Origin of the sequence: Gordonia alkanivorans NBRC 16433, assembly GCF_000225505.1 — a bacterium.
Lineage (GTDB): Bacteria > Actinomycetota > Actinomycetes > Mycobacteriales > Mycobacteriaceae > Gordonia > Gordonia alkanivorans.
The window spans coordinates 1-48,723 of the sequence record NZ_BACI01000068.1; the positions used below are offsets into that span (position 1 = coordinate 1).

Here is a 48,723-nt window from a genome sequence, read left to right on the forward strand (position 1 = left end):
CTGATGGGAGATCTGGAAGATCTGTCCGTCGAGCTCGGCGATCGAGTCGGCGATCGACCCGTCGGTCTCTGCCCACCGGCGCATCGCGGCTTCCATCCGCCAGCGCCGGGGATCGGAGATGAGCCCTGCCATACCCTCTATCCGCTCGACCGGAGGGAGCTCCTCGAGGTTCGCGAGCCGGGTGACGGCCGCGGCCTGGACCTTCCGGCAGTGGTCGGCGAGCTCGGACTTCATCGTCGCGATGTCGGTGAAGTGCCAGTAGAAGCTGCCCTTGGTGACCCCGAGCCGGGAGCTGAGCCGCGAGATCTTCAGCCCGCCGATGCCGTCCTCGAGCAGGACCTCCACGGCCGCGTCGAGCCAGTCGTCGGCCCCGAGACGCGATCCGCGGACGGGAGCGCTGTCTTCTACGGGCTGGGGTTCCACTGGTTGGTCCGGCATGGAATCGCCTCTGGTCGGGGTCTCGCGACGTCTGATCTCAAGAATTGCGAACTCTCGGATCACATCGCTTGATCGTGAGAAAACCTTACAAAGGGCCACCAGTGCCTTCCCCGGACGAACCCGCACCGGCTCTTAGGCTCACCTAAGTTGAAGGCGTAAGGTGAACGCGACAAGGAGGTCCCATGGCCAAGCGTGTGAACACGATGACGGTGCTCCGTCGCGAGCAGATCAGCCCGCACTTCGTCCGCCTGTACCTCGGTGGCGAGGGTTTCGACGACTTCCAGGCGGCGGTCGGTACATCCGGTGACCCCGACACGGACATGTACGTGAAGTTCATCTTCGCGCCGGAGGGCGTGACCTACCCGGAGCCGTTCGACCTCCAGGAAGTCCGGACGACACTCCCGCCCGAACAGCAACCGGTCCTGCGCACCTACACGGTTCGCCGCGTCGACCCGCAGGCTCGCGAGATCCTCGTCGACTTCGTCGTCCACGGCGACGAGGGCATCGCCGGACCGTGGGCCGCATCGGTGGAGCCGGGCGAGACCGTTCGGTTCATCGGCCCGGGCAGCGGATACCGGCCCAAGTCCGACGCCGCGTGGCATCTCCTCGCGGCCGACGAGGCGGGACTGCCCGCCGTGGCCGCGGCACTCGAGGCGCTGCCCGCCGACGCGATCGCCAAGGTGTTCATCGAGGTCGCCGGACCCGAGGACGAACTCGACCTCATCGCACCCCCGGGTGCGGAGATCGTCTGGGTCCACCGCGGTGGAGCGGCCGGCGAGGTCGACGACTCGGTCGCCGGCGACAACGCGCCCCTCATCGCCGCCGTCCGCAACGCGGAATGGCTCGACGGCGAACCCCACGTCTTCATCCACGGTGAGGCGCAGGCCGTCATGCACAACCTGCGCAGCTACATTCGCAAGGAACGCAAGGTCAGTCCGGCCAACGCCTCGATCTCCGGGTACTGGCGCCGCGGCCGCACGGAAGAGGGCTTCCGGACATGGAAGGCCGAACTGCGCGCCGCCGAGGAAGGCGCGCCGGCCGGCCGGCCACCGAGTACGTAGGCATCGATCCGGCCACGGCACCGCGTGTGGGGTTGCACCCGCTCCAGTCGCGCGCTGTGCTGACGGGCATGCTCGACGACTTCGCCGATCACCTGCGCCTGGAGAAGGGTCGCAGTGAACACACCATCCGCGCCTATGTCGGTGGTGCACGTGCGCTGCTGTCGTTCGCGGGTGCCCGGGGAATCGCTGCGGCCGACATCGACCTCGCCCTCCTGCGTGCCTGGCTGGCCGAACTGACGCGGCGCGGCGCCGCCCGCACGACGATCGCGCGGCAGGTCTCCGCGGCGAAGACCTTCTGCGCGTGGGCGGTTCGCGAGGGCATCATGGCCGCCGACCCCTCACAGCGACTCAAGGCCCCGAAGGCCCATCGCACACTGCCGGCCGTCCTCGCGCCCGGCCAGGCCGACGCCGCGATCGGTGCGACCGCACAGGATCGTGACCCCGACGACCCGATCTCACTCCGGGACAGGTTGATCCTGGAGTTGTTGTACGCCAGCGGGATTCGCGTCGGCGAACTGTGCGGGCTGGACATCGACGACATCGACACGGGGCGTCGAATCCTGCGCGTGATCGGCAAGGGCGACAAGGAACGGTCCGTGCCCTACGGCGAACCCGCGGCCAAGGCCATCGACGACTGGTTGCGACAGGGGCGTCCCGCACTGGCCACCGACACCTCGGGAGCTGCACTGCTACTGGGAGCACGTGGCGGCCGGCTCGACCAGCGGATGGCACGGTCGGTGGTGTCCGGCGCGGTCCAGGCCGCCGGTGGCCCGGCGATGGGGCCGCACGGCCTCCGGCACAGCGCCGCGACGCATCTCCTCGAAGGTGGCGCCGACCTACGCGTCGTACAGGAACTGCTCGGACACTCCTCGCTGGCGACGACGCAGATCTACACCCATGTGAGCGTCGAACGCCTCCGCGCAGTGCACCGTCAGGCGCATCCCCGGGCCTGATCAGGGTTCTCCGGCGTTCAGCGGTTTGAGCCGCACCCGCACGGCCCCGAGCAGACCCAGGGGATTCAGGTACTCGGCATCGCGCCCCACCCCGCGTCGAGCGCCCCAGTGCAGGCACGTGAGCGTCGGACATCCGGGATGCCCAGCGACGAGTGTGCCGATCGTGTCGCCCCGGGACACGGGGTCGCCCTCGCCGACGGTGGCCTCGACGGGCTCATAGGTGGTGATCAGCCCGTCCGGATGCTGCACCGAGACCACCGGCCGACCCGCCACCCGGCCGGCGAACCGCACACGACCGGCACCCGCCGTGGAGACCGCGACACCGGGTACGGCCGCCAGGTCGACGCCCCGGTGCCCCGGCTGCCACCGTTTCTCCGGCGCATCGAAGCCGGTCACGACGGTGGGACGGGGCGGCAGCGGCGCTGAATAGGGACGAGGCGCGGCGGTAACCTGGGGCGGCGTCGAGTACAGCACGACCAGGAACAAGGACGCCGCCAACGCGGTGCGGGAACCCGAGGTCTGCATTCCTGTTGGACGCACCGGAACGCGATCCGGATCCGTCGCCCGGGCAGGGGACCGGAGCGTTTTGGTTTTCGCTGGTCGACGCGCGTAAACTCTGGTCCGCACCTCATCGGTTGTTGATGGGGTGACTTCGCGCGCCTGCGACAACACGCCGAATGTGCAGTCCCGACCCGGTCATCGACCGAAATCGGGTGACATCCGCCGGCAGGCGCCAGGGTCGACACCAACCCGGTGCCGACAGACAACTGCGACAAAAGGAAATCTCATGGCTGTCGTGACCATGAAGCAGCTGCTTGACAGCGGCGCACACTTCGGGCACCAGACCCGCCGTTGGAACCCGAAGATGAAGCGATTCATCTTCACCGACCGCAACGGCATCTACATCATCGATCTGCAGCAGACGCTGACCTACATCGACAAGGCCTACGAGTTCGTCAAGGAGACCGTCGCCCACGGCGGCACCATCCTCTTCGTCGGCACCAAGAAGCAGGCTCAGGAGTCCATCGCCGCTGAGGCCACCCGCGTCGGGATGCCTTACGTCAACCAGCGTTGGCTCGGCGGCATGCTCACCAACTTCAACACCGTGCACAAGCGTCTCCAGCGCATGAAGGAGCTGGAGACCATGGAGCAGACCGGTGGCTTCGAGGGTCGCACCAAGAAGGAGATCTTGATGCTGACCCGCGAGAAGAACAAGCTCGAGCGCACGCTCGGCGGTATCCGCGACATGGCCAAGGTTCCCTCGGCCGTGTGGGTCGTCGACACCAACAAGGAGCACATCGCCGTCGGTGAGGCTCGCAAGCTGAACATCCCGGTCATCGCGATCCTGGACACCAACTGCGACCCCGACCTCGTCGACTACCCGATCCCGGGCAACGACGACGCCATCCGTTCGGCTGCTCTGCTGACCCGCGTCGTGGCCTCGGCCGTCGCCGAGGGCCTGCAGGCCCGCGCCGGTGCTGCCGGTGGCGACGCCAAGCCGGAGGCAGCCGCAGGCGAGCCGCTCGCCGAGTGGGAGCAGGAGCTGCTGACCCAGGCCGCCGCTCCGGCCGGTGGCGAAGCAGCCACCGACGCGCCGGCTGCCCAGTAACACCTGCCGCAGCAATTCGGTCCCACCACACTCTTTCGAAGGAGGCTCGCCAACGATGGCGAACTACACCGCAGCCGACGTGAAGCGACTTCGCGAACTCACCGGTTCTGGAATGCTGGACTGCAAGAACGCGCTGGCCAACAACGACGGTGATTTCGACAAGGCCGTCGAGGAGCTGCGCATCAAGGGCGCCAAGGACGTGGGCAAGCGCGCTGAGCGCTCCACCGCCGAGGGCCTGGTCGCCGCCAAGGGCGGTGCGCTGATCGAGATCAACTCCGAGACCGACTTCGTCGCCAAGAACGACGAGTTCCAGAAGCTCGCCGATGACATCGTCACCGCCGCCGCCGAGGCCAAGACCAACGATGTCGAGGAGCTGAAGAAGGCTGCTCTCGGCAGCGGCACGGTCGACGAGGCCATCGCCGCGCTCTCGGCCAAGATCGGCGAGAAGCTCGAGCTCCGTCGCGTCGTCTTCTACGACGGCCCGGTCGCCGTGTACCTGCACAAGCGTGCTTCGGACCTCCCGCCCGCCGTCGGCGTGCTGGTGTCCTACACCGGTGAGGGCGAGGGTGCCGCAGAGGCCGCTCGCGGCGCCGCCATGCAGGTCGCAGCTCTCAAGGCCAAGTACGCCACTCGCGAAGAGGTCCCCGCGGACGTCGTCGAGAACGAGCGTCGTATCGCCGAGCAGACCGCCAAGGAGGAGGGCAAGCCGGAGCAGGCTCTGCCCAAGATCGTGGAGGGTCGGGTCAACGGCTTCTACAAGGACGTCGTGCTGCTCGACCAGCCGTCGGTCCAGGATTCGAAGAAGACCGTCAAGGCTCTGCTCGACGAGGCCGGTGTGACCGTCAACGGCTTCACCCGCTTCGAGGTCGGACAGGCCTGATCGCCTCCGGGGTCTCCCCGGACGACGACTCGACCGCCCCGTCTCCCATCGTGGAGGCGGGGCGGTTGTCGTTGCGCCGCAACACGAATGTCAAACCGCCGACGCCGATGGCGAGTGCGGCCAGCACCCACAGCGTCGTGCGGAACGCGTCCAGGAAGGTGCGCGCGGTGACGGCCCGCGCCGCCTCCTGCGTGTAAGGCTGCGCGTCGGCGGCGATCGCCGCGACGGCGCTGTTCGCCGGGGTGTCGGCGCATCCCGGGACCGGTCGCTCCGGATGCGGTGAGGTGAGCTGTTGCGTCGCACACCAGGCGAACCGGTCGGCGACGGTCGGCCGGAACATCGGGTCGACCGGCGAATCCTCCAGGGCGACGGCGAGTTCGGCGCGTACCGCGGGCACACTGGTGTCGGTCTGCCCGGCCACCTGGCCGAAGAAGAACATCGTCACCAGCGCCAGGCCGATCGACGCCCCTATCTGCTGCACGGTGGGGATCGTGCCGCTGGCCGACCCGACCGTTTCCGGCGAGGTGTCGGAGAGGATGACCGCCTGAAGGGGTGCGACGAACAATCCCGTGCCCACCCCGCCGAGTACCAGGGGAGCCAGGATCGCGCCCACCGGAAGGATTTCCGACGCCGGGTCGAGGGTCATCGCGATCCATGCGAACGCCACCCCGACGGTGACCACACCGCCGAGCAGCACCCGGGGCGCGCCCATCCGGGCGACGGCCCACGGCGACGCGACCGACCCCACGGCCGCCCCGCCGGCGAACGGCAATGCGAGAAGTCCGGTGTCCAGTGCCGAGTACCCGAGACCGAACTGCGCGGAAATCGACACGGTGAAGAAGAATCCCGCGCAACGCGGTCGCCGGGATCTCGATGGCCGGCACCTCGGTGTTCCAGCTCTCGCTGCACGCGCCCGAACTGTACGAGGCGCTCGGTTCGTTCAGCGGGTGCGCGCAGACGAGCGATCCGCTGGGGCAGGCCGTGGTGCGCATGGTCGTCGAGGGGCGCGGCCACGGCAACACCCTCAACATGTGGGGGCCGCCGACGAGTCCGGCGTGGCGCGCCAACGATCCCTTCGTGCATGCGGAGTCGTTCCGCGGCAAGTCGATCTACGTGTCCAACGGTTCCGGTGCGCCGGGGCGTTACGACACGATCGACGGGCCGGGCATCGACGGCAACGGTTCCAAGCTGTTCGACCAGCTCGCCGTGGGCGCGGTGATCGAGACCGCCACGGCGGAGTGCACCCGCAATCTGCAGCGTCGGATGCGGGAGCTCGGGGTGCCGGCGACCTTCCATCTGTACGAGGGCGGCACCCACTCGTGGCCGTACTGGCAGGACGAACTGCACCGCGCCTGGCCCCAGTTCCGCGCGGCACTCGCCGGGTGACCCCCGACGACCTCGTCGTCTTCGTCGATGCCGACGTCGTCGACCCTGAACCGGCGGATGTCTCCCGGATGCTCGGCCCGCTGCTCACCACCCCGGGCCTGCAGCTGGTCAAGGGGTACCGCCGGGATCCGGCCGGTGGCGGTCGTGTCACGGAGTTGCTGGTGCGGCCCCTGGTCGCGTCGCTGTGTCCCGAGCTGGCGGGGATCATCCAACCGGTCGGCGGTGACCTCGCCGGGACACGCGACCTGCTGACGTCGATCCCGTTCGCGCCCGGCCACGGCGTCGACATCGGCATCCTCCTCGACACCCTCGCGGAGTTCGGGACAGATGCCGTCGGTCAGGTCGATCTGGGCGTCCGGGAATCGCGGAGTCGCCCGCTGGTGGAGCTCGGCCCGGTGGCGCGCCAGATCGTCGCCACCCTGCTCGAACGGCTCGGGATCGAGGACTCGCAGGCCCCCTGGCACAGTTTCTGCCCGACGGCGACGGGTATCGGTGTGTGCGGACGTTTCCGATGCCGGCCCGGACCGAGGAGTACGCGTGTCGCGAGTCGCATTCGGTGAGGACGTAACATAGTCCACCGAACCGACGAGTGAGGAAGCGAATGAGCGAAGCGCCCGATCCCACCCCATCCGATCTCAAGAAGGCCGAGCGTTCCGGATTCAAACGAGTCCTGTTGAAGCTGGGCGGTGAGATGTTCGGCGGGGGAGAGGTCGGTCTGGACCCGGACGTCGTGGCGACCGTGGCCGATCAGATCGCCGACGTCGTGAACTCCGGCGTCCAGGTGGCCGTCGTCATCGGCGGCGGCAACTTCTTCCGCGGGGCCGAACTGCAGCAGCGCGGCCTCGACCGCAGCCGCTCGGATTACATGGGCATGCTCGGCACCGTGATGAATTGCCTTGCTCTGCAAGACTTCCTGGAGAAGCGCGGCATCAGCACCCGCGTGCAGACCGCCATCACCATGGGCCAGGTCGCCGAGCCGTACCTGCCGCTGCGCGCCCAGCGCCACCTCGAGAAGGGGCGCGTGGTCATCTTCGGCGCCGGCATGGGCATGCCGTACTTCTCCACCGACACCACCGCGGCCCAGCGTGCGCTGGAGATCAAGGCGGAGGTGGTCCTCATGGCCAAGGCCGTCGACGGTGTCTACGACGCCGACCCGCGGACCGATCCGAACGCCAGGCTGTTCACCGAGATCACCCACCGCGAGGTCCTCGACAAGGAACTCAAGGTCGCCGACGCGACCGCCTTCAGTCTGTGTATGGACAACAAGATGCCGATCTTGGTGTTCAATTTGCTCCAACAGGGCAACATCGCCAGGGCGGTGGCCGGTGACCGGATCGGCACGCTGGTCAGCACCTAGCAGCCCGCGACCCCACGAGAACACGGCCCGCACGAGAAAAGGCCTGCCAGGCCCTACGGAACGGAACAAGGACGAAGATGATCGACGACGCGCTGCTCGACGCCGAGGAGAAGATGGAGAAGGCGGTCAACGTCGCCAAGGAGGACATGGGCTCCATCCGCACCGGACGTGCGAACCCGGCCATGTTCAACAGGATCAACATCGAGTACTACGGCTCCATGACCCCGGTGACGCAGGTCGCGTCGATCAACACGCCCGAGCCGCGCCTGGTCGTCATCAAGCCGTACGAGGCGTCGACGCTCCGTGACATCGAGACCGCGATCCGCAACTCCGATCTCGGCGTGAACCCGACCAACGACGGCACGATCATCCGCGTCGCCATCCCGCAGCTCACCGAGGAGCGTCGCCGCGACCTGGTGAAGCAGGCCAAGGGCAAGGGTGAGGACGCGAAGGTCGCCATCCGCAACGTGCGCCGCAAGGCCGCCGACGAGCTCAAGCGCATCCAGAAGGACGGCGAGGCGGGCGAGGACGAGGTCACCCGTGCTGAGAAGGAACTCGACAAGACCACGGCCACGTATGTGCATCAGGTCGACGAATTGGTGAAGCACAAAGAAGACGAATTGCTCGAGGTGTGAGCGAGAAGGCATCCGACCCCGAGAACAAGACCGGCCCCGAGAAGAAGTCACGGGCAGGTCGTGACCTGCCGGCCGCCATCGCGGTCGGAGGCACTCTCGGCGTCAGCATCATCCTGATCCTGCTGTTCGCGCCGATGCTCTGGTACGTCCTCGTCGCGGTCGCCTTCGCGATCGCGACCTGGGAGGTCACCAAGCGGCTGCAGACCGCGGGGTACAACGTCGCGTTCTGGCCGCTGCTCATCGGCGGTCAGGCCATCATCTGGGTCAGCTGGCCGTACGGGCCCACCGGCGTGCTGGTCGCGTTCGTCGCGACCGTGCTGGTGTCGATGGTGTGGAAACTGCTCGCCCAGGGCATCTCGAACGCACCGGAGAACTACCTCAAGGACCTCGCCCTCACGGTGTTCGTGCTGGCCTGGCTACCGCTCCTGGCGTCTTTCGGCGTCCACCTCGTCACGCAGGAGGACGGCGCCGCCCGGGTCGCGACCCTCATGGTGGTCGTCGTCTGCTCCGACGTCGGCGGATACGCCGCCGGTGTCATGTTCGGCAGGCACCCGATGGCGCCGGCGATCAGCCCCAAGAAGTCCTGGGAGGGTCTCGTCGGTTCGCTGCTCGTCGGCACGATCGGCGCGGTCGGCTGCATCACGTTCCTGATCGGCAGCCACTGGTGGATCGGTCTGATCCTCGGACCCGTGCTGGTCGTGTGCGCAACGCTCGGCGACCTGGTGGAGTCGCAGGTCAAGCGTGATCTCGGCATCAAGGACATGGGCACGCTGCTGCCGGGCCACGGCGGCATCATGGATCGCCTCGACAGCCTGCTGCCCTCGGCGTTCGTGGTGTGGGCGGTGCTGACGGCTCTGCTGTAGGGAGCCCGACCTACCCGGCGGCCCTCTTCAGCGCCCGACGCAGCTGCAACATGCGCAGACCGCCGATGATGGCGACGATCAACGCACCCGCGATCGCGGCGATCAGCAGGCTCACCCCGAGCGGGAGGTTGACCTCCCAGAAGATCAGCTCGATCCGCTGACTCTCCAGGTTCTGCACGATGAACACCAGCAGCAGGACCAGGATGATCGCGCCGATGACGACGCCGAACCAGGTCGCGCGGGTGCGGGTGTGCTCGACGTCGGCGACGGTCTGGCGCAGACGGTCGCGCTCGGCCAGCACGGCGTCGTGATCATCCGCGGCCGGTACCGGGGTCACGGGTGCGGGCTCGGGGACGGGCACGGCGTCATGAGCGGGGTGGGGCTCGCCCTGCGAACCCCACTGGGGGACCGGATTCCCGGTTCGTCGGCGATCGGGTGTGGTCATGGGTTCATCATGACATGCGACAATGGCCCGATGACCTCATTACCGCTGGTGTTCGACGCGCCCAAACGTGGGCTGCCGCCGACACACTTCGCCGACCTCGACGCCGCCGGCCGCGTCGCGGCGCTGGCCGAATTGGGTCTCCCGAAGTTCCGGGCCGATCAGCTGGCCCGGCAGTACTACGCGCGCCTCAACGGCGACGTCGAGGAGATGACCGATCTGCCCGCGGCCTCCCGCGACGCCGTGCGAGAAAAGCTCTTCCCGCAGCTCCTCACGCCGGTGCGGCACATCTCGTGCGACGACGACTCGACCCGCAAGACCCTGTGGCGCCTGCACGACGGCACTCTCCTCGAGAGCGTGCTGATGCGCTACACCGAGCGCAACACGCTGTGCATCTCCAGTCAGGCCGGCTGCGGCATGGCCTGCCCGTTCTGCGCCACCGGACAGGGTGGCCTCGACCGCAACCTGTCGACCGCCGAGATCGTCGACCAGGTGCGGGCCGCGGCGCGTGCCCTGCGCGACGGAGAACTCGGCGAGCCGGGACGCCTGTCGAACGTCGTGTTCATGGGCATGGGCGAGCCGCTCGCGAACTACAAGCGCGTCGTCAGTGCCGTCCGCCAGATCACCTCGCCGGCACCCGACGGGCTCGGGATCTCGGCGCGATCGGTGACCGTCTCGACCGTCGGTCTCGCCCCGTCGATCCGGCGTCTCGCCGATGAGGGCCTCGCGGTCACGCTCGCGGTGTCCCTGCACACCCCCGACGACGAACTGCGCGACACCCTCGTGCCGGTCAACAACCGTTGGTCGGTGGCCGAGGTGCTGGAGGCCGCGCGCTACTACGCCGACACCACCGGACGCCGCGTCTCCATCGAGTACGCGCTGATCCGCGACGTCAACGACCAGCCCTGGCGGGCCGACATGCTGGGACAGAAGCTGCACAAGGCGCTCGGCTCCCTCGTGCACGTGAACCTCATCCCGCTCAACCCCACACCGGGCTCGGAGTGGGATGCCAGTCCCAAGCCGGTGGAACGGGAGTTCGTGCGCCGCGTCCGCGAACAGGGCGTGTCCTGCACGGTGCGCGACACCCGCGGGCAGGAGATCGCCGCGGCCTGCGGCCAGCTCGCCGCCGAAGAGCGCTAGCCCGCAGGAGGCTGTGGACACAAAAAAACGCTGAACGGCAAAGCCGTTCAGCGTTTTTCGAATGTCTGGGTCAGGGGTGCGTCAGGACCACTTGCCGCGGTTCATCCACCAGCCGCGCACCACGAAGTACAGGACTCCGACCGCGAAGGCGATGAGCCAGAGGTCCTCGACGTGGCCGGTGTGGTTGCCGATCATCATGAGCAGCAGGAAGGCCGCGAAGAAGATGGCGGCACCGTAGAAGGTCTTCGTCGCCGATCCGAACCAGCCGAAACGAGCCGACGGTGCATCGGCGGGCTCACGACGCCAGCCGGTGTCGATGACGTCGGCGTGTCCGCCAGTGTGCTCCACATCGGTGCTTGCCACAGCCACTCCTCACAGCGCGGGTCGTCAGAAGTCTGACGAACGGTAGTAGTTCTCGATCAGCATAGCGGCACGGTGATCTCGCCGACCGAGCCCGGTGGGTGATTCGGTGACAGAATGCGGCACATGTCTTCGTCCGAGTTCCGCGATGGCCCGGGTGCGGGCCGTTCCCTGGCCGACTACCGCGCCGAGGCCTATCCCCGCGACATGGTCGGATACGGTGCCACGCCACCGAATCCGCAGTGGCCCGGCGACGCGAAGATCGCCGTCCAGTTCGTTCTCAACTACGAGGAGGGCGGCGAGAACAACGTGCTCGAGAACGACCGCGGCAGTGAGACCTTCCTGTCGGAGATGGTCGGCGCCCAGCCTTTCCCGAACCGGCACATGAGCATGGAGAGCATGTACGAGTACGGCTCGCGGGCCGGGGTGTGGCGGGTCCTGCGCGCCTTCGACCGCCGCGGGTTGCCGCTGACGATCTTCGCGGTCTCCCAGGCGATGGCCCGTAACCCCGAGGTGGCGGCGGCCTTCGTCGATCGCGGCCACGAGATCGCGTGCCACGGCTACCGGTGGCTCAACTATCAGCTGATCGACCCCGAGGTCGAACGTGATCACATGCGCGCAGGCATCGAACTGCTCACCGAGATCACCGGTGAACGCCCACGCGGCTGGTACACCGGCCGGGACTCACCCAACACGCGGCGCCTCGTCGTCGAACAGGGCGGATTCACCTACGACTCCGACAGTTACGCCGACGATCTGCCGTATTGGGTGAAGGTCCCGCGCGGCGACGAACTCGTCGATCACCTGGTCGTGCCCTACACCCTCGACACCAACGACATGCGGTTCTCCTCGCCCGGCGGCTTTCCGTCGGGGGAGCAGTTCTTCGCGCATCTGCGCGATGCCTTCGACGTGCTCTACCGCGAGGGCGTCGAGGGTGCGCCGAAGATGCTGTCCGTCGGACTGCACTGCCGGCTCGTGGGCCGGCCGGCACGGCTGGCGGCTCTCGAGCGGTTCCTCGACCACATCGGGTCCCACGACGACGTGTGGATCACCCGCCGGATCGACATCGCCGAACACTGGCGGAAGGTGCACCCGGCCGGCTGACACAATGGACAACGTGCCCACACGTGTCTTGATCCTCGGTTCGACCGGCTCCATCGGCGTTCAGGCGCTCGAGGTGATCGCCGAACATCCCGACCGCTTCGAGGTCGCCGGTCTCGGCGCGGGTGGCGGGAACCTCGACCGGCTGGCCGATCAGGCCGCGGCCTTCGGGGTCCCCGCATCTCGGCTGGCCGTCGCCGACGAGGCTCGCGCCGCCGAGCTCGCCGAACGACTCGGAGCGCCGGTTCTCGGTGGCACCGAAGCCATGTGCGACCTGATCGATGCGGTCGCCGCCGACGGCGGAACCGATGTGGTGCTGAACGCCGTGGTCGGTTCGATCGGCCTGGCGCCCTCGCTCGCCGCGCTGCGGACGGGTGCGCGTCTCGCGCTCGCGAACAAGGAGTCCCTCGTCGCCGGCGGGTCGCTCGTCCTCGATGCGGCGGCTCCCGACCAGATCGTCCCCGTCGACTCCGAGCATTCGGCCATTGCCCAGTGTCTGCGCGCCGGAACCGCCGCCGAGGTGGACCGCTTGGTCCTCACCGCGTCGGGCGGACCGTTCCGCGGCTGGTCGGCCGAACAGCTCCACAACGTCACCCCCGAGCAGGCCGGGCGCCATCCCACCTGGTCGATGGGCCCGATGATCACCCTCAACTCGGCGACCCTGGTCAACAAGGCCCTCGAGGTCATCGAGGCGCACCTGCTCTTCGACGTCGACTACGACCACATCGACGTCACCGTCCATCCGCAGTCGATCGTGCACTCGATGGTGACCTTCGTCGACGGCGCGACCGTCGCCAAGGCGTCGCCGCCGTCGATGAAGCTGCCCATCGCGCTGGCACTGGGCTGGCCGGATCGTGTCCCCGGATCGTCGACCGCGTGCGACTTCTCCACCGCCTCGGCGTGGACGTTCGAGCCCGTCGACGACAAGGTCTTCCCGGCGATCGAGCTCGCCCGGGAGGCGGGACGGGGTGGCGGGAGTCTCACCGCGGTGTACAACGCCGCGAACGAGGCGGCCGCCGCGGGCTTCTTCGCAGGTACGATCCGTTTTCCGCGGATCGTCGAGATCATCGGTGAGGTGCTCGGCGAGGCGGATCAGTGGCGAGTCGAGCCAGGTACTGTGGAGGAGGTCTTCGCCGCCGATCGGTGGGCCCGGGAGCGCGCCGCACAGCTGGTCGCCGCCTCGTCGTGATCGGTGCGCATCGTGATCTGGATGGAGTGAGTACGTGAGTTTCGCGATCGGTGTCACGCTCTTCGCGGTGGCGCTGTTGCTGTCGGTCGCCTGGCATGAGTGCGGTCACATGTGGGCCGCACAGGCAACCGGCATGAAGGTCCGTCGCTACTTCGTTGGCTTCGGGCCGACGATCTGGTCGACGCGCCGCGGCGAGACCGAGTACGGACTCAAGGCGATCCCGCTCGGCGGCTTCTGCGACATCGCGGGCATGACCCCGCACGAGGAGCTCACCGCCGACGAGCAGGACCGGGCGATGTACAAGCAGAAGGCCTGGAAACGCCTCGTCGTGCTGTTCGCCGGTCCCGCGCAGAACTTCATCCTCGGCTTCGTCCTGATCATCATCGTCGGCCTCACCTTCGGGCTGCCCGATCTCAGCCCGCCGCCGACCCCGGCGAAGGTCGCCGAGACCCAGTGCGTGTCGTCGACGATCACCATCGCCGACGGCGAGCAGACCAACTCGCCCTGCACCGGCGGCGGACCAGCGGCCGCCGCGGGTCTGCGCCCGGGCGACGAGATCGTGGCCATCAACGGGACACCCGTCGGCAAGGCCGCGGACCTGACCCCGGTCATCCGTGAGTCCACGGGCCCGGTGGTCCTCACCGTCGACCGCGCCGGTGAACGCCTCGACCTGACGATGACGCCCGAGCCGGTCACCGTCACCGCCAAGCGCGCCGACGGCACCACCGAGAGCGTGTCCTACAACATGGTCGGCATCGCCTACGACGCCCCGCCGGCGATCAAGGACTTCAGCGGCCTCGACGTGATCCCGGGTGCTTTCGTCTTCACCGGCGACCTGATCAAGGAGACCTGGAACGCGCTCCTGTCGCTGCCCACCAAGATCGGTGCACTGTGGACCGCGGTGACCGGTGGCGAGCGCGCGCTCGACACCCCGGTCAGCGTCTACGGTGCCTCGGTGCTCGGCGGCCAGGCGGTCGAACGCGGCCTGTGGGACATGTTCTGGATGCTGCTGATCAGCATCAACTTCTTCCTCGGCCTGTTCAACCTGGTCCCGCTGCTGCCGCTGGACGGCGGACACATGGCGATCGTCGGCTATGAGAAGGGCCGCGACACCGTCCGTCGCTGGTTCGGCCGGGTCCCCGGCGCGGCAGTCGACTACTACAAGCTGCTCCCGATCACCTACGCCGCGGTGGTGGTGATGGCCGGCTTCATGGTGCTCACCCTCACCGCCGACATCGTCAACCCGATCAATCCGTGGTGACCTCCCACAACGAATTCCCACCAGACACCCGACACACCCACACCCGAATCCCAGAGGTGAATGCGATGAACGCCCCGACTCCTGCCAACGCCGTGCCGATCGGGCTCGGCATGCCGGCCGGACCCCCGCCGGTGCTGGCCCCGCGCCGCAAGACCCGGCAGCTGTTCGTCGGCTCGGTCGGCGTCGGCAGTGACCACCCCATCTCGGTGCAGTCGATGACGACCACCAAGACCCACGACATCAACGCGACCCTGCAGCAGATCGCGGAACTCACCGCGTCGGGCTGCGACATCGTGCGCGTGGCCTGCCCGCGACCCGAGGACGCCGAGGCGCTGCCGATCATCGCGAAGAAGTCCAAGATCCCGGTCATCGCCGACATCCACTTCCAGCCGAAGTACATCTTCGCCGCGATCGACGCGGGGTGTGCGGCGGTGCGCGTGAACCCGGGCAACATCAAGGAATTCGACGGCCGCGTGAAAGAGGTCGCGAAAGCCGCCGGGGACGCGGGCATCCCGATCCGCATCGGCGTGAACGCGGGCTCCCTGGACAAGCGCATCCTGCAGAAATACGGCAAGGCGACGCCCGAGGCGCTCGTCGAGTCGGCGCTGTGGGAGGCGGGTCTGTTCGAGGAGCACGGCTTCGGGGACATCAAGATCTCGGTCAAGCACAACGACCCGGTGATCATGGTCGAGGCCTACCGCCAGCTGGCCGCCCAGTGCGACTACCCGCTGCATCTCGGCGTCACCGAGGCCGGTCCGGCGTTCCAGGGCACCATCAAGTCGGCCGTGGCCTTCGGTGCACTGCTGAGCGAGGGCATCGGCGACACCATCCGCGTGTCGCTGTCGGCGCCGCCGGCCGAGGAGATCAAGGTCGGCGACCAGATCCTGCAGTCGCTCAACCTGCGTCCCCGCAAGCTCGAGATCGTGTCGTGCCCGTCGTGTGGCCGTGCCCAGGTCGACGTCTACAAGCTGGCCGACGAGGTGACCGCAGGCCTCGAGGGCATGGAGGTCCCGCTGCGCGTCGCCGTCATGGGCTGCGTGGTCAACGGACCGGGTGAGGCCCGCGAGGCCGACCTCGGCGTCGCCTCCGGAAACGGCAAGGGTCAGATCTTCGTCAAGGGCGAGGTCATCAAGACCGTGCCGGAGGCGCAGATCGTGGAGACATTGATCGAAGAAGCGCTGCGGATTGCCGAGGAATCAGGGGAAACTGGAGACGGCACGCACGTCGGCCCGCCGGTGGTCACCGTCTCCTAGGGTCCGCGACCCGAACCGAACGGGCGCTGTCGCGAGTCCCCATGGGGAAGTGAGGAGCGGTGGTGCTGAAGCTACTGGGCGACAAACCGCTCGGCGCGCGTGACTCGGCAGCCGTCGAACGCGTCCTCATGTCCGACCCGGTGGCGATGTGCATGGTCGCCGCGAGGTTCGAAACCCACGGCATCAACCCGCGCCTGCTCGGCGGTGAACTCTGGACCGCGCACGATCCGTCGACGTCGCTGTGTTTCTCCGGCGCCAACCTGATCCCGCTGATCGGGTCCGCCGACGACCTCGACTACTTCTCCGATCGCGCGGTCGCCGCACCCCGCGCCTGCTCGTCGATCGTCGGCCGCGCCGACCTGGTGTTGCCGATGTGGCAGCAGATCGAGCCCGTCTGGGGTCCGGCGCGAGAGGTGCGTCCGGTCCAGCCGCTGCTGGTCCTGTCCGGGAATCCGGCGGTCCCGTCGGATCCGGCCGTGCGGCTGGTGACCCTCGACGATCTCGACGCCTACATGCCGGCCGCGGTCGACATGTTCATCGGTGAGGTCGGCGTCGACCCGACGGCCGGCGACGGCGGACGTTCGTATCGCAGACGGCTGGCGTCGCTGATCTCGGCGCAACGTGTCTTCGCGCGTTTCGACGGTCCCGATGTCGTGTTCAAGGCGGAGATCGGGTCGCTGTCCCGGCGCGTCGGCCAGATCCAGGGTGTGTGGGTGTCGCCGGACCGACGCGGTGAGGGTCTGGGCCTGGGTGGCACCGCGGCCGTCGCCGAGGCGGTCGCCGCCCACGGACGACTTCCGAGCCTGTACGTCAACAGCTTCAACGAGACCGCCCGTGCGGTGTACGACCGTATCGGGTTCACCGAGGTCGGTACCTTCGCGACCGTCCTCGTCGACTGAACGGATCTCCGGGCGACGTCACACCGTGGCCTCCCGCGTGGCTTCCCGGGATCGGCCCGTCGCGGCCCTAGACTCGACCGCGATGTGGCGCACGCGAACTCGATGGACCCCGGCGGTGATCGTCGCGGTCTGTGCTGTCGTGATCACCGCGACCGCCGCCTGCTCGTCCGCGGAGGACGACGGCCCGCGCCGGGCCGCAGAACGATTCCTCGAGGCGTACTCGCAACAGGAACTCGACGCCGCGGCCGCCCTCACCGACGTGCCGCAGACCTCCCGCTCGGCGATGGAGTCGGCGTGGTCGGGACTCGCCGCGGAAGAGCTCGAGGCGAAAGCCGGCCGGGTCCGCGTCACCGGTGACACCGCCGAGGTGCAGGTCGACTACACCTGGGCGCTGCCGCGCGGTCGTGACTGGTCGTACGACGCGACGCTGCGCCTGGGCCGATCCGACGCCGGCTGGGCGGTGCGCTGGGCGTCGACCGCGGTCCATCCGAAACTCGGCGCCGACCAACGACTCTCGCTGCAGATCATCGAGGCGCCCCGGGCGACGGTGAACGAGGCCGACGGTTCGGAGGTCATGGTCAACGGCACTGTCGTCGGCGTGAACTTCGACCCGGAGAAGGCCACCGAACAGGGGGCCTCGGTCGCGTCCTCGGTCACGAGCGCGGTCGCCGTGCTGCGTCGGTTCAACCGCGACCTCGACGAGCAGCTGATCACCGAACAGGTCACCTCGAACGGTCAGCAGTATCCGCTGGCCCGCCTCACCCACGCCCAGTTCGACCGGCTGCGCGACCAGCTCGCGATCCCCGGCGTCGTCACCAACGAACAGGCCGAGCTGGTCCCCAAGGACCCGAAGTTCGCGCCGGCGCTGCTGACCGAGGTCAAGAAGGTCGTCGACGGCGAGGTCGCCGGACGTGCCGGCTGGCGGGTGGTCTCGGTGAACCCCAACGGACTCGACGCCGACGTGCTGGCCGACCACGACGCCGACCCGTCGCCCGCCGTGTCGCTCAGCCTGTCGCGGACCGTGCAGAACGCCGCTCAGCGAGCGGTCAACGCCGCCAACAGATTTCAGGTCGCGATGGTCGTCGTGCAGCCGTCCACCGGCCGAATCCTCGCCGTCGCACAGAACCCCAATGCCGACCGGCAGGGTCCGATCGCGACGACCGGCCTGTACCCGCCCGGTTCGACCTTCAAGATGGTCACCGCGGCTGCCGCCATCAACCGCAAGATGGCCGGACCCGACACCACCGTCGGCTGCCCGGGGGAGATCCAGATCGGTCCGCGCCTGATCCCGAACTACAACGGCTTCTCGCTCGGCACGGTGTCGATGCTGCAGGCGTTCGCCGCGTCCTGCAACACCACGTTCGCCAAGCTCGCCAGCCAGATGGGTCCGTCGGACCTCGCCCACGCCGCCGCGGCGATGGGGATCGGTCAGCGGTACTCGATCGCCGGCCTCGACGCGGTGTCCGGGTCGGTGCCCATCGAGAACGAACTGGTCGCACGCAGCGAGGACGGCTTCGGCCAGGGCAAGGTGCTGGTGTCACCCCTCGGCCTGGCGCTCGTCGCCGCAACCGTCGCCAACGGTTCCAAAGCCCCGGTGCCGCAACTGATCCTGGACAAGCCCACCGAAATCGAGGGGCCGACCCCGACGATGCCGCCGGAGGTCTACCAGCAACTGCGGCCGATGATGCGCGCGGTCATCACCAGCGGTACCGCGTCGGTCATCGACGGTCGTGGAGCGGTGTTCGGCAAGACCGGTGAGGCCGAATTCGCCGGCGGATCTCACGCCTGGTTCGCCGGCTACCGCGGCGACATCGCCTTCGCGACGCTCGTCGTCCGCGGTGGCGACTCGAACAACGCGGTCGCCGTCACCCGCGACTTATTCGACGGGCTGGGCCCGGGGTACGCGATCCGTACGCCCTAGCTGCGTTCGGGCAGGATCACCCGCCGCCCGCCGTGGTCGATGACCTCGACCGGATGGTCGTAGGTGCGGCTCAGCAGTTCGGCCGTCATCACCTCGTCGGTGGAACCGATGGCGAGCAGCTCACCGTGTTTCATCACCGCGATGCGGTCGGCGTAAGCCGCGGCGAGGGTCAGGTCGTGCACGACGAGCAGCACGGCGTTTCCGGCATCGCGGTGGATGCGCAGGATCTCGAGGACCTGTTCCTGGTGGTGGATGTCGAGGGCGGCGGTCGGCTCGTCCAGCATCATCACCGGGGTGTCCTGGGCCAGCGCCCGCGCCAGCGACACCCGGGCCTGCTGTCCGCCGGACAGCTGGGCGAAGGGGCGGTCGACGATGTCGGAGAGTTCGCACAGGTCGACGGCGTCGGCGATGACCGCGGGGGAGTCGGCGGCCCGCGGGGTCCGCAACCAGGGATAGCGGCCCATGGCGACGACCTCGGCAACGGTGAACGGGGTGTCCACGCGGTTCTGCTGGGTGACCACGCTGCGGTGTCGTGCGAGCTCGCGGAGCGAGGTGGTCGACACGTCCCGTCCGTCGATGGTCACGCGACCGCTCTTCGGGGGACGCGTGCCCGACAACACCGACAGCAGCGTCGATTTGCCGCATCCGTTGGGGCCGACCAGCGCGACGAGTTCGCCGGCATGGACCTCCAGGGACACACCGCGGACGACCTCACGGCCGCCGAGCTCGACCCGGACGCTCTCGGCGGCGATGCCCGGCGTACCCGGGGGTTGCACGACGGCGGTCACCAGCCCGCTCCCGCACGACGGCTGCGGCGCAGCAGGATGAAGAAGACCGGCCCGCCGATCAGTGCGGTGAACATGCCGAGGGGGAGGTCGGCGTCGCCGAGTATCGTGCGGGCCGCGAGGTCGGCGCCGGTGATGACCAGCGCGCCACCGATCACGCTGGTGGGCAGCAGGATCGAGTGTTTGGGGCCGACGATGAGTCGCATCACGTGCGGGACCACGAGGCCGACGAAGGCGATGATCCCGGCGAAGGCGACGGCCGCGGCGGTGAGGATCGCGGTCAGCACGATCGCCTGACGTCGAACCGATTCCACGTTGACGCCGAGCGACGCCGCCTGGATCTCACCGAGGGCGAGCAGGTCGAGTTTGTGGACCAGCAGTACGCAGGCGGCGACGCCCACGACCACGAGTGGCGCCACCACCCAGATCTCGCTCCAGGTGCGGCCGGCCAGCGAACCGAGCTGCCAGAAGATGATCTGCTCGCGGGCGGCGGTGGAGGCGACGAAGGTCAGGAAGGCAATGACGCCCGCGGCGAACGCGTTCACCGCGATACCGGTCAGCACCAGCATGATCGCCGACGACGATCCGTCGCGCAGCGAGAGCAGGTAGACCGCGGCGGCGGTGACGAGTCCGAAGAGGAAGGCCGCGCCGGCCAGCGCCCAGTTCCCGGCGGCCCCACCGGCTCCCGCCGAGCCACCCGCGAGGACGATCACCAGGCAGGCGCCGATGGCCGACCCGGAGGACACCCCGATGATGCTCGGCTCGGCGAGCGGATTGGCGAGGACGCCCTGCAGCAGGCACCCCGCGGCGCCGAGTGCGGCACCGACGAACAGTCCGAGCACGATGCGCGGGAACCGGACGTTCCAGAGCGCCCCTTCGCCGTTGGGATGTGAGGGCAGCGGCCCGATCTCGAGGTGGAAGTGGTGCGCGATGCTGCCGAGCACCTCCAACGGTGGGATCTCCACCTGACCGATCCCGGCGGAGGCGATCGCGAGCGTCGCGGTCGCGAGAAGCATCACGGCGACGACGACGGTGTTGCGCATCCGGTGCGAGCGGGCGACTGGTGCCGCGGCGTCGGTCCTGGTCTCGGCGGTCGGGATGCTCACGTGTAGATCGCCTTCGCCAGCGCCGAGAGGACGAGTCCGACATCGGGACCGAAGGCCAGGATCTTGCTCTCGTCCATCTGCACGACGCGGCGGTTGCGGCCCGCCTCGGTGTCGGCGATCCCGGGAAGCGTCAGCACCCCGTCGGGTCCGCCGACGGTGTCGGCGCCCTGGGTCATGACGATGAGGACGTCGGGGTCGGCGGTGATCATCGACTCGGCGGTGACGGCGGTGAACGCACCGGTGAGCCGGGCCGCCTCACCGGCGTCCCGGCCGCCGAGTTCGGCGATCAGATCGTCGGCGCCCGAACCGGGACCGGCGAGGAGCAGGAGATTGCGGCCGCGGATGTAGAGGAAGGCCATCGTCGGGTCGCCGGAGGGGTCGGGGACGAGATCGCGGGCCGCCTCGATCTGCGCATCGGTGCGGTCGACGAGCTTCTCACCCGCCTCGGGAACGCCGAGTGCCTTGGCGACCGACCGCATCAACGTGTCGTTGGACGCGAGGTCGCGAGTGGCGGGGAACACCACGACGGTGACCCCGGAGTCGCGGATCTGGTCCACCGCGGTCACCGGTACCGTCGACTCGCTGACCAGCAGGACCGTCGGTGCAAGGGCCAGAACGGATTCGGCGTTGAGGCTGTGCCCGCGGTTCGTCACCACCGGGAGTCCGATCGCGGACGGGAAGGCCGTCGAGGTGTCGCGGCCGACGACCCGCGAGCCCATGCCGAGAGCGAAGACGATGCTGCCGAGGGTGCCGCTGACGTCGACGGCGATGATCCGGCTGGTGTCGGTCACGGTCACCGGTCCGTAGCGAACGGAATCGACGGTGACCGGCAGTGCCGATCTCGGATCGTCGGCGACGGGTGTCACGTCGTTTCCGTCGAGGGCGGCCGTCTGCGGCCCGTTGCGAAGGTGCGCACCGGGGGAGTGCCGGTCCTGTTCGATCGGGGTGACGAAGCACGCCGAGACGGGCACCATGGTGAGGACCACCACCAGCAAGGCCCGCACCGATCTGATCGACGCGCCCACCGTCACCACCTTCGAATCGGTTTCCGACGCCCAGTGGCGTGGAAGTCTTAGGGCGAGCTTAGTTGTCGCGAGCTTGCCGTCCGCGCGCCGGTCCTCCTCGGACGGGCGGATAAAGTGGTTCGCATGCCAGTTCGCAGTGTCCTGACCCCCGGTACCCCGACGCCGATCCGGACCGTGCCCGACTCCATCGAGCGGCCGGAATACGTGTGGAAACCCACCGTGAACGAGGGCCACGAACCCTGGGTGCAGACGCCGGAGACCATCGAGAAGATGCGCCTCGCCGGCAAGATCGCCGCGAATGCGCTCGCCGAGGCCGGCAAGGCCGTCGCACCCGGCGTGACGACCGATGAACTGGACCGGATCGCGCACGAGTACATGGTCGACCACGGCGCCTACCCGTCGACGCTGGGTTACAAGGACTTCCCCAAGTCCTGCTGCACCTCGCTCAACGAGGTGATCTGTCACGGCATCCCGGACTCGACCGTCATCGCCGACGGCGACATCGTCAACATCGATGTCACCGCCTACATCGACGGCGTGCACGGCGACACCAACGCGACCTTCCTCGCCGGGGACGTCGAGCAGGAGGTCGTCGACCTCGTCGAGCGCACCCGTACCGCCACCGAGCGGGCGATCAAGGCGGTCAAGCCGGGACGCGAACTCAACGTCGTCGGTCGCGTCATCGAGGCGTACGCGAATCGCTTCGGCTACAGCGTCGTCCGCGACTTCACCGGGCACGGCATCGGCGAGACCTTTCACAACGGGCTCGTGGTGCTGCACTACGACGAGCCCAACGTCGACACCGTCCTCGAACCCGGCATGGTGTTCACCATCGAGCCGATGATCAACCTCGGCGGCCTCGCCTGGGAGATGTGGGACGACGGCTGGACCGTGGTGACCGCCGACCGGAAGTGGACCGCGCAGTTCGAACACACCCTCGTGGTCACCGAGGACGGCGCAGAGATCCTGACCCTGCCGGACGCCTGATCGGCATTCCCCTGACTAGGCCGGGAAGCGCACGGGCTGCGGCTCGTTGCTGGTCGTCGTGGTCCCGTTGCCGAGCTGTCCCTTGCCGTTGAGTCCCCAGCAGTACATCTCGGCGCCCGCGACCGCGCAGACGTTGGCCGAGCCGGTGGTCACCTGGGTGACGCCCGACAGCCCGTTGATCCGGCTCGGGGCGTGGTCGGGGAGCGTGCTCCGCGAACCCCAGCAGTAGGCGGAACCGCTCGCCGCGGCGCAGGCGGCGTAACCCCCGGTGGAGACCTGTGTCGCGCCCCGCACATCGATCGGGGTCGGTCGCTGTCGGCTGACCTCGGTGCCGTCGCCGAGTTGACCGGAACCGTTCTCGCCCCAGCAGAACACGGTCCCCGAGCCGCCGGAACCGCTCGCCACCGCGCACGTCGAATAGAGACTCGTGCTGATCGAGGAGGGGGAGTCCAGGTCGAGCCTGGTCGGGGTGGGCCGGTTGGTGGTGGTGCCATCGCCGACCTGCCCGTCGGCGTTGTTGCCCCAGCAGTAGGCGGAGCCTGCGGCGATGGCACAGGTCGTCGTGTGCGAGGTCGAGACCGCCGTGACATCGGACAGACCCGAGACCCGCGTCGGGGTGGGGATGGTGGGGTCGGTGCCCGCACCGGTCTGCCCGTTGAGATTGTTGCCCCAGCAGTAGAGGTCGCCGGAGCTGATCGCGCAGGTGGTGAGGCCGACGGCCACCGCTCTCACGTCGGTCAGGCCGGACACCTTGGTCGGCAGCGTGACGTTCTGGCCGGTCGGCCCGGCACCCTGGCCCCAGCAGTAGAGGTCGCCCGAGGCGATCGCGCAGGTTCTACCGAGGCCGCCCATGCCGACCGCCGACACGTCCTCGAGACCGGACACCTTCTCCGGGCGCGCCCGGTCCGTCGTCGAACCGTCGCCGAGGGTGCCGTACAGGTTTCCGCCCCAGCAGAACAGCTCGCCGCCACGCCGCGCAGGTGCTGTCGCCGCTCGAGGCGATGGACTCGAAGTCGCCCGAACCCGTTGTGGCACTGGTTGATCCGGCGGACGAACGCGAAGGCGTCGAGGTCCCTGAGGTCGTGGTCGCCGGGGCGTCGTCGGAGCCGACCAGGACGATCGCGGTGATCACGAGCGCCAGGACGAGGACGAAGACACCGGCGCCGACGCCGACGAGGAGTCCGGTGCGCTTCTCGGACGGTGCCGGGGTGAAGCCGCCGGCGAAGACCGGGGCCGGGGTGTGTGGCCGGTGCGGGTGGTAGCCCGGTGGCGGGAGCGGGGGGCGCTGCCGGGTAGGCGGGTGTTGCCGAGCCGGAGGGTGATGGCCGACGCGTGGCGGAAACGCCGGGGCCGGCGTGGTGGGCGCCGCACGACGCGGGCCCGCGGCCGCCGCCTGCTCGAGTGCCCGCGCGAAGTCCGTGCACGAGGCGAACCGGTCGCCGGGCTGCTTGGCCAGCGCCCGGGCGAAGACCGGATCGAGATGCGCCAGAGCCGGATCGTGGTCCGACGGCCGGGGCACGGGGGAGTTCACGTGACCCGAGATGAGTGCCATCGGCGTCGTGCCCGGGAACGGCTGACGGCCGGTGAGCAGCTGGAAGACGGTGCAGGCCAGGGCGTACTGGTCCGAGGCGGGGATCGCGGCCTCGCCGGTGAGCAGCTCGGGGGCGGCGTAGGCCAGGGTGCCGACGAACAGGTTGGTCGCGGTCATCTTGTTGCCGTCGACCAGTCGGGCGATACCGAAGTCGAGAACCGTGACGCGGGTGATGCGGCCGTCCGGTCCGCGGGCGACGACGATGTTCGCCGGCTTGATGTCGCGGTGGATGACCCGCTGACCATGCGCGTAGTCGAGAGCGTCGGCGACGCGACCGGCGATGGTGACGACCTCGTCGACGGGCATCGGGCCGGCGCCGGTGAGGTCTTTGCCGTCGAGGTAGGTCATCGAGAACCACGGGCTGCCGTGCTCGACGCCGTGGGTGAAGACGGTGACGATGCCCGGGTGATCGAGGGCTGCCGCTGTCCGGGCCTCGTTGCGGAACCGCTCGTGGAAGCTGGGGTCCGCAGGATTCGGCGAGATGATCTTCAGGGCCTCGCGACGGCCCAGTGTCGGGTGTTCGACGAGCCAGACCTGGCCCATCCCGCCGCGCCCGAGCAGGGAGACCACGCGATACCCGGCGAACACCGATCCGGGTTCCACGATCTCCACGCCCGACGACCCCCCTGTCCCGACCTGCTCGCACAGGCCCTCCCGACCACGCCCTCGCAGGCGTTGCCGTCACTGTAACCAGCCGGAGCGGCCGGCGAGGCAAGTGGTGCGTCGTGTGAACGACCCCACCACTACGCTGTCGTGGTGGCCGATCTCGGTGGTGCGTTGTTCGTGGGCGGGACCAGTAGTGACGCCGGTAAGAGTCTCCTCGTCGCAGGTCTCTGTCGTGCTCTCGCGCGCGACGGCGTCCGGGTCGCGCCGTTCAAGGCGCAGAACATGTCCAACAACTCGGTGGTGACGCTCGACGGCGGTGAGATCGGCCGCGCCCAGGCCCTGCAGGCCTTCGCCTGCGGGCTCGAACCCTCGACGCGGTTCAATCCTGTTCTGCTGAAACCCGGCAGCGACCGGCGCTCCCATGTCGTGCTGCGAGGGCGCCCGGCCGGGGACGTCGGTGCCCGGGACTACATGGCCTGGCGGTCCCGGCTGAGGGAGGTCGTCACCGAGGAGCTCGCCGCGCTCCGCCGCGACTTCGACGTCGTGCTCTGTGAGGGAGCGGGTTCGGTCGCCGAGATCAACCTCCGCCGCAACGACATCGCCAACATGGGGCTCGCGCAGGCCGCACGGCTCCCGGTGCTGCTGGTCACCGACATCGACCGCGGTGGCTCGTTGGCCTCGCTGTTCGGCACCACCGCGATCCTCGAACCCGCAGACCAGGCGCTGATCGCGGGCTACGTCGTCAACAAGTTCCGGGGCGACCCGAGCATCCTCGAAACCGGGCTCCGGCAGGTCGAGGAGATCACCGGCCGCCCGACCCTCGGTGTCCTGCCGTTCGCCGACGACCTGTGGCTCGACGCCGAGGACTCCCTGGCGGCGCCCGTCGGCCGGCGGGTCGGACCGCCGCTGAACCCGGCCGGTCCGGGCGCGCGGCTCCGCGTCGCCGCGATCCGGTTGCCCCGCATCTCCAACTCCACCGACGTCGAGGCGCTCGCCTGCGAACCGGGCGTCGACGTGACCTGGGTCGACGACCCGGGCAGTGTCGCCGCCGCCGACCTGGTGGTGATCCCGGGAACCCGTGCCACGGTCTCCGACCTCGCCTGGATGCGCGACCGCGGGATCGCCGACGCGGTCACCGCCCGCGCGGCCCGGGGCGTCCCGGTCGTCGCCATCTGCGGGGGTTTCCAGATGCTGGCCCGCACCATCGACGACGCGATCGAATCCGGTCGTGGCCGCGTCGACGGCCTCGGTGTGTTCGATCTCGACATCTCCTTCGCCACCGACAAGACGTTGCGTCAGGTCAGCGGCACCAGCCGCGGTGGAGAGGTGATCAGCGGTTACGAGATCCACCACGGGCGGGTCGTCGGGTCGCGGGAGGACACCTGGATCGTCGACGACGCCGCGGGTCCCGAAGGTGCGGTGCGAGGCGCGATCCGTGGGACGCACTGGCACGGACTGCTGGCCAACGACGCCTTTCGGCGTCGGCTGCTCACCGAGGTGGCCGCCGAGGCCGGTGTGCCGGACTTCCGGGTCGCGGGCGACACCGAGGTGGAGGCGATCCGGCGGCGACAGGTCGACACGATGGCCGACCTGGTCAGCGAGCATCTCGACATGGACGCGGTGATGCATCTCATCGAGGACGGTCCGCCCGTGTCGGCGCCCGTCATCCGCCATCACCTGGACCCCGACACCGGTTCGGCGCAGACGCTATCGTGGCCCAATGACTGAAGATCAGCGTCAGGTGACCGTCAACGGCCTCACCTTCGACGTCCGGATCGGGGGACCGGAACGGGGCCCGTGGGTCCTGCTGCTTCACGGATTCCCGGTGGACGGATCCTGCTACGACGCGGTGCTCCCGCGACTCCACGAATCGGGCCTGCGGACGTTGGTCCTGAACCAGCGCGGCTACAGCCCCGGCGCACGACCCGAGGCCGTCGAGGACTATCACCTCAGCCACCTGGTGTCGGATGTGATCGCCGTGCTCGACGAACTGAAGGTCGGGTACGCGATCCTCGTCGGGCACGACTGGGGCGGCATCGTCGCGTGGCATCTCGCGGGCAAGTACCCCGACCGGTTCACCGGTCTGGTGGTCGCCAGCACCGGCCACCCGTCGGCGATGCGGGATGCACTCGCGGCGAGCGATCAGCGCGAACGATCGTCCTACATCCTCGATTTCGTCGCCGACGGCGCCGAGGAGACACTCCTCGCCGACGACGGCGCCAAGCTGCGCGCGGCCGGGGTCACCGCCGAGGAGCTCGCCCCGCTGCGCGAACCGGGCGCCCTGCGGGCTGCATTGAACTGGTACCGGGCCAACTTCGTCGGCGACATCAAGGGCACCATGGCGTGCCCGCCGGTGGAGATCCCGACGACGCTCGTCTGGAGCGACGCCGACGCCGCGCTCGGCCGTGAGCAGGCGCAGGGCAGCGGCCGGTACGCCTACTCCGACTTCCGGTTCTGCGAACTGGCCGGCGTCGACCACTGGATTCCGCAGAACGCTCCCGCCGAACTGGCCAGCGAGATCGCCCTGCGGTCGACGGTGTTCTAGATCGCCACTAGATCTCCAGACCCAACAGCGCGTTCTCGAGCACCTCGGGCATCGCCGGGTGGATCCAGTACTGCCCCTTGGCGACCTCGAGGGCGGTCTGGCCGAACGACATCGCCTGGATGACCGGCTGGATGACGGTCGGGGCCTGCGGGCCGATGATGTGCGTGCCGAGGATCTTGCCGGTGCCGCGTTCGGCGATCACCTTGCAGAAACCGGTGGTGTCCTCCATCGCCCAGCCGTAGGCGACGTCACCGTAGGCCTGGACCTTGACCGTGATGTCGTATCCGGCGTCGCGGGCCTCGTCTTCGGTCAGCCCCACCGAGGCGATCTGCGGGTGTGTGAAGACGGCCGCCGGGACGAACCGGTGGTCGAACTCGACGAGATCGTCTGCATCCCAACCCTTCAGCAGGTTGGCCTGCACCACCCGCTCCTCGTGGTTGGCGACGTGCTTGAGCTGGTACGGCGAGCTGACGTCGCCGAGCGCCCACACCCCGCGTGCGGAGGTGCGGCCGTGGATGTCGCAGTGCACCCGGCCCTCTTCGTCGAGTTCGATGCCGACCGAGGAGAGGTTGAGGCGGTCGCCGTTGGGCTTCCGGCCGGTGGCGACGAGCAGGACGTCGGCCTCCAGGTGCGTCCCGTCGTCGAACTGCAGGCGGACACCGCCGTCGGGCAGGTCCTCCGCACCGGTGATGGCGGTGTCGAGGTGGACGTCCCACTTCTCCTCGGCGACCTGGGTGAAACGGTTGGAGATGTCGGCATCCTGCTTGCGCAGCAGGGCGGGGCCGCGGGCGATGATCGACACCTTGGAGCCGAGAGCGCCGAAGACGTGCGCGAATTCGGCTGCGATGTAACCGCTTCCGACGATGGCGAGCCGCTCGGGCAGTTCCGGCAGACGCATCACGTCGTTGTTGGTGTAGTACGCCACGCCGGAATCGGCGATGACCGGCGGGATGACCGCGCGCGAACCCGCGGCCAGGACCACCTCGCGGGCGAGAACCGTTGCACCGTCGGCGGTGACGAGACGGTAGAGGCCGTCGTCGTCCCGACCGTCGAACTCGACATGGGAGCTGTAGACGGTGATGTTCTCGCACCGGTCCACGCGATACTCCTTGCCGCCCTCGGAGATCGGGTCGATGCGTCCGAAGACGCGCTCGACGATGCCGGGCCAGTCCACCGAGTCGACCTTGGCGTGCACCCCGAGACGCGCGCCCTGCGTGGCGATCTCGGCGACCTCCGCCGCGTAGACGAACATCTTGGTCGGGATGCAGCCGACGTTGAGGCAGGTGCCGCCGTACACGCCTTCCTCGAAGATGGCGATCGTCGTGTCGGCATAGCGCTCGTCGGGGATGGAGTTGCCGCTGCCGGAGCCGATGATGGCCAGGTCGACGACCTGCGTGGCGGTCATAGGGTGCTCTCTTTTCTACTGGTTTCCGAGGATTCGGTCGCGGGCCGGATGGTGCGGGCGAGCCAGTCGTCGACCTCGCGATAGGCGTGCTCACGGGCATGCGGCACGGAGAGGAACACGTCGTGGCGGGCGTCGGGGATGGGGACGGTCGACACGCGCCCGCCGAGACACCCGCTCCAGCGGGCGATCTGGCGGACGTCGAGGACGGCGTCGGCGCGATCGGTCGACGCCGAGTAGGTCTTCGCGAAATGGGTCTTGTCCGAACGCAACACGAGCGCCGGCGTGCCGACGTCGATGCCGCGGTGCAGACGTCGTTGCCCGCTCCGGACCGCGTTCAGGAACCCGAAGGTGACCGGGAAACCGCCCATCGGTTTGAGGGCGAGGTCGTAACTCCACTCGCCGTGCGCACTCTCGTGAAGACTCTCGCCGTAGGCCGAGGAGAGTTCCTGCGGGATCACGCGGGTGGGTTGCACCGCGGCCACCGCCTTGATCAGCATCGTCACCGGCAGCGTCCGCAGGACGGCGTCGCCCTGGAGATCCAGCCACGGCGAGTTGAGCAGCAGGCCGTCGACGAGCCCGTGCCGGGCCGGGTCCTGCTCGCGCAGCCGGTCGAGCCACAGCGCGGTGATCAGGCCACCCGTCGAATGCCCGGCGATGATCGTGCGGGTGTCCGCACCCACCTCCTCGGCGATCAGCTCGAGCGCGAGGCCGAGTTCCTCGTCGTATCGAGCGAGGTCCGTCGTGAAGTGGGCGGTGTGGTGGCTCTCCCGCGACCGTCCGCACTTACGCAGGTCGATCGCGTAGAACGCGTAGCCGCGGGCGGTGAAGAAATCGGCCAGCGGCTCGTGGAAGAAGTAGTCGGTGAAGCCGTGGACATAGAGCACCGCGCCGGCCACGGGCCGCGGACCGGCGATCCGCGCACCCGCCTCGGCGCGGCGGATCAGGGTCGCGGTGACGGGTGATTCCCCGTCCGGATCGTCGCCCAGCGGGATGGTGCGGAGTTGGTAGTGGTCCAGGAAGCGGTCGGGTTGCCAGCCGGTGCCTGCGGATACGCTCACAGCAGCCAGCTTAGTGACCCGTCTGCTCGGGCAGGGGACGCCGCGGAAGTGTCACGGATGCCACAGTTGAGCAGGTCGATTCTGTGACAGGACGTGCCATGCTGGACAATGGCCGATGTAGAGATCGTTGATCAGGTTGAAGTGGAGTCCAGGTGTCGAAAACGGTGATCAAGACCGACGTGGCGTTGGTGGGTGCAGGCATCATGAGTGCCACCCTGGGAGCGCTGCTCCGTCAGCTGCAGCCCGATTGGTCGATCAGCCTGTTCGAACGGCTCGACGCCGCTGCGGCGGAGAGCAGCGACCCGTGGAACAACGCGGGCACCGGGCACTCGGCGCTGTGTGAGCTCAACTACACGCCCAAGACCGCCGACGGCGACGTCGACATCACCAAGGCGCTCAACATCAACGAGCAGTTCCAGGTGTCGCGTCAGTTCTGGGCACATGCGGTCGACAAGGGCATCCTCGGCGATCCCTCGGAGTTCATCAACCCGATCCCGCACGTCGCCTTCACCCACGGCGACGCCGGCGTGAAGTACCTGCGCAAGCGCTACGACAACCTCGCAGGACAGACCCTGTTCGAGGGCATGGAGTTCATCGACGATCCGGCCGAGTTCACCAAGCGTCTCCCGCTGATGTCGGCCGGTCGCGACTTCTCCGACCCGGTCGCGCTGAACTGGTTCGACCAGGGCACCGACGTAGACTTCGGCGCGCTGACCCAGCAGCTGCTCAACTATGTCGCGCAGGGCGCCGACATCTACTTCGGTCACTCGGTGACCAACCTGTCCAAGCAGTCCGACGGCAGCTGGATCGTCAAGGTCCGCAACGGCCGCACCGGCGACGTCCTGAAAGTCCATGCGAAGTTCGTCTTCGTCGGCGCCGGCGGAGGTGCGCTGCACCTGCTGCAGAAGTCGGGCATCAAGGAGGCCAAGGGCTTCGGTGGCTTCCCGGTCTCGGGCGAGTTCTTCCGCTGCACCAACCCCGACCTCATCGGTGAGCACCAGGCCAAGGTCTACGGCCAGGCCGCCGTCGGCGCACCGCCGATGTCGGTGCCGCACCTCGACACCCGTGTGATCAACCACAAGCCGGGCCTGCTGTTCGGCCCGTACGCCGGCTGGTCGCCCAAGTTCCTCAAGTCGGGCAAGATCACCGACCTGCCCGCCTCGATCAAGCCGGGGAACCTGCTGCCGATGGTGTCGATCGCGCCGCAGGAGTTCGGTCTGCTCAAGTACCTCATCAGCGAGCTCGCCGCGAACAAGGCCGACCGCGTCAACACGCTGTCGGAGTTCGTGCCGCGTGCGCTCGGCGCCGACTGGGAGCTCATCACCGCCGGTCAGCGCGTCCAGGTCATCCGCAAGACCGGCGTCGGCGGCAAGCTCGAGTTCGGTACCGCGGTCGTGACCTCCGAGGACGGCACCATGTCCGGCCTGCTCGGTGCGTCCCCGGGTGCCTCGACCGCCGTCCCCGCGATGCTCTCGGTGCTCGAGAAGTGCTTCCCGGCCGAGTACGCCGGCTGGTCGCCGAAGCTCACCCAGATCATCCCGTCGTTCGGTCAGAAGCTCAACGGCAACCGTGACCTGTACCGACAGGTGTGGGATTGGACCAACAAGTCCCTGCGGCTGACCGGTCGCGATGCGAGCAGCGTCGAGACCGGCGCGCTCGCCCCCGCCACCGCGGGGTGATCCCGGGCGGTCATCTGTGCTAACCACGACACATGAGTCCTGAACCGCAGCACGACCGGCGCCCGCAGGTACACCGCAGTACGTCTGCCGAGATCGACGCGGCCACGCTGTACCGGCTCCTGCGGCTCCGGGTCGATGTGTTCGTCGTGGAGCAGGCCTGTCCGTACCCGGAGATCGACGGCCGTGACCTCGAGCCGACGACGCGTCAATTCTGGATCACCGAGAGCGGCGAACCCGACGACGACGCCGTGCTGGCGACCCTGCGACTCCTCGAAGAGCCGCCGGGGCCGGACGGTGGGACCGTCTACCGGATCGGGCGTGCCTGCACGGCACGGGCGCATCGCGGCCATGGGCTGGTCGCCCGGCTCCTGACGGTTGCGCTCGACGAGGTCGGGGACCGACCCTGCCGGATCGAGGCGCAGGCCTACCTCACCGAGATGTACGGCAAGTTCGGTTTCGTCGCCGAGGGCGACGAGTACCTCGAAGATGGGATCCCGCACGTGTCGATGCTCCGATCCGGTTCCCGATGACCGACGTCCAGGATTCGGCCCCGGTCCGCTATCCGTTCAGCGCGGTCGTCGGACAGGAACAGCTCAAGCTGGCCCTCGTCCTGTCCGCCATCTCGCCGGGCATCGGCGGCGTCCTCATCCGCGGCGAGAAGGGCACGGCCAAGTCGACCATCGTGCGCGGGCTCGGCCCGCTGATCGGCGGAGACGACCGATCCGGGCGCGTCGTCGAACTGCCGATCGGCGCGACCGAGGACCGGGTGATCGGTTCACTCGACCTGACCTCCGTGCTGCGCGACGGTCGCGCGGAGTTCACCCCCGGGCTCCTCGCCCGCGCCCATCGGGGTGTTCTCTACATCGACGAGGTCAACCTGCTCGCCGACCATCTCGTCGATGTCCTCCTCGATGCCGCCGCGAGCGGGCGCGTCACCATCGAGCGTGACGGCGTATCCCACACGCAGGAAGCAGATTTCGTGCTCGTCGGCACCATGAACCCGGAAGAGGGGGAGTTGCGCCCGCAGCTCCTCGACCGTTTCGGGCTGGCGGTCGACGTCGCCGCGGGAAAGGATCTCGACGAACGTGTCGAGGTCATCCGGCGGCGGATGGCGTTCGACGCCGACCCGGACGGGTTCGCGGCCGAGTACCTCGAAACCGAACATGAACTGGCACAACGGATTCATGCGGCCCGGGAAGCGGTGAGCGGAGTCGAGATCCCGACGCGCGAACTGCGCCGCATCGCCGGCATCTGCGCCCACCTCGACGTCGACGGACTCCGCGGCGACATCGTCGTCGCGCGCACCGCCGCCGCACACGCGGCTTGGCGCGGGGCTCCGACGGTGGACGAGGAGGACGTGCGGGCCGCCGTCGAACTCGCCCTGCCGCACCGCAGGCGCCGCAACCCCTTCGACGAGTCCGGTCTCTCGAACGACCAGCTCGACGACGCCATGTCGGCCGGCCAGGACGCCGCCGGCCCCGGCTCTCCCGACTCCCCGGACGACGATCCGACACCGCCGGAGGGTGGACCGGGCGACGGTGCCCCGGAGCCGGGGGAGTCCTCGGATTCCGCTGCGGCGCCGGAAAACACCGACGCACCGGAAGGTTCGCAGTCTGGGTCGCAGTCGGCCCCCGGACCGGCGTTCGGTGCGGCCCCGACGCCGACCGGACATCGGGTTCGCGCGCTCCGCGTGACCGGGGTCGGGGACGGAGACCCCGGCCGCCGGTCGAAAGCGCGGAGCCGGCGCGGGCACACGACCCACGCCGTCGACTTCGAGGACGGCCGGCCGGTGCACCTGTTCGCCACCGTCCTCGCCGCGGCGGGCCGGGCACCGCAGTCGTCGGTCCGGATCGCCGCGCCCGACCTTCGCGCCGCCGAGCGCATCGGCCAGGAATCCAATCTCGTCGTCTTCGTGGTGGATCTGAGCGGATCGATGACCGCCCGCCGTCGGCTCACCGCGGTCGCGGAACTGTGCGTCGAGATGCTGCGGGATTCCTACACGCGTCGTGATCGGGTCGCGGTGGTCGTCGCACGCGGCGGTACCGCCACGCTGGCAGTGCCGCCCACCAAGTCGGTGGACATCGCGGTGCGCCGTCTCGCCGAGATCCGTACCGGTGGCCGGACACCGCTGGCCGAGGGGCTGGCCCTGGCCGGCGACGTCGTCGAACGATGCCGCCGCACCGAACCGAACCGTCGGCCGCTCCTCGTCGTCCTCACCGACGGCCGCGCGACCTCCGGCCGGGATGCCCCCGCACGGGCGCGGCTCGCGGCGTCGGCGATCCGGCGCCGGGGGATCGAGTCGGTGGTCGTCGACTGCGAGCAGGGGATGGTCCGGCTCGGCCTCGCCGCCGACCTCGCGGGACACCTCGGCGCCGAGTTGCTGACCATGGACAAGCTGTCCGCGACCGCGCTGACCCGCGGCGCGGCCTGAGTCCGCCGAAGAAGGAGACAACAAGTGCCCCAAGGGGTTCCCGCCTCGGTTCCCGACGACGGCCTGACCACCCGCCAGCGTCGGAACCAGCCCGTGCTGGCCGTCCACACCGGTGACGGCAAAGGCAAGTCCACCGCCGCCTTCGGGATGGCGATGCGCGCCTGGAACGCCGGTATGCGGGTCGCCGTCTTCCAGTTCGTGAAGAGCGCGAAGTGGAAGGTCGGGGAGGAGTCGGCGTTGCTGGCTCTCGGGCAGTGCCACACCGACACCGGTGCGGGTGGTCCGGTGGAGTGGCACAAGATGGGCCAGGGATGGTCGTGGTTGCGAGCCAACACCGAGCACGCCGACAACCACGCCGCCGCCGCGCGCGCCGGTTGGGCCGAGATCGCCCGGCGGCTCGATGCCGGCGAACACGACTTCTACGTGCTCGACGAGTTCACCTATCCGCTCGACTGGGGCTGGGTCGACACCGACGAGGTCATCGAGACGCTCGCCCGGCGCCCCGGACGTCAGCACGTCGTCATCACCGGCCGCCGTGCACCGCAGGCGCTGGTCGACGCCGCGGACCTCGTGACCGAGATGCGCAAGATCGCCCACCCGATGGATGCCGGCCGCAAAGGCCAGAAGGGCATCGAGTGGTGACCGTGTCCCGCGCGACACCGGCGGTCGTGATCGCCGCGCCGTCCTCGGGCAGCGGCAAGACGACGGTGACGACCGGACTCATCGGCGCGTTGCGTGCAGCCGGTCACCGGGTTGCACCGTTCAAGGTCGGTCCCGACTACATCGACCCCGGGTATCACGCCGTCGCCGCCGGGCGTCCCGGTCGCAACCTGGACCCCAACCTGGTGGGCGAGAAGCTGATCGCACCGCTGTTCGCCCACGGTTCGGCCGGTGCCGACATCGCCGTCGTCGAGGGCGTGATGGGGCTGTTCGACGGCCGTATCACCAGCGACGACCCCGACGCCGCCGACACCGACGCGCTGGGCATCGGCTCGACCGCGCACGTGGCGTCGATCATCGGTGCACCCGTGGTGCTGGTCGTCGACGCAGGTGGGCACAGTCAGTCGCTCGCCGCGGTGCTACACGGGTTCCTGTCCTACGACACCTCGGTCCACATCGCCGGCGTCATCCTCAACCGGGTCGGCTCGCCGCGACACGAGATGGTGCTGCGACAGGCGTGCGCCCGCGTCGGCGTCCCGGTCTTCGGCGTGCTGCGTCGCGACCCGTCGCTGACCGTGCCGTCCCGCCATCTCGGACTCATCCCCGCGGCCGAACGCAGCGCCGACGCGGTCGCCGCCGTCGCGTCGATGACCGATCACCTGCGCGACGCACTCGACCTGCCCGCGATCGTGGCCGCGGCCCGGCAACGTCGGATTCCCGACGCCGCGCCCTGGTCGGCGGCCGAGGCCCTCGCGCCCTACGTCGACGGCGCTCCGGCCCCGTCCTCGCGGCCCGTCATTGCGGTGGCCGGGGGCGCGGCGTTCACGTTCGGCTACGCGGAACATACCGAGATGCTGCGGGCCGCGGGTGCCGAGGTCGTGGCGTTCGACCCGCTGTGCGACCGGCTTCCGCCGGACACCGCCGGTGTCGTCATCGGCGGCGGTTTCCCGGAGGAACATGCCGAGGAACTCGGCGCCAATCACGAACTGCGGGCCGACCTGCGTGCACACGCGGCCGCGGGCAGGCCCATCCACGCCGAGTGCGCCGGCCTGGTCTACCTGGCCGACCGCCTCGACAATCGCCCGATGAGCGGCGTCCTCGACATCGCCGGCAGCTTCGGGCCCACACTGACGCTCGGCTACCGCGACGCGGTGGCCCTCGGCGACTCGGTCCTGTTCCGTGCCGGCGAGCGCGTCACCGGGCACGAGTTCCACCGCAGCACCGTGCACGTGGGAGACGCGTCGACGCCCGCGTGGGCCTGGCGTGACGTCGAGGGCCGGCCGGCCACCGACGGCGTCGTCACCGATGCTGTCCACGCCTCGTATCTGCACGTGCATCCGGCGGCCATCCCGGAGGCGCTGAACCGCTTCGTGTCCCGAGTAGGCTCCTCGTCGTGGACGATGCCGACAAACTCCTCGACGCAGGCTCACCGATGACGGCACAACGGCTCCGCGAGACCCTCGACGCGCTGGCGACCCACGGCGCCGACGACCCCGAACTGCTGCGTCAGTTGCTCGAGGCGGTGCTCGTCGTCGGACAGGGTGTCGAACTCGACCGGGCGCTGCAGCGCATCGTCGAGGTGGCCGCCGGTCTGGTGGACGCGCAGTACGGTGCGCTGGGCGTGCGCGGTCCCGATGGCGGTCTGAGCGAGTTCGTGCACATCGGGATCACCGAGGCCCAACGGGCGACGATGGGGCACCTGCCGGTCGGCCGCGGCGTGCTGGGTCTGCTGATCGACGACCCGCGACTGCACCGCATCCACGACCTCGGGTCGCATCCGACCTCGGTCGGGTTTCCGCCGAATCACCCGCCCATGCGCACCTTCCTCGGTGCGCCGATCCTGGTGCGCGGTGAGGTCTTCGGCAGTATCTACCTCACCGAGAAACGGTCGGCCGACGACTTCTCCGAGGTCGACGAGACGGTCGTGGCGGTGCTCGCGGTGGCCGCCGGTATCGCCATCGACAACGCCGGACTCTTCGAACGTGCGCGTACCCGGCACCGCTGGATGCAGGTTCTGGCCCGCCGCGGATCGGAGCCGCTCGCCGGAATCGCTTTGTCGGACACCATGTCCCGGATGTGTGTCGACGTCGCCGACCTGGTGGATGCGGTCGACGTCTTCCTCCTCACCGAACTCGACGGCGAGGTGGAGTTGCGCGGTCACACCGGGGAGCGGATCGAGATCGACAGCTTCACCGCGCCGCACGCGAACGCGCCCACCGTCCTGCGCGCCGGCACCATCCCGCCGTCTCTGGTGCGCCGGGGCGCCCGCTGGACGACGGTGCAACCGCTGCAGCGGGCATCAGGTGCCTTCGGCTGGATGCTCATCACCCACCGCAATCGTCCGTACTGGGACGACGAGGAGATCGCCGGACTGGCGGGCGTCGCCGAGATCGCCTCGCTGGCCGTCGTCTACGCCGAACAGCAGCAGATCGCCCGCGACCTCGAGGTGCTCGAGGACCGTCACCGCATCGCCCGTGACCTGCACGACCACGTGATCCAACGTCTGTTCGCGGTGGGTATGTCGGTGCAGACGCTGCTGGCCGGGTCGACCGATCCCGCCGCCGCCACCGCGCGACTCGAACAGATCATGACCGACCTCGATCGCACGATCGCGCAGATCCGGACGTCGATCTTCGACCTGCAGACGGTGACCGCCGACGCCGACGGGTCTATCCTGCGGCGTCGAGTACTCGACATCGTCTCCGAACTGTCCGGACACGCGTCGATCTCACCGAGCGTCCAGTTCGACGGCCCCGTCGACACCGTGGTGCCCGACACGCTGGGACCCCACATCGACGCGGTGCTGCGTGAGGGGCTGAGCAACGCGTTGCGGCACGCGCAGGCCGAACACATCGCCGTCGCGGTCCGCGCCGACGACGTGCTGACGGTCGAGATCACCGACGACGGTGTCGGTATCGGCACCGACGTCACCTACCGCGGGCTGGAGAACCTCACCCGTCGCGCCGAGGACTGCGACGGGACGTTCAGCGTGATGACCCGCCCGCGCGGTAACCGCGACGAGGGCGGGACGACCCTCACCTGGTCGGTACCCCTGATCGGTTAGTCCTTGCCGTCGCGCAGTTTGGTCGCCATCACCGCGACCTGGGTGCGGCGCTGCATGTCCAGCTTGCCGAGGATACGGGACACGTAGTTCTTGATCGTCTTCTCCGCCAAGAACATCCGTCCGGCGATCTGCCGGTTGGTCAGACCCTCGCCGATGAGGTTGAACACCTCGCGCTCCTGGTGGGTGAGATCGGCGAGCGGGTCCTTCTCCTGCTGCTTGCCGTCGCGCAGCTTTGCCAGCAGGGCGGCGGTCGACCGGTCGTCGAGCAGCGAACCGCCCTGTCCGACGGTGCGGACCGCGGCCACCAGGTTGTGGCCGAGGATCTGCTTGAGCACGAAGCCCGACGCGCCGGCGAGGACCGCGGCGAGCAGGGCGTCGTCGTCGGCGTAGCTGGTCAGCATCAGGCACTTCACGTCCGGTTCGGCCGCACGGACGTCGCGGCAGAGTTCGACACCGTTGCCGTCGGGCAGCCGGACGTCGAGCACGGCCACGTCGGGCTTGGTCGCGAGGATGCCGACCAGCGCCTCACCGACGGATGCGGCCTCGCCGACGACCTCGATGTCGCCTGCGGTGCCGAGGAGGTCGCGGAGTCCGCGTCGGACGAGTTCGTGGTCGTCGACGAGGTAGACGCGAACCGGGGTGGGGGTCGAATCGTCAGCCATGGTCTGAACGTACCGGACCTTCTCAGCTGCGAGAACTCACAGCCGGCGTTGTGTCGGCGGAGAGGAGGGTCCCGGCCGGATTCGCGACGTCCGCCCCCATGGAAGCGGGACTTTCTCCCCACGAGCAGCACCCGTCCCGGCGCGCAGAGTGGTTGTCGACGGATTCTCGATCCGCCTGTCCCACCCGACCTTCGGACCAGGAGAGCACGTGACCACCCTCATCGGACCCCCCGAACTGACCAACAGCGGGATGACCGGATCGGACCTGCTGCGCGAACTGCTACCCGTGTGCGAGACCGAGGTGGAGCGTCACATGCGGATGACCAAGGACTGGCATCCGCACGACTACGTGCCGTGGGACTCCGGCCGCAACTTCGCGATGCTCGGCGGCATCGACTGGGACCCGGAACAGTCGCAGCTGTCGGAGACCGCCAAGGCCGCGATGATCACCAACCTGCTCACCGAGGACAACCTGCCGTCGTACCACCGGGTCATCGCCGAGAACTTCAGCCTCGACGACGCGTGGGGCTGGTGGGTCGGCCGTTGGACCGCCGAGGAGAACCGCCACTCGGTGGTCATGCGCGACTACCTCGTCGTCACCCGCGGCGTCGACCCGGTCGAACTCGAAGAGATCCGGATGGCCCACATGACGTCCGGCTTCAACCCGCTGCCCGAAGATGACGGACAGCGCGACCACAGCTTCGACATGCTCTATGCCGTCGCCTATGTCAGCTTCCAGGAGCTCGCCACCCGCGTCTCGCACCGCAACACCGGCAAGGCCTGTGGCGACCCCATCGCCGACCGTATGCTGCAGCGCGTGGCGGCCGACGAGAACCTGCACATGCTCTTCTACCGCAACATCGTCGCCGGCGCCCTCGACCTGGTTCCCGACCAGACGATGGCCGCAATCTACGCGATCGTCTCCAACTTCCAGATGCCCGGCGCCACCATGCCGAACTTCCGGCGCAACGCGGTGCTGATCGCCAAGGGCGGCATCTACGACCTGCCGCAGCACATGTCCGAGGTGGTCATGCCGGTGCTGCGCAAGTGGCGCATCTTCGAGCGCGAGGACTTCGGGCCGCTCGGTGAGCACTACCGCGAACAGCTCGCGGCCTTCCTCGATGAGATGAACGTCAAGGTCGAGAAGTTCGAGGCCTCGCGTGAGCGCGCCCTGCAGCGCGAGCGGGCACGGAGCCGGGCATGACGCTCACACAGCCGATGGAGGTGGACGAGCTCGCGTGCGGGTGCGAGTCCGGGTTCGCCACGGCGATCTCGATGGCCGAGGCGGCCGCCGACCGGAACCCGGCATGGTGGAACGAGATCCGGACGGGCGCCGACGACGCGCTCGACGCCGCCTACTGCAGTTCCAAGCTGCTCGGCGCGCTGCTGCAGTCGGCCGCGCACCGGCTCGGTGTGCCATCCGCCGACATCTGGGCCCACATCCGCCGGACCGGCGAACTGCCGCTGCAGATCACACCGGACGGGCAGCTGTAGATCACACCGGCGGGCGCCGGGGACGGGGCGACCGCCCGGTAGTGTTCCGTGCCATGTCTGGTCACTACCTCGTCGGCCTCGATCTCGCGGGCCGCAGGGTGGTCGTCGTCGGCGGCGGTTCCGTCGCACAGCGTCGGCTGCCGAACCTCATCGCGGCCGGAGCCGACGTGCACGTCATCGCCATCGACCCGACGCCGGCCGTCGAGTCGTTCCAGGGCATCACCGTGACCCGCCGCGCGTACGCCGACGGCGACCTCGAAGGCGCCTGGTACGCGATGGCCTGCACCGATGATCCGGCGGTCAATGCGGCGGTCGTCGCCGAGGCCGAACGCCGCCACACCTTCTGTGTGCGCGCCGACGACGCACAGTACGGAACCGCGGTCACCCCGGCGTCCGCCCGGCACCGCGACGTCCAGTTCGGTGTCCTCGCCGGTGGCGACCACAAGCTGTCGGCCGCGTTGCGTGCCGCGATCAGCCGTGCGTTGGCGGAGGGCTCGCTGTCCGTGGACGACGTCGAACCGCACGCCCCGGGTGTCGCGCTGGTCGGCGGCGGTCCCGGCGATCCCGACCTCATCACGGTGCGTGGCCAGCGCCTCCTCGCCGAGGCCGACGTCGTCGTCGCCGACCGTCTCGCGCCGGCCGAACTGCTCGAATCCCTCGGCCCACAGGTGGAGATCATCGACGCCGCGAAGGTTCCCTACGGCCGCGCGATGAAGCAGGAGGCCATCAACGACGTCCTCGTGGCGCGCGCCAAGGAGGGCAAATTCGTCGTCCGGCTCAAGGGCGGCGACCCCTATGTCTACGGTCGCGGCTTCGAGGAGCTGCAGGCCTGCGTCGCCGCCGGTGTACCGGTGACCGTGGTGCCCGGCATCAGCAGCTCGATCGCCGCACCCGCGTCGGCCGGCATCCCGGTGACCCACCGCGGCGTCACCCATGAGGTGGTCATCGCCTCCGGTCACGTCCCGCCCGGCCACCCCGACTCGCTGATCGACTGGTCGGCGATGGGCAAGCTGCGCGGCACGCTCGTGCTGATGATGGCCGTCGAACGGGTCGACGTCTTCGCCGACGCCCTGCTCGAGGGCGGCCGGCCCGCCGACACCCCGGTGGCCATGATCGAGAACGGATCGCTGCCGACGCAGCGCCTGCTGCGCACCGACCTCGCGCATGCCGCCGAGGTCGCCGAGGCCGAGGGGTTGCGCCCGCCGGCCATCGTCGTCATCGGCCAGGTGGCCGCTTTCACCGAAGGCGCCTGAACCGGGCAGTTCGGGACATCGAACCAACAGGGATTGGCACATCGGCGCGCTCGGACGGTACCGTCGTGCCTTATGTCGAATCCCGGATCAGTGCACGCTGGAACTGTGGACACCGCCCAGTTCCGTCCGGTCTTCGGACTGCCGATCCTGGTGCTGTCCGGAATGCAGCTGCTCATGGTGCTCGATGGCACCGTCGCGGCGCTGGCCCTCCCACGGATCCGCGACGCCCTCAGCCTCTCCGAGTCGAGCGCCAACTGGGTCATCTCCAGCTACGTCCTGGCCTTCGGTGGCCTGATGCTGCTCGGCGGCCGCCTCGGTGACACCTTCGGCCGCAAGCGGATGTTCATCGTCGGCGTCGTGGCCTTCACCCTGACCTCACTTCTGTGCGGTCTCGCGTGGAACGAGGCCAGCCTGATCGTCGGCCGCGCACTGCAGGGGGCGTCGGCCGCCATCGCCGCCCCGACCGCGATGGCCCTGGTCGCGACCACCTTCGCGCCGGGCAAACCCCGCAGCCAGGCCTTCGCCGTCTATGCGGCGATGACCGGCGTCGGTTCGGTCGCCGGCCTGATAGTGGGCGGCGTGCTGACCGAGGTGTCGTGGCGACTCGTGTTCCTCATCAACGTGCCGATCGGCCTGGTCGTCGTGATCGGCGCGATCATCGCGCTGCGCGAATCGCAGGGCGAGCGTCTGCCGCTCGACGTTCCCGGCGCGGTGCTCGGCACCCTCGGCTGCACCTTGCTGGTCCTCGGCGTCAACGAGGGTCCCAACGGCTGGGGTTCGCCCGTCGTGATCGGCTCGTTCGTGCTCGGCGTGCTGGCGCTGATCGCCTTCGTGGTGGTCGAGCGACGCGCCGCCAACCCGATCCTGCCGTTCTCGCTGTTCGACAACACCTCACGCGTCGCGGCACTCGGGGCGATCCTGTTCGCCAGCATGATCATGATGTGCATGGCGGTGTTCATCTCGCTGTATCTGCAGGGGATTCTGAAGTACTCGCCGATCCAGAGTGGTCTGGCCGTCGTGCCCTTCGCCTTCGGCCTCGGCATCGCCGCGGCGATCGCGTCGAAGCTCTCGCTGATGACCCAGCCGCGCTGGCTGGTCCTGGTCGGCGGCGCGGTGATCCTCGCCGGCTGCTTCTACGCCTCGTCGATCGCCACCGATGCCCCCGACTACTTCCCGAGCATCTTCCTGCCGGTCATCGTGATCGGCTTCGGCGTGGGCCTCGCCGTCATCCCGCTCACCCTGTCGGTGGTCGCCGGCGTCGGACCGAACGAGATCGGTCCGCTGACCGCCCTCGCGCAGGTCGCGCAGAACCTCGGCGGAGCGGTCGGCCTCGTCGTGGTGGGGGCGATGGTGACGTCGCGGGCACTGTCCAAGGGCGGCACCACCGAGCCCGTCGAGACCATGAACCCGACTCAGCTGGCCGCTCAGGCCGAGGGCTACGGCCTCGCCTTCGCGGCGTGTGCCGGCATCGCGGTCATCGCCGCGATCGTCGTCCTGTTCATGCGGTTCACCCCGGAACAGGTCGCCGAGGGCCAGGCCGCCCAGGAAGCAGCCGACGCGGGCGTCGAATAGTCAGTCCGTCAGCACCACGATCTGGTCGGGTGCGGGGATCTCGACGCGCTGACCGGCGTCGGACAGGACCGCGGCAAGGCCGTTGATGTCGCGCACGTTGCGTCGTGTGCGGACCAGTTCGCGCGCCATCAGGCCCTTGTAGTGCTTGTTGAAGTGGCTCACGACCTTGCGTGATCCATCGGGCTGTTCGGTCATCACCGTCGCGGTGACCGCACCCTTGACGGGCCCGAGCTGCTGGTAGACGCCGGAACGCAGATCCACCACGAAGTCGTCGACGGCGTCGAGCGTGGGGGACAGCTCCGGCTTCCAGATCGACGCCAGCGTCGGCATGCCGGGGAGCTTGGATCCACCCGACAGCCGGTAGGCGGGAATCGGGTCGGCAGCGCGCACCACACCGAACAGTGCCGAGCCGATGGCCAGTCGTTCGGCTGCCTTGGTCTTGCCGGCCTTGGTCAGCGCGGCGTGGTCGAGGGCGTCGTAGAGCACGCCGGTGTAGCGCTCGATCGCCGGGCGGGTGGGGGAGAGCCACAGGTCGGCGTTGCGGTCCACCTCGGAGAGCTGGGTGGCGCCGAGGCCGAGCGCCGTGCGGCTCGCGTCGAGGTCGCCGGCGAGGTCGACGATGGCCTCACCGATCCGTTTGCGGACGGGGTTCAGCTCGGAAAACGACAGGGTGTCCAGATCGAGGGGAGCCCCGCGCCCACCGTCGGATTTGGTCTCGGAGGGAGGGAGGATGACGAGCACCGGAACACCATAACTAAGCTGGTTTGTCGTGATCACACGCATGTCGACCCTGTTCCTGCGGACCCTGCGCGACGACCCGGCCGATGCCGAGGTGCCCAGCCACAAGCTGCTGGTGAGAGCGGGCTACGTCCGCCGCGTCGCGCCCGGCGTCTACTCCTGGCTCCCCCTGGGTCTGCGCGTGCTCAAGGCCATCGAGAACGTCGTGCGCGAGGAGATGAACGCGATCGGCGGTCAGGAGATCCTGCTGCCGGCGCTCCTGCCGCGCGAACCCTACGAGGCCACCAACCGATGGACCGAGTACGGCGACGCGCTGTTCCGTCTCAAGGACCGCAAGGGCGCCGACATGCTCCTCGGACCCACGCACGAGGAACTCTTCGCGACGCTGGTCAAGGGCGAGTACTCGTCCTACAAGGACATGCCGGTCATCCTGTACCAGATCCAGACCAAGTACCGCGACGAGGAGCGTCCGCGCGCGGGCATCCTCCGCGGTCGCGAGTTCGTGATGAAGGACGCCTACTCCTTCGACCTCGACGACGCCGGCCTCAAGAAGGCCTACAACGCCCATCGCGAGGCGTACCAGAAGATCTTCGAACGCCTGCAGATCAAGTACGTCATCGTCTCCGCCACCTCCGGCGCGATGGGCGGCAGTGCCTCCGAGGAGTTCCTGGCCGAGTCCGAGGTCGGCGAGGACACCTTCGTGCGATGCCTGGAGTCGGGGTACGCGGCGAATGTGGAGGCGGTCGTCACGCATGCGCCCGCCCCGAAGCCGATCGACGGTCTGCCCGAGGCAGTCGTCCACGACACCCCGGACACCTCGACCATCGACACGCTCGTGGCGTGGGCCAACGAGACCCTCGACGGTGAGTACACCGGTGCCGACACACTGAAGAACGTGATGGTGAAACTGCATGCGCCGGGCAAGGATCCGGAGATCATCGGTGTCGGCGTCCCCGGCGACCGCGAGGTCGATCTCAAGCGTCTCGAGGCATCCGTGTCGCCGGCCGAGGTCGAGCTGCTCACCGAGGCCGACTTCACCGCCAACCCGTTCCTCGTCAAGGGTTACATCGGTCCGAAGGCGTTGCAGGCCAACGGTATCCGCTACCTCGTCGACCCGCGCGTGGTCGACGGGACGTCGTGGATGACCGGTGCCGACGAGCCCGGACGCCACTACGTCGGTCTCGTCGCCGGCCGCGACTTCACGCCCGACGGCACGGTCGAGGCCGCCGAGGTCCGCGACGGCGACCCGTCGCCGGACGGCGCCGGGGTGCTGGTGAGCGCCAAGGGCATCGAGATCGGGCACATCTTCCAGCTCGGCCAGAAGTACACCGACGCCTTCGAGGTCGACGTGCTCGGCGAGAACGGCAAGCCGGTCCGGCTGACCCAGGGTTCCTACGGTGTCGGTGTGTCGCGCCTGGTGGCGGTCATCGCCGAACAGTCGCACGACGACAAGGGTCTGCGCTGGCCGAAGACCGTGGCGCCGTTCGCCGTTCACCTCGTCATCGCCAACAAGGACGAGGCCGCGATCGCCGGTGCCGAGCAGCTCGCCGCGGACCTCGACGCCGCCGGGCTCGAGGTGCTCCTCGACGACCGCAAGGCCTCGCCCGGTGTGAAGTTCAAGGATGCCGAGCTCCTCGGCATGCCGACGGTCGTGGTGGTCGGACGCGGCTATGCCAACGGCACCATCGAGATCCGCGACCGGTTCACCGGTGAGGCCGCGGAGGTGGCCGTCGACGGTGCGGTGGACGCGGTCGTCGCGGCGGCACGCGCCTAGCCTGAGACGGGAGACCCCGGGAACGCCACCGTGACCGGGGTTTCCTGCAGCAGCGCTCGCCACGTGGCGGCGCGGACCGCACAGTCCGACAGGCCGTCGACCCCGATCCGGCGGCCGGCTTCGTCGTCGGCCTGTTCGAGCAGGGCCCGGTATGCGGTCGTGCAGTCGATCTCGGCCGCGAGTGCCGCCCGAGCGGCGGTCTCGGGGTCGGTGACCTGCACCGGCAGCGTGTAACCGGCTGCGGCCAGCGGCGATGTGCCGCCGGCGGCGGTGATGGCCCGGTCGATCTCGTCCCGGCGGGCGCGGTGCTCGGCGGCGTAGTCGCCGACCATGCGACGGCGCGCGGCCGTGACGAACGCGGTGATCACCCCGTAGGTGAAGATCGCGGCGTTCTCGGCGTCCGCGGCGACGACGAGCGGGTCGCCGGTGTCGGCCACCGGGGAGGGGACGGGGCTGGTCATGCCAGTTGCACCTCTCGCATCGAGGTCACGGCGGCCGCGACCGATCCGGCCAGACCGGCCGGGTATCCGGGCAGGGAGATCGCCACATCGCGCGCTTCACCCGAGGACTGCTCGAGTCCGGCGCGCAGGCCCACCAGGGTCGGCGGTTCGGCCGGAGTGGGTGTCGTCGAGGGGCCCGGCTCGTCGACGGTGGTCGCGACGTCCTGGTCCAGGCGGATGATCTCCTCACGCAGCGCCCGTGCGTGCTCGGCGCGCTGATCTGCGACGACCGCGAGGGCTGCGGCATATCTGGGCTCGGCGCCGGCGAGCGATCGAGCGCTCTTCTCGTCGGCGAGGGCGCTGCGCACGAGGGGTACCAACCGCTCGGCGGTGATGGTTTCCTCCGACGGTCCCGTGCTGCAGCCCGACACGCCGACGGCTCCCAGGCCGGCCACCGCGACCCCTGCCACGAGTCCTCCGCGCAACACGGTGCGCCGATCCAATGTGGTCACGCGACACATGATGCCAGCCGCGAAACGAAGGTGGTCGGGGCATGCCCGGCGATCCACTAGGATGTGTCGAAGCAACTTCGTGCGAGACCTGGCACGGCCCGACAACTGAAGACGAGGGGAGTGGCATGCCGATCAGCCCGCCGCAGGTGAGTGAACTCGTCGAAAAGCTTGTCGTAGAGCAAGGTTTCGACCTCGAAGACGTCATCGTCAACCGACGCGACGGCCAGGACGAACTGACGATCGTCGTCGACCGCGACGGCGGTGGCGATCTCGACGTCCTCGCCGACCTGTCCAACCGGATCTCCGAGCTCCTCGACGCGGTTCCCGAACTCACCGACGAGGATGCCTACGTCCTCGAGGTGACCTCGCCCGGCGTCGACCGTCCCCTGACCCTTCCGCGGCACTGGCGTCGCAACACCGGACGCCGCGTCGCCGTCGACGTGGCCCCGCTCGAGGGGAGCGAGGAGCGGTCTCTCACCGGTCGCATCGGCAAGCTCGACGAGACGAACGTCGAGATCGTGATGAACCTCCGCGGACGGATCGCGGTGGAGACCATCCCGCTCGAGGCCGTGACGAGAGCCGTCGTGCAGGTCGACTTCTCGCAGCCGAGCGTCGCCGAACTCGAACTCTGCGGACTCGACGCCGAGGAGATCGAGCGTCGGCGGGCGCGGGACCGCACGCAACTGAACGACTGAAGACCGAAGAACCGAACAAGTGACAAGTGAAGAGCGGCGACAAGTGAATAGGAGCCAGACCCCATGAACATCGACATCGGCGCACTGCGCATGATCGAGGCCGACAAGGGCATCTCGATCGAGACGGTCATCACCGCCATCGAGACCGCCCTGCTGACCGCCTACCGTCACACCGACGGCTTCGCGCCGCATGCGCGTGTCGACATCAATCGCAAGTCCGGTGCCGTCCGCGTGATGGCACAGGAACTCGACCAGAACGGCGACGTCGTCCACGAGTGGGATGACACCCCCGAGGGCTTCGGCCGGATCGCGGCCACCACGGCGCGTCAGGTCATCCTGCAGCGCCTCCGCGACGCCGAGAACGAGAAGAACTTCGGCGACCTCGTGGCCCATGAGGGCGAGATCGTCGGCGGCGTGGTCCAGCAGGACTCCCGCGCCAACGCCCGAGGCATGGTCGTGGTGCAGATCGGCAGCGACGCCAACAGCACCGAGGGCGTCATCCCGCCCGCCGAGCAGGTGCCCGGCGAGGTCTACACCCACGGCGACCGCATCAAGTGCTATGTCGTCGGCGTCAGCCGCGGCCCCCGCGGACCGCAGATCACGCTGTCGCGCACCCACCCGAACCTGGTCCGCAAGCTGTTCTCGCTGGAGGTGCCCGAGATCGAGGACGGTTCGGTCGAGATCGTCGCGGTCGCCCGCGAGGCCGGTCACCGCTCCAAGATCGCCGTGCACACCGGTGTCGCCGGGCTCAACGCCAAGGGCGCCTGCATCGGCCCGATGGGCCAGCGCGTGCGCAACGTGATGAGCGAACTTGCCGGCGAGAAGATCGACATCATCGACTTCGACTCCGATCCCGGTGTGTTCGTCGGGAATGCGCTGTCTCCGGCGAAGGTTGTATCGGTCACCGTGGTCGACGAGGCCGCGAAGGCGGCCCGGGTCGTCGTGCCGGACTATCAGCTCTCCCTCGCCATCGGCAAGGAAGGACAGAACGCCCGTCTCGCCGCCCGGCTGACCGGTTGGCGGATCGACATCCGCTCCGACGCCGCCCCCGCGGCCGAGGAGGGAGCCGAGTGACACGGGTGACAGCCGATTGTTCGCAACCCGCCCGGTCGCGCTAGACTGATCGATGGTTCAGCGATCCGCCCCCCGCACGTCAACCAATCACAGGCCGGTACGGATGTGTGTCGGTTGCCGGCAACGGGCACAGGCCGCCGAGTTGGTTCGTGTCGTCGCGCAACAGCGCGAGGACGCCACCGTGCTCGTGGCCGATCCCGCGAAGACCATGCCGGGACGTGGCGCTTGGTTGCATGCGAGGGCGGAGTGCATCTCCGTCGCGACGCGACGCAGGGCCTTCGCCGCGGCACTCCGGACTCCCGGTCTGACCGCGGACCCGGACGATCTCGCCGAACAGCTCGGCGTGATCACCCACTAAAGATGGCTCCTCGGAGCCGGAACAGGTTGCAGAAGACATGAGCACACCGTGAAGTCCCCACGATGAGCATGTACCGGACATAAATCGAGGCCGTAGCGGGTTAGCCGCTTGGCCTCCAGCAAAGGAGAGCAGTGGCAGGCAAAGCCCGCGTGCACGAACTGGCCAAAGAGCTCGGTGTTACGAGCAAGCAGGTGCTCGAGCGCCTGAAGGAACAGGGCGAGTTCGTCAAATCGGCGTCGTCGACGGTAGAGGCCCCAGTGGCCCGTCGACTGCGTGAATCATTCCCCGGCACGGACGGGGGAGCCAAGGACGGCGGTTCGTCGTCGGCACCCAGTCCTCGTCAGTCGGCCAAGCCCGGACCCAAGCCGTCCGGTGCGCCGAAGCCCGGTGCCGCCCCGGCAGCGCCGGCCGAGCGTCCCGCCCCGGGACCCCAGACCAGCGCGCCCCAGTCGGGCGCACCC

At 69.0% G+C, this 48,723-nt stretch carries 49 protein-coding genes and 1 pseudogene; 34 read left to right on the forward strand and 16 right to left on the reverse strand.

Going from position 1 to position 48,723, the window contains the following annotated elements:
• Nucleotides 1–438 (reverse strand): TetR/AcrR family transcriptional regulator (locus GOALK_RS12890; RefSeq protein ID WP_040004203.1); only part of this gene is annotated, 438 nt, incomplete at its 3' end.
• Nucleotides 439–620: 182 nt separating this feature from the next.
• Between GOALK_RS12890 and GOALK_RS12895 the strand changes: the two genes are divergently transcribed.
• Entirely contained in the window at nt 621–1,499 is an 879-nt protein-coding gene (locus GOALK_RS12895; RefSeq protein ID WP_006359264.1) for a siderophore-interacting protein, read from the forward strand.
• A gap of 68 nt (nt 1,500–1,567) precedes the next feature.
• On the forward strand, nt 1,568–2,452 hold the full coding sequence (locus tag GOALK_RS12900) for a tyrosine recombinase XerC (protein WP_040004204.1): 885 nt from the start codon (nt 1,568–1,570) through the stop codon (nt 2,450–2,452).
• Here GOALK_RS12900 and GOALK_RS12905 read toward each other — a convergent pair whose 3' ends face one another.
• A complete protein-coding gene (locus tag GOALK_RS12905) occupies nt 2,453–2,977 on the reverse strand; it encodes a M23 family metallopeptidase (protein WP_006359266.1) in 525 nt (174 codons plus the stop codon). It lies immediately after the preceding gene.
• 262 nt (nt 2,978–3,239) lie between these two features.
• Here GOALK_RS12905 and rpsB point away from each other — a divergent pair, with 262 nt between their 5' ends.
• Together rpsB and tsf are read left to right on the forward strand one after the other, a co-directional pair.
• On the forward strand, nt 3,240–4,061 hold the full coding sequence (gene rpsB, locus GOALK_RS12910) for a 30S ribosomal protein S2 (protein ID WP_005198990.1): 822 nt from the start codon (nt 3,240–3,242) through the stop codon (nt 4,059–4,061).
• A 55-nt stretch (nt 4,062–4,116) separates the two neighbouring features.
• Nucleotides 4,117–4,941, forward strand: a complete 825-nt coding sequence (gene tsf / locus GOALK_RS12915) for a translation elongation factor Ts (RefSeq protein ID WP_006359267.1) — start codon at nt 4,117–4,119, stop codon at nt 4,939–4,941.
• On the opposite strand, the gene GOALK_RS12920 is transcribed toward tsf, so the two are convergent.
• Nucleotides 4,913–5,773: an MFS transporter gene (locus tag GOALK_RS12920; RefSeq protein ID WP_006359268.1), complete on the reverse strand. Its 861-nt coding sequence runs from the start codon at nt 5,771–5,773 to the stop codon at nt 4,913–4,915. The genes tsf and GOALK_RS12920 overlap by 29 nt on opposite strands.
• Nucleotides 5,774–5,790: 17 nt before the next feature.
• Between GOALK_RS12920 and GOALK_RS12925 the strand changes: the two are divergent.
• From GOALK_RS12925 to GOALK_RS12945, 5 genes and pseudogenes are all read left to right on the forward strand, one after another.
• A pseudogene (locus GOALK_RS12925) lies at nt 5,791–6,327 on the forward strand (alpha/beta hydrolase); the annotation flags it as partial.
• On the forward strand, nt 6,324–6,887 hold the full coding sequence (locus tag GOALK_RS12930; RefSeq protein WP_006359270.1) for a glycosyltransferase family protein: 564 nt from the start codon (nt 6,324–6,326) through the stop codon (nt 6,885–6,887). The pseudogene GOALK_RS12925 and the gene GOALK_RS12930, both read left to right, overlap by 4 nt.
• Before the next feature lie 41 nt (nt 6,888–6,928).
• A complete protein-coding gene (gene pyrH / locus GOALK_RS12935) occupies nt 6,929–7,684 on the forward strand; it encodes a UMP kinase (protein WP_006359271.1) in 756 nt (251 codons plus the stop codon).
• A 77-nt stretch (nt 7,685–7,761) separates the two neighbouring features.
• Nucleotides 7,762–8,319 carry a ribosome recycling factor gene (gene frr / locus GOALK_RS12940; RefSeq protein WP_006359272.1) on the forward strand — a complete coding sequence of 186 codons (558 nt, stop codon included), beginning with the start codon at nt 7,762–7,764 and terminating at the stop codon, nt 8,317–8,319.
• A complete protein-coding gene (locus tag GOALK_RS12945; protein ID WP_006359273.1) occupies nt 8,316–9,182 on the forward strand; it encodes a phosphatidate cytidylyltransferase in 867 nt (288 codons plus the stop codon). The genes frr and GOALK_RS12945 overlap by 4 nt, the downstream gene beginning before the upstream one ends.
• A 10-nt stretch (nt 9,183–9,192) precedes the next feature.
• On the opposite strand, the gene GOALK_RS12950 is transcribed toward GOALK_RS12945, so the two are convergent.
• Entirely contained in the window at nt 9,193–9,627 is a 435-nt protein-coding gene (locus GOALK_RS12950; protein WP_040004198.1) for a LapA family protein, read from the reverse strand.
• 30 nt (nt 9,628–9,657) lie between these two features.
• On the opposite strand from GOALK_RS12950, the gene rlmN reads away from it, so the two are divergent.
• Nucleotides 9,658–10,764, forward strand: coding sequence for a dual-specificity RNA methyltransferase RlmN (rlmN, locus tag GOALK_RS12955; RefSeq protein ID WP_040004199.1), 1,107 nt, complete (start codon nt 9,658–9,660; stop codon nt 10,762–10,764).
• A gap of 81 nt (nt 10,765–10,845) precedes the next feature.
• Here the strand turns inward: rlmN and GOALK_RS12960 are convergent, their stop codons facing one another.
• The gene (locus tag GOALK_RS12960; RefSeq protein WP_006359276.1) at nt 10,846–11,127 is read right to left on the reverse strand and encodes a DUF2631 domain-containing protein; all 282 of its coding nucleotides are present in this window, start codon (nt 11,125–11,127) and stop codon (nt 10,846–10,848) included.
• 114 nt (nt 11,128–11,241) lie between these two features.
• Here GOALK_RS12960 and puuE point away from each other — a divergent pair, with 114 nt between their 5' ends.
• The 6 genes from puuE (at nt 11,242) to GOALK_RS12990 (ending at nt 18,748) form a co-directional block, all read left to right on the forward strand.
• Nucleotides 11,242–12,228 (forward strand): allantoinase PuuE, encoded by a 987-nt coding sequence (puuE, locus tag GOALK_RS12965; RefSeq protein WP_006359277.1) that lies wholly within the window; start codon nt 11,242–11,244, stop codon nt 12,226–12,228.
• Between the two features lie 13 nt (nt 12,229–12,241).
• Nucleotides 12,242–13,414: a 1-deoxy-D-xylulose-5-phosphate reductoisomerase gene (dxr, locus tag GOALK_RS12970; protein WP_035754162.1), complete on the forward strand. Its 1,173-nt coding sequence runs from the start codon at nt 12,242–12,244 to the stop codon at nt 13,412–13,414.
• A 34-nt stretch (nt 13,415–13,448) separates the two neighbouring features.
• Entirely contained in the window at nt 13,449–14,675 is a 1,227-nt protein-coding gene (locus GOALK_RS12975) for a M50 family metallopeptidase (protein WP_006359279.1), read from the forward strand.
• Nucleotides 14,676–14,740: 65 nt separating this feature from the next.
• Complete coding sequence (gene ispG, locus GOALK_RS12980) at nt 14,741–15,928, forward strand: flavodoxin-dependent (E)-4-hydroxy-3-methylbut-2-enyl-diphosphate synthase (protein WP_006359280.1); 1,188 nt, start codon at nt 14,741–14,743, stop codon at nt 15,926–15,928.
• A gap of 62 nt (nt 15,929–15,990) precedes the next feature.
• Nucleotides 15,991–16,827: a GNAT family N-acetyltransferase gene (locus tag GOALK_RS12985; RefSeq protein ID WP_035754163.1), complete on the forward strand. Its 837-nt coding sequence runs from the start codon at nt 15,991–15,993 to the stop codon at nt 16,825–16,827.
• Between the two features lie 82 nt (nt 16,828–16,909).
• The gene (locus GOALK_RS12990) at nt 16,910–18,748 is read left to right on the forward strand and encodes a penicillin-binding transpeptidase domain-containing protein (RefSeq protein ID WP_040004200.1); all 1,839 of its coding nucleotides are present in this window, start codon (nt 16,910–16,912) and stop codon (nt 18,746–18,748) included.
• Here the strand turns inward: GOALK_RS12990 and GOALK_RS12995 are convergent.
• The 3 genes from GOALK_RS12995 to GOALK_RS13005 are packed head-to-tail and all read right to left on the reverse strand — an operon-like array spanning nt 18,745 to nt 21,613.
• Nucleotides 18,745–19,536, reverse strand: coding sequence for a heme ABC transporter ATP-binding protein (locus GOALK_RS12995; RefSeq protein WP_006359283.1), 792 nt, complete (start codon nt 19,534–19,536; stop codon nt 18,745–18,747). The two genes, GOALK_RS12990 and GOALK_RS12995, sit on opposite strands and share 4 nt — an antisense overlap.
• The gene (locus GOALK_RS13000) at nt 19,533–20,639 is read right to left on the reverse strand and encodes a FecCD family ABC transporter permease (protein WP_006359284.1); all 1,107 of its coding nucleotides are present in this window, start codon (nt 20,637–20,639) and stop codon (nt 19,533–19,535) included. Before GOALK_RS13000 ends, GOALK_RS12995 begins: the two co-directional genes overlap by 4 nt.
• Complete coding sequence (locus GOALK_RS13005) at nt 20,636–21,613, reverse strand: heme/hemin ABC transporter substrate-binding protein (RefSeq protein WP_050918715.1); 978 nt, start codon at nt 21,611–21,613, stop codon at nt 20,636–20,638. The genes GOALK_RS13000 and GOALK_RS13005 overlap by 4 nt, the downstream gene beginning before the upstream one ends.
• A gap of 174 nt (nt 21,614–21,787) precedes the next feature.
• Here GOALK_RS13005 and map point away from each other — a divergent pair, with 174 nt between their 5' ends.
• Complete coding sequence (gene map, locus GOALK_RS13010) at nt 21,788–22,651, forward strand: type I methionyl aminopeptidase (RefSeq protein WP_006359286.1); 864 nt, start codon at nt 21,788–21,790, stop codon at nt 22,649–22,651.
• Nucleotides 22,652–22,666: 15 nt separating this feature from the next.
• Here map and GOALK_RS24640 read toward each other — a convergent pair whose 3' ends face one another.
• Both GOALK_RS24640 and GOALK_RS24645 read right to left on the reverse strand, forming a co-directional pair.
• A complete protein-coding gene (locus GOALK_RS24640) occupies nt 22,667–23,590 on the reverse strand; it encodes an RCC1 domain-containing protein (protein ID WP_373278718.1) in 924 nt (307 codons plus the stop codon).
• A complete protein-coding gene (locus tag GOALK_RS24645) occupies nt 23,487–24,854 on the reverse strand; it encodes a serine/threonine-protein kinase (RefSeq protein WP_006359288.1) in 1,368 nt (455 codons plus the stop codon). Before GOALK_RS24645 ends, GOALK_RS24640 begins: the two co-directional genes overlap by 104 nt.
• A 144-nt stretch (nt 24,855–24,998) precedes the next feature.
• Between GOALK_RS24645 and GOALK_RS13020 the strand changes: the two genes are divergently transcribed.
• Both GOALK_RS13020 and GOALK_RS13025 read left to right on the forward strand, forming a co-directional pair.
• Nucleotides 24,999–26,576 carry a cobyric acid synthase gene (locus GOALK_RS13020; RefSeq protein WP_198136081.1) on the forward strand — a complete coding sequence of 526 codons (1,578 nt, stop codon included), beginning with the start codon at nt 24,999–25,001 and terminating at the stop codon, nt 26,574–26,576.
• A 13-nt stretch (nt 26,577–26,589) separates the two neighbouring features.
• Entirely contained in the window at nt 26,590–27,393 is an 804-nt protein-coding gene (locus tag GOALK_RS13025; protein ID WP_006359290.1) for an alpha/beta fold hydrolase, read from the forward strand.
• Nucleotides 27,394–27,400: 7 nt separating this feature from the next.
• Here GOALK_RS13025 and mtr read toward each other — a convergent pair whose 3' ends face one another.
• Together mtr and GOALK_RS13035 are read right to left on the reverse strand one after the other, a co-directional pair.
• Complete coding sequence (gene mtr, locus GOALK_RS13030) at nt 27,401–28,798, reverse strand: mycothione reductase (RefSeq protein WP_006359291.1); 1,398 nt, start codon at nt 28,796–28,798, stop codon at nt 27,401–27,403.
• A complete protein-coding gene (locus tag GOALK_RS13035) occupies nt 28,795–29,856 on the reverse strand; it encodes an alpha/beta hydrolase (RefSeq protein WP_006359292.1) in 1,062 nt (353 codons plus the stop codon). Before GOALK_RS13035 ends, mtr begins: the two co-directional genes overlap by 4 nt.
• A 152-nt stretch (nt 29,857–30,008) precedes the next feature.
• On the opposite strand from GOALK_RS13035, the gene mqo reads away from it, so the two are divergent.
• The 6 genes from mqo to GOALK_RS13065 are packed head-to-tail and all read left to right on the forward strand — an operon-like array spanning nt 30,009 to nt 37,690.
• Nucleotides 30,009–31,535, forward strand: coding sequence for a malate dehydrogenase (quinone) (gene mqo, locus GOALK_RS13040; RefSeq protein WP_040004202.1), 1,527 nt, complete (start codon nt 30,009–30,011; stop codon nt 31,533–31,535).
• A gap of 32 nt (nt 31,536–31,567) precedes the next feature.
• Entirely contained in the window at nt 31,568–32,065 is a 498-nt protein-coding gene (locus tag GOALK_RS13045) for a GNAT family N-acetyltransferase (protein ID WP_006359294.1), read from the forward strand.
• Nucleotides 32,062–33,966 carry a VWA domain-containing protein gene (locus GOALK_RS13050; RefSeq protein ID WP_006359295.1) on the forward strand — a complete coding sequence of 635 codons (1,905 nt, stop codon included), beginning with the start codon at nt 32,062–32,064 and terminating at the stop codon, nt 33,964–33,966. The genes GOALK_RS13045 and GOALK_RS13050 overlap by 4 nt, the downstream gene beginning before the upstream one ends.
• Nucleotides 33,967–33,990: 24 nt before the next feature.
• Nucleotides 33,991–34,608, forward strand: coding sequence for a cob(I)yrinic acid a,c-diamide adenosyltransferase (gene cobO, locus GOALK_RS13055; RefSeq protein ID WP_006359296.1), 618 nt, complete (start codon nt 33,991–33,993; stop codon nt 34,606–34,608).
• Nucleotides 34,602–36,062, forward strand: coding sequence for a cobyrinic acid a,c-diamide synthase CobB (locus GOALK_RS13060; RefSeq protein WP_006359297.1), 1,461 nt, complete (start codon nt 34,602–34,604; stop codon nt 36,060–36,062). The genes cobO and GOALK_RS13060 overlap by 7 nt, the downstream gene beginning before the upstream one ends.
• Nucleotides 36,059–37,690, forward strand: coding sequence for a GAF domain-containing sensor histidine kinase (locus tag GOALK_RS13065; protein WP_006359298.1), 1,632 nt, complete (start codon nt 36,059–36,061; stop codon nt 37,688–37,690). The genes GOALK_RS13060 and GOALK_RS13065 overlap by 4 nt, the downstream gene beginning before the upstream one ends.
• Here the strand turns inward: GOALK_RS13065 and GOALK_RS13070 are convergent.
• Entirely contained in the window at nt 37,687–38,352 is a 666-nt protein-coding gene (locus tag GOALK_RS13070) for a response regulator (RefSeq protein WP_006359299.1), read from the reverse strand. The two genes, GOALK_RS13065 and GOALK_RS13070, sit on opposite strands and share 4 nt — an antisense overlap.
• Before the next feature lie 208 nt (nt 38,353–38,560).
• Here GOALK_RS13070 and GOALK_RS13075 point away from each other — a divergent pair, with 208 nt between their 5' ends.
• From GOALK_RS13075 to GOALK_RS13090, 4 genes are all read left to right on the forward strand, one after another.
• Nucleotides 38,561–39,556, forward strand: coding sequence for an acyl-ACP desaturase (locus tag GOALK_RS13075; RefSeq protein WP_006359300.1), 996 nt, complete (start codon nt 38,561–38,563; stop codon nt 39,554–39,556).
• On the forward strand, nt 39,553–39,846 hold the full coding sequence (locus GOALK_RS13080) for a hypothetical protein (RefSeq protein ID WP_006359301.1): 294 nt from the start codon (nt 39,553–39,555) through the stop codon (nt 39,844–39,846). The genes GOALK_RS13075 and GOALK_RS13080 overlap by 4 nt, the downstream gene beginning before the upstream one ends.
• Nucleotides 39,847–39,899: 53 nt before the next feature.
• Nucleotides 39,900–41,099 (forward strand): uroporphyrinogen-III C-methyltransferase, encoded by a 1,200-nt coding sequence (gene cobA, locus GOALK_RS13085; protein ID WP_187346506.1) that lies wholly within the window; start codon nt 39,900–39,902, stop codon nt 41,097–41,099.
• Between the two features lie 72 nt (nt 41,100–41,171).
• Entirely contained in the window at nt 41,172–42,671 is a 1,500-nt protein-coding gene (locus GOALK_RS13090; protein ID WP_035754115.1) for a DHA2 family efflux MFS transporter permease subunit, read from the forward strand.
• Here the strand turns inward: GOALK_RS13090 and yaaA are convergent, their stop codons facing one another.
• Nucleotides 42,672–43,454 carry a peroxide stress protein YaaA gene (gene yaaA, locus GOALK_RS13095; RefSeq protein ID WP_187346505.1) on the reverse strand — a complete coding sequence of 261 codons (783 nt, stop codon included), beginning with the start codon at nt 43,452–43,454 and terminating at the stop codon, nt 42,672–42,674.
• On the opposite strand from yaaA, the gene GOALK_RS13100 reads away from it, so the two are divergent.
• Nucleotides 43,453–45,183, forward strand: a complete 1,731-nt coding sequence (locus GOALK_RS13100) for a proline--tRNA ligase (RefSeq protein ID WP_035754166.1) — start codon at nt 43,453–43,455, stop codon at nt 45,181–45,183. The two genes, yaaA and GOALK_RS13100, sit on opposite strands and share 2 nt — an antisense overlap.
• On the opposite strand, the gene GOALK_RS13105 is transcribed toward GOALK_RS13100, so the two are convergent.
• Together GOALK_RS13105 and GOALK_RS13110 are read right to left on the reverse strand one after the other, a co-directional pair.
• Complete coding sequence (locus tag GOALK_RS13105) at nt 45,180–45,644, reverse strand: ferritin-like domain-containing protein (RefSeq protein ID WP_006359306.1); 465 nt, start codon at nt 45,642–45,644, stop codon at nt 45,180–45,182. The two genes, GOALK_RS13100 and GOALK_RS13105, sit on opposite strands and share 4 nt — an antisense overlap.
• Nucleotides 45,641–46,144, reverse strand: coding sequence for a hypothetical protein (locus GOALK_RS13110; RefSeq protein WP_006359307.1), 504 nt, complete (start codon nt 46,142–46,144; stop codon nt 45,641–45,643). Before GOALK_RS13110 ends, GOALK_RS13105 begins: the two co-directional genes overlap by 4 nt.
• Before the next feature lie 116 nt (nt 46,145–46,260).
• Here GOALK_RS13110 and rimP point away from each other — a divergent pair, with 116 nt between their 5' ends.
• The 4 genes from rimP to GOALK_RS23510 form a co-directional block, all read left to right on the forward strand.
• Nucleotides 46,261–46,830, forward strand: coding sequence for a ribosome maturation factor RimP (gene rimP / locus GOALK_RS13115; RefSeq protein WP_006359308.1), 570 nt, complete (start codon nt 46,261–46,263; stop codon nt 46,828–46,830).
• A gap of 63 nt (nt 46,831–46,893) precedes the next feature.
• Entirely contained in the window at nt 46,894–47,904 is a 1,011-nt protein-coding gene (gene nusA / locus GOALK_RS13120) for a transcription termination factor NusA (protein ID WP_006359309.1), read from the forward strand.
• Nucleotides 47,905–48,007: 103 nt separating this feature from the next.
• Complete coding sequence (locus GOALK_RS13125; protein ID WP_006359310.1) at nt 48,008–48,262, forward strand: YlxR family protein; 255 nt, start codon at nt 48,008–48,010, stop codon at nt 48,260–48,262.
• A gap of 131 nt (nt 48,263–48,393) precedes the next feature.
• On the forward strand, nt 48,394–48,723 hold a 330-nt coding region (locus tag GOALK_RS23510; RefSeq protein WP_006359311.1), incomplete at its 3' end, for a translation initiation factor IF-2 N-terminal domain-containing protein.

Excerpts from the sequence above, each read along its gene's own strand:
- GOALK_RS12895 (WP_006359264.1), top strand. The coding sequence starts at position 621 with ATGGCCAAGCGTGTGAACACGATGACGGTGCTCCGTCGCGAGCAGATC.
- GOALK_RS12900 (WP_040004204.1), top strand. The coding sequence starts at position 1,568 with ATGCTCGACGACTTCGCCGATCACCTGCGCCTGGAGAAGGGTCGCAGT.
- GOALK_RS12905 (WP_006359266.1), bottom strand. The coding sequence starts at position 2,977 with ATGCAGACCTCGGGTTCCCGCACCGCGTTGGCGGCGTCCTTGTTCCTG.
- rpsB (WP_005198990.1), top strand. The coding sequence starts at position 3,240 with ATGGCTGTCGTGACCATGAAGCAGCTGCTTGACAGCGGCGCACACTTC.
- tsf (WP_006359267.1), top strand. The coding sequence starts at position 4,117 with ATGGCGAACTACACCGCAGCCGACGTGAAGCGACTTCGCGAACTCACC.
- pyrH (WP_006359271.1), top strand. The coding sequence starts at position 6,929 with ATGAGCGAAGCGCCCGATCCCACCCCATCCGATCTCAAGAAGGCCGAG.
- frr (WP_006359272.1), top strand. The coding sequence starts at position 7,762 with ATGATCGACGACGCGCTGCTCGACGCCGAGGAGAAGATGGAGAAGGCG.
- GOALK_RS12950 (WP_040004198.1), bottom strand. The coding sequence starts at position 9,627 with ATGACCACACCCGATCGCCGACGAACCGGGAATCCGGTCCCCCAGTGG.
- rlmN (WP_040004199.1), top strand. The coding sequence starts at position 9,658 with ATGACCTCATTACCGCTGGTGTTCGACGCGCCCAAACGTGGGCTGCCG.
- puuE (WP_006359277.1), top strand. The coding sequence starts at position 11,242 with ATGCGGCACATGTCTTCGTCCGAGTTCCGCGATGGCCCGGGTGCGGGC.
- ispG (WP_006359280.1), top strand. The coding sequence starts at position 14,741 with ATGAACGCCCCGACTCCTGCCAACGCCGTGCCGATCGGGCTCGGCATG.
- GOALK_RS12990 (WP_040004200.1), top strand. The coding sequence starts at position 16,910 with ATGTGGCGCACGCGAACTCGATGGACCCCGGCGGTGATCGTCGCGGTC.
- GOALK_RS13005 (WP_050918715.1), bottom strand. The coding sequence starts at position 21,613 with ATGGTGCCCGTCTCGGCGTGCTTCGTCACCCCGATCGAACAGGACCGG.
- map (WP_006359286.1), top strand. The coding sequence starts at position 21,788 with ATGCCAGTTCGCAGTGTCCTGACCCCCGGTACCCCGACGCCGATCCGG.
- mtr (WP_006359291.1), bottom strand. The coding sequence starts at position 28,798 with ATGACCGCCACGCAGGTCGTCGACCTGGCCATCATCGGCTCCGGCAGC.
- GOALK_RS13045 (WP_006359294.1), top strand. The coding sequence starts at position 31,568 with ATGAGTCCTGAACCGCAGCACGACCGGCGCCCGCAGGTACACCGCAGT.
- GOALK_RS13050 (WP_006359295.1), top strand. The coding sequence starts at position 32,062 with ATGACCGACGTCCAGGATTCGGCCCCGGTCCGCTATCCGTTCAGCGCG.
- GOALK_RS13065 (WP_006359298.1), top strand. The coding sequence starts at position 36,059 with ATGACGGCACAACGGCTCCGCGAGACCCTCGACGCGCTGGCGACCCAC.
- GOALK_RS13070 (WP_006359299.1), bottom strand. The coding sequence starts at position 38,352 with ATGGCTGACGATTCGACCCCCACCCCGGTTCGCGTCTACCTCGTCGAC.
- GOALK_RS13080 (WP_006359301.1), top strand. The coding sequence starts at position 39,553 with ATGACGCTCACACAGCCGATGGAGGTGGACGAGCTCGCGTGCGGGTGC.
- cobA (WP_187346506.1), top strand. The coding sequence starts at position 39,900 with ATGTCTGGTCACTACCTCGTCGGCCTCGATCTCGCGGGCCGCAGGGTG.
- GOALK_RS13090 (WP_035754115.1), top strand. The coding sequence starts at position 41,172 with ATGTCGAATCCCGGATCAGTGCACGCTGGAACTGTGGACACCGCCCAG.
- GOALK_RS13100 (WP_035754166.1), top strand. The coding sequence starts at position 43,453 with ATGTCGACCCTGTTCCTGCGGACCCTGCGCGACGACCCGGCCGATGCC.
- yaaA (WP_187346505.1), bottom strand. The coding sequence starts at position 43,454 with ATGCGTGTGATCACGACAAACCAGCTTAGTTATGGTGTTCCGGTGCTC.
- GOALK_RS13105 (WP_006359306.1), bottom strand. The coding sequence starts at position 45,644 with ATGACCAGCCCCGTCCCCTCCCCGGTGGCCGACACCGGCGACCCGCTC.
- GOALK_RS13110 (WP_006359307.1), bottom strand. The coding sequence starts at position 46,144 with ATGTGTCGCGTGACCACATTGGATCGGCGCACCGTGTTGCGCGGAGGA.
- rimP (WP_006359308.1), top strand. The coding sequence starts at position 46,261 with ATGCCGATCAGCCCGCCGCAGGTGAGTGAACTCGTCGAAAAGCTTGTC.
- nusA (WP_006359309.1), top strand. The coding sequence starts at position 46,894 with ATGAACATCGACATCGGCGCACTGCGCATGATCGAGGCCGACAAGGGC.
- GOALK_RS13125 (WP_006359310.1), top strand. The coding sequence starts at position 48,008 with ATGTGTGTCGGTTGCCGGCAACGGGCACAGGCCGCCGAGTTGGTTCGT.